Origin of the sequence: Kluyvera genomosp. 1, from assembly GCF_001266615.1 — a bacterium.
Classification (GTDB): domain Bacteria; phylum Pseudomonadota; class Gammaproteobacteria; order Enterobacterales; family Enterobacteriaceae; genus Kluyvera; species Kluyvera cryocrescens_A.
Genome location: NZ_LGHZ01000011.1, coordinates 1 through 56,911, shown reverse-complemented (window position 1 = coordinate 56,911; position 56,911 = coordinate 1). Strand labels below are relative to the sequence as shown.

General features: G+C 54.3%; 58 protein-coding genes (1 of these 58 cut by a window edge). 40 read left to right on the top strand and 18 right to left on the bottom strand.

Annotated features, from left to right (window positions below; all coding sequences use genetic code 11):
* Window positions 1-247 carry the 3' end of a two-component system sensor histidine kinase EnvZ gene (gene envZ / locus KP80_RS06760; protein ID WP_052282832.1) on the top strand. 1,106 nt of this gene lie to the left of the window's left edge, so 247 of the gene's 1,353 nt are visible here — the last part of the coding sequence; the start codon falls outside the window, past its left edge; the stop codon is at window positions 245-247.
* Between the two features lie 59 nt (window positions 248-306).
* On the opposite strand, the gene pckA is transcribed toward envZ, so the two are convergent.
* A complete protein-coding gene (gene pckA / locus KP80_RS06755; RefSeq protein ID WP_052282831.1) occupies window positions 307-1,923 on the bottom strand; it encodes a phosphoenolpyruvate carboxykinase (ATP) in 1,617 nt (538 codons plus the stop codon).
* A gap of 368 nt (window positions 1,924-2,291) precedes the next feature.
* Between pckA and KP80_RS06750 the strand changes: the two genes are divergently transcribed.
* A complete protein-coding gene (locus tag KP80_RS06750) occupies window positions 2,292-4,010 on the top strand; it encodes a DUF4153 domain-containing protein (RefSeq protein ID WP_052282830.1) in 1,719 nt (572 codons plus the stop codon).
* A 64-nt stretch (window positions 4,011-4,074) separates the two neighbouring features.
* Here the strand turns inward: KP80_RS06750 and hslO are convergent, their stop codons facing one another.
* The 4 genes from hslO to KP80_RS06730 form a co-directional block, all read right to left on the bottom strand.
* The gene (gene hslO / locus KP80_RS06745; protein ID WP_052282829.1) at window positions 4,075-4,953 is read right to left on the bottom strand and encodes an Hsp33 family molecular chaperone HslO; all 879 of its coding nucleotides are present in this window, start codon (window positions 4,951-4,953) and stop codon (window positions 4,075-4,077) included.
* 23 nt (window positions 4,954-4,976) lie between these two features.
* Window positions 4,977-5,378, bottom strand: a complete 402-nt coding sequence (hslR, locus tag KP80_RS06740) for a ribosome-associated heat shock protein Hsp15 (protein WP_052282828.1) — start codon at window positions 5,376-5,378, stop codon at window positions 4,977-4,979.
* Window positions 5,379-5,380: 2 nt separating this feature from the next.
* The gene (gene yrfG / locus KP80_RS06735) at window positions 5,381-6,058 is read right to left on the bottom strand and encodes a GMP/IMP nucleotidase (protein ID WP_052282827.1); all 678 of its coding nucleotides are present in this window, start codon (window positions 6,056-6,058) and stop codon (window positions 5,381-5,383) included.
* A 66-nt stretch (window positions 6,059-6,124) separates the two neighbouring features.
* Complete coding sequence (locus KP80_RS06730) at window positions 6,125-8,272, bottom strand: intracellular growth attenuator family protein (protein WP_052282826.1); 2,148 nt, start codon at window positions 8,270-8,272, stop codon at window positions 6,125-6,127.
* Between the two features lie 306 nt (window positions 8,273-8,578).
* On the opposite strand from KP80_RS06730, the gene nudE reads away from it, so the two are divergent.
* A complete protein-coding gene (gene nudE / locus KP80_RS06725; RefSeq protein WP_052282825.1) occupies window positions 8,579-9,139 on the top strand; it encodes an ADP compounds hydrolase NudE in 561 nt (186 codons plus the stop codon).
* A 92-nt stretch (window positions 9,140-9,231) separates the two neighbouring features.
* Here the strand turns inward: nudE and mrcA are convergent, their stop codons facing one another.
* Complete coding sequence (mrcA, locus tag KP80_RS06720; protein ID WP_052282824.1) at window positions 9,232-11,784, bottom strand: peptidoglycan glycosyltransferase/peptidoglycan DD-transpeptidase MrcA; 2,553 nt, start codon at window positions 11,782-11,784, stop codon at window positions 9,232-9,234.
* A gap of 120 nt (window positions 11,785-11,904) precedes the next feature.
* On the opposite strand from mrcA, the gene KP80_RS06715 reads away from it, so the two are divergent.
* From KP80_RS06715 to trpS, 12 genes are all read left to right on the top strand, one after another.
* The gene (locus KP80_RS06715) at window positions 11,905-12,660 is read left to right on the top strand and encodes a pilus assembly protein (protein ID WP_231625912.1); all 756 of its coding nucleotides are present in this window, start codon (window positions 11,905-11,907) and stop codon (window positions 12,658-12,660) included.
* Between the two features lie 25 nt (window positions 12,661-12,685).
* Window positions 12,686-13,228, top strand: coding sequence for a PilN domain-containing protein (locus tag KP80_RS06710; protein ID WP_052282823.1), 543 nt, complete (start codon window positions 12,686-12,688; stop codon window positions 13,226-13,228).
* A complete protein-coding gene (locus tag KP80_RS06705) occupies window positions 13,215-13,682 on the top strand; it encodes a hypothetical protein (protein ID WP_052282822.1) in 468 nt (155 codons plus the stop codon). The genes KP80_RS06710 and KP80_RS06705 overlap by 14 nt, the downstream gene beginning before the upstream one ends.
* Window positions 13,669-14,067: a HofP DNA utilization family protein gene (locus KP80_RS22305; RefSeq protein WP_082221720.1), complete on the top strand. Its 399-nt coding sequence runs from the start codon at window positions 13,669-13,671 to the stop codon at window positions 14,065-14,067. Before KP80_RS06705 ends, KP80_RS22305 begins: the two co-directional genes overlap by 14 nt.
* Entirely contained in the window at window positions 13,988-15,220 is a 1,233-nt protein-coding gene (gene hofQ, locus KP80_RS06700) for a DNA uptake porin HofQ (RefSeq protein ID WP_052282821.1), read from the top strand. Before KP80_RS22305 ends, hofQ begins: the two co-directional genes overlap by 80 nt.
* A gap of 278 nt (window positions 15,221-15,498) precedes the next feature.
* Window positions 15,499-16,020, top strand: a complete 522-nt coding sequence (aroK, locus tag KP80_RS06695) for a shikimate kinase AroK (RefSeq protein WP_035892101.1) — start codon at window positions 15,499-15,501, stop codon at window positions 16,018-16,020.
* Window positions 16,021-16,078: 58 nt separating this feature from the next.
* Window positions 16,079-17,173, top strand: a complete 1,095-nt coding sequence (gene aroB, locus KP80_RS06690) for a 3-dehydroquinate synthase (RefSeq protein WP_052282820.1) — start codon at window positions 16,079-16,081, stop codon at window positions 17,171-17,173.
* A gap of 84 nt (window positions 17,174-17,257) precedes the next feature.
* Window positions 17,258-18,550: a cell division protein DamX gene (gene damX, locus KP80_RS06685; RefSeq protein ID WP_052282819.1), complete on the top strand. Its 1,293-nt coding sequence runs from the start codon at window positions 17,258-17,260 to the stop codon at window positions 18,548-18,550.
* 124 nt (window positions 18,551-18,674) lie between these two features.
* On the top strand, window positions 18,675-19,508 hold the full coding sequence (dam, locus tag KP80_RS06680; RefSeq protein ID WP_052282818.1) for an adenine-specific DNA-methyltransferase: 834 nt from the start codon (window positions 18,675-18,677) through the stop codon (window positions 19,506-19,508).
* Between the two features lie 33 nt (window positions 19,509-19,541).
* The gene (gene rpe, locus KP80_RS06675; RefSeq protein WP_052282817.1) at window positions 19,542-20,219 is read left to right on the top strand and encodes a ribulose-phosphate 3-epimerase; all 678 of its coding nucleotides are present in this window, start codon (window positions 19,542-19,544) and stop codon (window positions 20,217-20,219) included.
* Window positions 20,212-20,973 carry a phosphoglycolate phosphatase gene (gene gph / locus KP80_RS06670; RefSeq protein ID WP_052282816.1) on the top strand — a complete coding sequence of 254 codons (762 nt, stop codon included), beginning with the start codon at window positions 20,212-20,214 and terminating at the stop codon, window positions 20,971-20,973. The genes rpe and gph overlap by 8 nt, the downstream gene beginning before the upstream one ends.
* Window positions 20,966-21,970 (top strand): tryptophan--tRNA ligase, encoded by a 1,005-nt coding sequence (trpS, locus tag KP80_RS06665; protein ID WP_052282815.1) that lies wholly within the window; start codon window positions 20,966-20,968, stop codon window positions 21,968-21,970. Before gph ends, trpS begins: the two co-directional genes overlap by 8 nt.
* A gap of 96 nt (window positions 21,971-22,066) precedes the next feature.
* Here the strand turns inward: trpS and cysG are convergent, their stop codons facing one another.
* The 4 genes from cysG to tsgA all read right to left on the bottom strand — a co-directional run bounded on the left by cysG (window position 22,067) and on the right by tsgA (window position 27,896).
* Window positions 22,067-23,440 (bottom strand): siroheme synthase CysG, encoded by a 1,374-nt coding sequence (gene cysG, locus KP80_RS06660; protein ID WP_052282814.1) that lies wholly within the window; start codon window positions 23,438-23,440, stop codon window positions 22,067-22,069.
* 147 nt (window positions 23,441-23,587) lie between these two features.
* Entirely contained in the window at window positions 23,588-23,914 is a 327-nt protein-coding gene (gene nirD, locus KP80_RS06655; protein WP_052282813.1) for a nitrite reductase small subunit NirD, read from the bottom strand.
* Entirely contained in the window at window positions 23,911-26,454 is a 2,544-nt protein-coding gene (gene nirB / locus KP80_RS06650; protein WP_052282812.1) for a nitrite reductase large subunit NirB, read from the bottom strand. Before nirB ends, nirD begins: the two co-directional genes overlap by 4 nt.
* A gap of 260 nt (window positions 26,455-26,714) precedes the next feature.
* Entirely contained in the window at window positions 26,715-27,896 is a 1,182-nt protein-coding gene (gene tsgA / locus KP80_RS06645; protein WP_052282811.1) for an MFS transporter TsgA, read from the bottom strand.
* Between the two features lie 278 nt (window positions 27,897-28,174).
* On the opposite strand from tsgA, the gene ppiA reads away from it, so the two are divergent.
* The 3 genes from ppiA (at window position 28,175) to argD (ending at window position 30,833) form a co-directional block, all read left to right on the top strand.
* A complete protein-coding gene (gene ppiA, locus KP80_RS06640; protein ID WP_052282810.1) occupies window positions 28,175-28,747 on the top strand; it encodes a peptidylprolyl isomerase A in 573 nt (190 codons plus the stop codon).
* Between the two features lie 220 nt (window positions 28,748-28,967).
* A complete protein-coding gene (gene pabA / locus KP80_RS06635; RefSeq protein WP_052282809.1) occupies window positions 28,968-29,531 on the top strand; it encodes an aminodeoxychorismate synthase component 2 in 564 nt (187 codons plus the stop codon).
* Window positions 29,532-29,615: 84 nt separating this feature from the next.
* The gene (argD, locus tag KP80_RS06630) at window positions 29,616-30,833 is read left to right on the top strand and encodes a bifunctional acetylornithine/succinyldiaminopimelate transaminase (protein WP_052282808.1); all 1,218 of its coding nucleotides are present in this window, start codon (window positions 29,616-29,618) and stop codon (window positions 30,831-30,833) included.
* On the opposite strand, the gene KP80_RS06625 is transcribed toward argD, so the two are convergent.
* Window positions 30,826-32,901 (bottom strand): YccS/YhfK family putative transporter, encoded by a 2,076-nt coding sequence (locus KP80_RS06625; protein ID WP_052282807.1) that lies wholly within the window; start codon window positions 32,899-32,901, stop codon window positions 30,826-30,828. The two genes, argD and KP80_RS06625, sit on opposite strands and share 8 nt — an antisense overlap.
* A gap of 55 nt (window positions 32,902-32,956) precedes the next feature.
* A complete protein-coding gene (crp, locus tag KP80_RS06620; RefSeq protein ID WP_039332728.1) occupies window positions 32,957-33,589 on the bottom strand; it encodes a cAMP-activated global transcriptional regulator CRP in 633 nt (210 codons plus the stop codon).
* A 303-nt stretch (window positions 33,590-33,892) separates the two neighbouring features.
* Here crp and KP80_RS06615 point away from each other — a divergent pair, with 303 nt between their 5' ends.
* A complete protein-coding gene (locus tag KP80_RS06615; RefSeq protein WP_052282806.1) occupies window positions 33,893-34,297 on the top strand; it encodes an OsmC family protein in 405 nt (134 codons plus the stop codon).
* 11 nt (window positions 34,298-34,308) lie between these two features.
* Here the strand turns inward: KP80_RS06615 and KP80_RS06610 are convergent, their stop codons facing one another.
* From KP80_RS06610 to KP80_RS06600, 3 genes are read right to left on the bottom strand one after another with little or no spacing between them, the layout of a single operon-like run.
* Entirely contained in the window at window positions 34,309-35,172 is an 864-nt protein-coding gene (locus KP80_RS06610; protein ID WP_052282805.1) for a phosphoribulokinase, read from the bottom strand.
* A 56-nt stretch (window positions 35,173-35,228) separates the two neighbouring features.
* Entirely contained in the window at window positions 35,229-35,447 is a 219-nt protein-coding gene (locus tag KP80_RS06605; RefSeq protein ID WP_052282804.1) for a YheU family protein, read from the bottom strand.
* On the bottom strand, window positions 35,444-36,466 hold the full coding sequence (locus tag KP80_RS06600; RefSeq protein ID WP_052282803.1) for a hydrolase: 1,023 nt from the start codon (window positions 36,464-36,466) through the stop codon (window positions 35,444-35,446). Before KP80_RS06600 ends, KP80_RS06605 begins: the two co-directional genes overlap by 4 nt.
* A gap of 249 nt (window positions 36,467-36,715) precedes the next feature.
* On the opposite strand from KP80_RS06600, the gene mdcA reads away from it, so the two are divergent.
* The 8 genes from mdcA to mdcH all read left to right on the top strand — a co-directional run bounded on the left by mdcA (window position 36,716) and on the right by mdcH (window position 43,889).
* A complete protein-coding gene (gene mdcA, locus KP80_RS06595) occupies window positions 36,716-38,371 on the top strand; it encodes a malonate decarboxylase subunit alpha (RefSeq protein ID WP_052282802.1) in 1,656 nt (551 codons plus the stop codon).
* A complete protein-coding gene (locus KP80_RS06590; RefSeq protein ID WP_052282801.1) occupies window positions 38,371-39,228 on the top strand; it encodes a triphosphoribosyl-dephospho-CoA synthase in 858 nt (285 codons plus the stop codon). The genes mdcA and KP80_RS06590 overlap by 1 nt, the downstream gene beginning before the upstream one ends.
* Before the next feature lie 9 nt (window positions 39,229-39,237).
* Entirely contained in the window at window positions 39,238-39,537 is a 300-nt protein-coding gene (mdcC, locus tag KP80_RS06585) for a malonate decarboxylase acyl carrier protein (RefSeq protein WP_052282800.1), read from the top strand.
* A complete protein-coding gene (locus tag KP80_RS06580) occupies window positions 39,530-40,363 on the top strand; it encodes a biotin-independent malonate decarboxylase subunit beta (RefSeq protein ID WP_052282799.1) in 834 nt (277 codons plus the stop codon). Before mdcC ends, KP80_RS06580 begins: the two co-directional genes overlap by 8 nt.
* On the top strand, window positions 40,363-41,163 hold the full coding sequence (mdcE, locus tag KP80_RS06575) for a biotin-independent malonate decarboxylase subunit gamma (protein ID WP_052282798.1): 801 nt from the start codon (window positions 40,363-40,365) through the stop codon (window positions 41,161-41,163). Before KP80_RS06580 ends, mdcE begins: the two co-directional genes overlap by 1 nt.
* A gap of 248 nt (window positions 41,164-41,411) precedes the next feature.
* The gene (locus KP80_RS06570) at window positions 41,412-42,371 is read left to right on the top strand and encodes an AEC family transporter (RefSeq protein WP_052282797.1); all 960 of its coding nucleotides are present in this window, start codon (window positions 41,412-41,414) and stop codon (window positions 42,369-42,371) included.
* A 3-nt stretch (window positions 42,372-42,374) separates the two neighbouring features.
* On the top strand, window positions 42,375-42,992 hold the full coding sequence (locus KP80_RS23060; RefSeq protein WP_052282796.1) for a malonate decarboxylase holo-ACP synthase: 618 nt from the start codon (window positions 42,375-42,377) through the stop codon (window positions 42,990-42,992).
* Window positions 42,993-43,889, top strand: a complete 897-nt coding sequence (gene mdcH / locus KP80_RS23055) for a malonate decarboxylase subunit epsilon (protein WP_052282795.1) — start codon at window positions 42,993-42,995, stop codon at window positions 43,887-43,889.
* Between the two features lie 50 nt (window positions 43,890-43,939).
* On the opposite strand, the gene KP80_RS06555 is transcribed toward mdcH, so the two are convergent.
* On the bottom strand, window positions 43,940-44,872 hold the full coding sequence (locus KP80_RS06555; protein WP_052282794.1) for a LysR family transcriptional regulator: 933 nt from the start codon (window positions 44,870-44,872) through the stop codon (window positions 43,940-43,942).
* A gap of 16 nt (window positions 44,873-44,888) precedes the next feature.
* Entirely contained in the window at window positions 44,889-46,793 is a 1,905-nt protein-coding gene (locus tag KP80_RS06550) for an ABC transporter ATP-binding protein (protein WP_052282793.1), read from the bottom strand.
* 130 nt (window positions 46,794-46,923) lie between these two features.
* Here KP80_RS06550 and kefG point away from each other — a divergent pair, with 130 nt between their 5' ends.
* From kefG to slyD, 4 genes are all read left to right on the top strand, one after another.
* A complete protein-coding gene (kefG, locus tag KP80_RS06545; protein ID WP_052282792.1) occupies window positions 46,924-47,475 on the top strand; it encodes a glutathione-regulated potassium-efflux system ancillary protein KefG in 552 nt (183 codons plus the stop codon).
* Complete coding sequence (gene kefB, locus KP80_RS06540; protein WP_052282791.1) at window positions 47,475-49,280, top strand: glutathione-regulated potassium-efflux system protein KefB; 1,806 nt, start codon at window positions 47,475-47,477, stop codon at window positions 49,278-49,280. The genes kefG and kefB overlap by 1 nt, the downstream gene beginning before the upstream one ends.
* A gap of 10 nt (window positions 49,281-49,290) precedes the next feature.
* On the top strand, window positions 49,291-49,491 hold the full coding sequence (locus tag KP80_RS06535; RefSeq protein ID WP_052282790.1) for a YheV family putative zinc ribbon protein: 201 nt from the start codon (window positions 49,291-49,293) through the stop codon (window positions 49,489-49,491).
* 95 nt (window positions 49,492-49,586) lie between these two features.
* Window positions 49,587-50,171, top strand: a complete 585-nt coding sequence (slyD, locus tag KP80_RS06530; protein WP_052282789.1) for a peptidylprolyl isomerase — start codon at window positions 49,587-49,589, stop codon at window positions 50,169-50,171.
* A gap of 114 nt (window positions 50,172-50,285) precedes the next feature.
* On the opposite strand, the gene KP80_RS06525 is transcribed toward slyD, so the two are convergent.
* Window positions 50,286-50,504 carry a protein SlyX gene (locus KP80_RS06525; RefSeq protein WP_052282788.1) on the bottom strand — a complete coding sequence of 73 codons (219 nt, stop codon included), beginning with the start codon at window positions 50,502-50,504 and terminating at the stop codon, window positions 50,286-50,288.
* A 231-nt stretch (window positions 50,505-50,735) separates the two neighbouring features.
* Between KP80_RS06525 and fkpA the strand changes: the two genes are divergently transcribed.
* From fkpA to KP80_RS23300, 9 genes are all read left to right on the top strand, one after another.
* Window positions 50,736-51,557, top strand: coding sequence for an FKBP-type peptidyl-prolyl cis-trans isomerase (fkpA, locus tag KP80_RS06520; RefSeq protein WP_052282787.1), 822 nt, complete (start codon window positions 50,736-50,738; stop codon window positions 51,555-51,557).
* 165 nt (window positions 51,558-51,722) lie between these two features.
* Window positions 51,723-52,445 (top strand): helix-turn-helix transcriptional regulator, encoded by a 723-nt coding sequence (locus tag KP80_RS06515; RefSeq protein ID WP_052282786.1) that lies wholly within the window; start codon window positions 51,723-51,725, stop codon window positions 52,443-52,445.
* Window positions 52,445-52,831, top strand: coding sequence for a sulfurtransferase complex subunit TusD (gene tusD, locus KP80_RS06510; protein WP_052282785.1), 387 nt, complete (start codon window positions 52,445-52,447; stop codon window positions 52,829-52,831). The genes KP80_RS06515 and tusD overlap by 1 nt, the downstream gene beginning before the upstream one ends.
* A complete protein-coding gene (gene tusC, locus KP80_RS06505) occupies window positions 52,831-53,190 on the top strand; it encodes a sulfurtransferase complex subunit TusC (protein ID WP_052282784.1) in 360 nt (119 codons plus the stop codon). Before tusD ends, tusC begins: the two co-directional genes overlap by 1 nt.
* 7 nt (window positions 53,191-53,197) lie before the next feature.
* Window positions 53,198-53,485, top strand: a complete 288-nt coding sequence (tusB, locus tag KP80_RS06500; RefSeq protein ID WP_052282783.1) for a sulfurtransferase complex subunit TusB — start codon at window positions 53,198-53,200, stop codon at window positions 53,483-53,485.
* A gap of 123 nt (window positions 53,486-53,608) precedes the next feature.
* Complete coding sequence (rpsL, locus tag KP80_RS06495; protein WP_036111075.1) at window positions 53,609-53,983, top strand: 30S ribosomal protein S12; 375 nt, start codon at window positions 53,609-53,611, stop codon at window positions 53,981-53,983.
* A gap of 95 nt (window positions 53,984-54,078) precedes the next feature.
* Window positions 54,079-54,549 (top strand): 30S ribosomal protein S7, encoded by a 471-nt coding sequence (rpsG, locus tag KP80_RS06490; protein ID WP_052282782.1) that lies wholly within the window; start codon window positions 54,079-54,081, stop codon window positions 54,547-54,549.
* Between the two features lie 96 nt (window positions 54,550-54,645).
* Window positions 54,646-56,760, top strand: a complete 2,115-nt coding sequence (gene fusA, locus KP80_RS06485; RefSeq protein ID WP_052282781.1) for an elongation factor G — start codon at window positions 54,646-54,648, stop codon at window positions 56,758-56,760.
* 69 nt (window positions 56,761-56,829) lie between these two features.
* The coding region (locus KP80_RS23300) for an elongation factor Tu (protein WP_003842260.1) at window positions 56,830-56,911 on the top strand (82 nt) is incomplete at its 3' end.

The window sequence follows — 56,911 nt, the reverse complement described above, 5'->3', positions numbered from 1 at the left end:
CCAGGTGGAAGACAACGGCCCTGGGATCAAGCCTGAGCAGCGTAAGCATCTGTTCCAGCCGTTTGTGCGCGGCGATAGCGCGCGCACGATTAGCGGGACCGGGCTGGGGCTGGCGATTGTTCAGCGTATTATCGATAACCATAACGGGCTGCTGGAGCTGGATACCAGCGAACGGGGCGGGTTGTTGATTCGCGCCTGGCTACCGATACCGCCAAGCCGCGTGCCGGGGCCAACAAAAGAGAGTTAAAAAAAAACCGCTGGGGATAACCCGGCGGTTTTTATTTTTACAGATGTTTGGCTAGCCGATTACAGCTTAGGCCCTGCGCTGACCAGCGCGGCACCTGCAGGCGTATCGGTGTACTTCTCAAAGTTTTCCGTAAACAGTTTCGCCAGCTTCTCCGCTTTTTCCTGCCACTGCTCCGGCGAGCCGTAGGTGCTACGTGGATCGAGGATATTGCTATCAACGCCTGGCAGCTCGGTTGGGATTTGCAGGTTGAACATCGGCAGCGTGAAGGTTTCTGCATTATCCAGAGAACCGTCGAGGATGGCGTCGATGATGGCGCGGGTATTCTTAATCGAAATACGTTTGCCAGTACCGTTCCAACCGGTATTAACCAGATACGCCTGAGCACCAGCGGCCTGCATGCGTTTCACCAGTACTTCCGCATACTGAGTTGGATGCAGTGACAGGAACGCTGCGCCAAAGCAGGCGGAGAAGGTCGGGGTTGGTTCGGTAACGCCGCGCTCGGTGCCTGCCAGTTTGGCGGTAAAGCCGGACAGGAAGTGGTACTGCGTCTGGTCAGCGGTGAGGCGCGATACTGGAGGCAGAACGCCAAACGCATCGGCGGTCAGGAAGATAACCTTAGTGGCATGACCCGCTTTCGACACTGGCTTAACGATATTGTCGATGTGATAAATAGGATAGGAGACACGGGTGTTTTCGGTTTTGGAACCGTCGTCGAAATCAATCGTCCCATCGGCGCGTACGACCACGTTTTCCAGCAGCGCATCGCGACGAATCGCGTGATAGATATCAGGCTCGGCGGCTTCGGACAGTTTGATAGTCTTCGCGTAGCAACCGCCTTCGAAGTTAAACACGCCGTCATCATCCCAGCCGTGCTCATCATCGCCAATCAGGCGGCGTTTCGGGTCGGTAGAAAGGGTCGTTTTACCCGTACCAGACAGACCAAAGAAGACTGCGACATCGCCTTTCTCACCGACGTTAGCGGAGCAGTGCATAGAAGCGATACCCTGCAGCGGCAGCAGGTAGTTCATGATTGAGAACATCCCTTTTTTCATTTCGCCGCCGTACCAGGTTCCGCCGATAAGCTGGATACGTTCTGTCAGGTTGAACGCGACAAAGTTTTCTGAATTGAGACCTTGTTCTTTCCACTGCGGGTTGGTGCATTTCGCGCCGTTCATCACGATAAAGTCTGGTTCGAAGGTTTTCAGCTCTTCATCGGTTGGGCGAATGAACATGTTCTTGACGAAGTGTGCCTGCCAGGCGACTTCAGTGATAAAACGGACGGACAGACGGGTGTCCTCGTTGGCGCCACAGAAAGCATCAATGATGAACAGGCGTTTGCCAGAAAGCTCTTTAGAGACCAGGCCTTTAAGATGTTGCCAGATTTCAGGTGACAGAGGTTTGTTGTCATTTTTCCCGTTACCCTTATCAGACCACCATACCGTGTCGCGAGTTGTATCATCGCGAACTATATATTTGTCCTTTGGGGAGCGGCCGGTAAAGATTCCGGTGTCGACAGAAATTGCACCCAGGCTCGTCAGTACACCACGCTCATAACCTTCCAGGTTAGGATCGAGTTCTTCTTGATACAATGTATCGTAGTCGGGGTTGTAGACGATATCCTGTGCGTCGTTGATACCATAAGCCTTGAGGTCCTGCGGGGTTATACCGTTGCGCATTTCACTGCTCCTTAGCCAATATGTACTACTATAAATTCTATGGGTATTTTAGGGGTGTTGACCGCGACCAGGCTCATAGATTTACGTATCCCGACAAACGTCTTACTTACGAAAACATTGTGACTCCTGTCACGAAGCGACTGGGATTATGACAGGAAAAGCCGCATATTTGGCACGAATGTTCTCAAATGGTTACAAAATGGTTTAATTGACGGCATAAATGTGAAATTAATCGCATTTATGAAAGAAAATTACGTAATGCTTTCATGCAAAAAATCGATTCACCTCGCTGAGCAAAATTTGTTTTTTTGACGCCATTGACCAGTCAAAATGGCCTTATTGTCTACTTCAGGAACGGGATTATCGATATGGATGCTGTGACTCCTCTTTCACCCGCAACGCGCTGGGGGATGGTGCTAACGGGCGTAATACAAGGTTTCTTGTGCTACCTGCTCACGATATACCTGATCCCGAAAGAGAGCGGTTGGATGTATTACGGCCTGCCGGGAAGTTTGGCATTATCCTCTGTGCTGCTGTTTACCGTGGTCTCCTTCCGGCAGAGAGCCCTTTGGGGCTGGCTGGCGCTGATTTTGCTGGTGGTGTTGGGCATGGGCGGCTGGCTGAAGAGTAACCTGGGTGATGAGGATATCTGGCGCCAGTACGGGGCGATGTGGAACTACGGCTGGTGCTTACTGCTGATGGCTCTGCTGGCGATGCCTTGGCTGCAATATCAGCTTCAGCCAAAAACAGGTTTGTCCCGCCATGAACATTTCTATAACCAGCAGTGGCAAAATACGCTAACCCTGTTGTTGGTTGCCGTGGCAAACGGTCTGGTGTGGCTGGTATTACTGCTGTGGAGCGGGTTGTTTGAGCTGGCTAACATTACTTTCTTCTCAACACTCTTCTTTGAAACCGAATGGTTTGTCTATTTGGTCATCGGTCTGGTTACTGCGCTAACGGTGATCCTTGCGCGCCAGCAAACGCGACTGATCACCGCTATCCATAAACTGCTGGCGCTTATCGCCACTGGTTTGCTGCCGTTGGTTTCGCTGTTGGCGCTGTTGTTCCTGTTTACGCTGCCGTTTAGCGGGTTGGCGGTGATTTCCCAGCGTGTTTCCGCCGCAGGCCTGTTATCAGCCCTCGCGCTGATTCAATTGCTGCTCACGGCAATGGTATGGGAGCCGCAGAAAGCTCGACTTCCATATCCACAAACGCTGCGCTACCTCATTCTGGCGGCAATACTTCTGTCACCGGTCTATGCGCTGATTGCGGGCTGGGCGCTGTGGTTACGCATCGGACAATACGGTTGGACCACTGATCGCCTGTACGGGGTGCTGGTCGTCGTCATATTGCTGGTATGGTCATTAGGTTATCTGGCGAGCTTGCTACGTCAGCGTGATAATCCTGCCGCGCAGATGGGTAAGACACATTTAGGCGTGTCGCTGTTAGGTCTGATGCTGTTGGTCTTACTCTATACCCCAATCCTTGATAGCTGGCGCATCAGTGTGAATAGCCATATGTCGCGCTACCACAGTGGCAAAATCAATGCCGATCAAATCAGCCTCTATATGCTGTCGCACAGCGGTAAACCTGGCCATCAGGCGCTGCTGGAACTGCAAAAAGACCCTGAATTTATCCGTGATGCCAAGCGTCAGCGCCAGCTCATTCGGCTGCTCAATGGCGATCGCAGCCTAACGGAAGCCCTGACGGCTGCAACGCTCGCAAAAAATGTCCGGGTTGTGAAAGGTAGCCCATCACCAGATGAGGCACTATGGAAAGCCGTGATTGAGCGACGCTATCTGGTCGAGTCATGCAATGACACCGACAGCTGCGTACTGGTGAGCCAGGATCTCAACGATGATGGCAAACCTGAGTGGGTGCTGTACGCCTTTGGCGATCGTATGGTGCTGGTTTTTGGCCACGAGGAGAAAGGCTGGGCATTTAAGGCCAGCGCGACGTTACCGGCAGGCGTGAATAAAGCGACGCTTCTTGATGCGGTGGATACGGGTAAAGTGGGTGCAAAACCGAAAGCCTGGCAGGACATCACTTTGGGAGATGAGACGGTGACGCTGGACTATCGGCGCTAATGACAAATGAAAAAGGCGCCACTGGCGCCTTTTTTATATCGGTCATCACGCTTATCGGTGCGAATTAATGGACCTGCGGATCTGCCGGAGAGGCGTTGTGACGAATCTCGGCAATGTTCATGGCGTTGAATACATAGTGGCTACCGCAGTAGTCGCAATGCATATCAATTTCGCCTTCTTCCGCCAGAATGCTGTTAATTTCATCATCCGGCAGCGTTCGCAGTGCGTCGGCACAGCGTTCACGTGAACAAGTACACTTAAATTCGACGCTCTGTGGATCGTACAGCGTGACTTCTTCTTCGTGGTACAAGCGCCACAGCACGTCGTTAGCCGGCAGCGTAAACAGCTCTTCGGCTTTGATAGTGTCGGTCAGTGCCGCCAGGTGTTCAAAATCTTCCGGCTGCGCGTTCTGCGCTGGCATCACCTGCAGCAGCATACCACCCGCTGCGGGTTTGCCTTCAGATTCACCGGTACGAATGATAAGACGCGTTGGCAGCTGTTCGGAACGCTGGAAGTAGTCTTCCAGGCATGCCGCCAACGTATCGCCTTCCAGACCCACCACGCCCTGATAACGCTCACCTTCCGCAGGGGAAATGGTGATGACCAGGTAGCCGTTACCAATCAGCGTTTTCAGATCAGCATCCGCTGGAATATCGCCCTGCACGCGCGCAACGCCGCGCAGCTGCTGGTGATTGTTGCCATTGATCACTGCCAGCGTCATCGGGCCATCGCCCTGCAGCTGAACGGTAATATCGCCTTCAAATTTTAGCGTCGCGGTCAGCAGGCTGGTGGCAACCAGCAGCTCAGACAGCACGTTTTTGACCGGCTGCGGATAGTTGTGTCCTGCCAGGATCTGTTCGAGCGTTTCGGATACGGTGACCAGTTCGCCACGCACGGCATAGTTTTCAAACAGATAGCGATGTAATTGATCGTGTTGAGTCATAATTTTCTCTCTTGGGGTGGCAGTTATTCACTGTCGCCGTATTTAAATCTCATCAGGTCGCGCCGTTCTTTTTTATCCGGTCGTCTGTCCGGATGCGGCATCGTCAGCGCATTGAGCTTGCGCGCGAGCGCGACTTTTTCACGCTTCTCGATACTTTCCGCCGTCTCTTCATACAGTGCGACGGCTTCTGTTGCCGGCCGCCGCTGTTCCGTGATGGCTTTTATTACCACGGTGCGTTCATCATTTCCTTGACGAAGCGTGAGCTGTGCATTGAGTTCGACCACTTTGCTGGGCTTGCTGCGCTGCCCGTTATAGTGGACTTTACCGCCTTCAATCATCTCTCGTGCAATGGCGCGGGTTTTATAAAAACGCGCGGCCCACAGCCATTTATCCAGCCTGATGCCTTCGGTGGATTTTTCTTTCACGGTCACTCCTTCACGTTAAGTGAGGGGATCAAACGACGGTAATCGTTAAGCGCGGGATGACGCAGGTAGTGCTTTTCCGCCAGACCCGAGTCGGGATTGGTGACGCCGAGGCAATAGCGGATCCCAAAGTGGGCGGCAGCGTCCAGAATCGGCTCGCTATCGTCGATAAACAACGTTCGTCCGGCTTCCAGACCCGTGTGCTCCGTGACTGCCTGCCATAACCGCTGATCCTCTTTCGGATAACCAAATGTATGGGTGGAAAGTAATAAATCAAGGTGTGAGCCCAACCCGGTGTGCTCAAGTTTCACCGCCAGATTATGCGGGTGAGCATTGGTCAACAGGATACGCCGCTTACCGCTGGCCTTGAGGGCATCAAGGAAAGGGACGGTATCGTCGCGAAGCGTAGCGCGTGGCCCCTGCTGGCTGGTCATCGCACAAATATCCAAATCCAGGCGTTCACTCCAGTAGTCCAGGCAGTACCAGTTTAGCGTATGTTGCACCGCATGGTACTCCTGGCGGATAGCTTCCTGAGCCGCCTGGGGGCTGATACCCAGCTTAGCGCCATAGGTTTCTGGTACTAACTTCTGCCAAAAATAGTTATCGAAGGCGAGATCAAGCAGGGTGCCATCCATGTCCAGAAGAACGGTATCCACCTCTTGCCAGGCGATATCAAAATGCATGGTGTGTCTCCAGACGGAAGAAATGCGCGACAGATTAGCACAACCTGTCGCGCATTGTGATGGGGCTTAATTCGTCGGGTAGTCCGACTTAAAGCTTTCCGGCGCGGGGATCAGGACGGGATTGATGCAGTTTTCATAGTATTTCTGAATGTCTGCCAGCCGCTCGCGATGGCGCTGGTAGCGGCGCAGAGCCTGTATGCCGTTGTATATCGCGCAGACAATCATGGTCAGCATCAACAGGGTCGTTTCGATGTAATGCCACAGACCGCTGCTGTCCGGCATCCGGTGCAGGTTGACGTGCAGCGTGCCGTTGGCGTCGGTAAAGACATTGGTGACAATCCCTTCGGCGCGGAATGGCGTATGCATTAGCATCCCGGCCAGCCGCTGGAATTCATCCCACTGCTCACGTGCAGGGTAGTCATACAGGCTGGTGGTGGGATACGGCTGGCTGACGAAATCACTGCCTTCATCGCTGGTTATCAGGAAACCGCCGGGTGCAGGGCTGTTAAGCGACTGCGCCGCACGAGCCGTTTCGCGCTGAATAAACGGTGCGGTGGAGGTATCGACCAAATTGTCCAGAGACTCGGCGCTCACCGGACGCAGCAGAACGTTGACGCCGTCGAGCTTGCCGGAGTTGGCGCGTTTGACCAGTGCATCCCAGTCGCGGGTGTTGCCGAGGTTGACCAGCGCATTCTTCAGGCGCACACAGTCGTCGGTAGCGGCACACAGGTCTTTGGTTTTTAATACGATATCGGCGAAGTCATCCAGCAGCACCATCCCGGATTTTTGGATGGCGGAGCGCAGCGCTGGGCTGACGCGGGAGTCATCGTCTGGTGTTGGGTGTAGCTGTCGGCTGACGGCCTGAACCAGCGCGGTGGCTTTATTAACGGTTTCGGATTCCGGTAGCGGCAGGCGAGGCGCGTCATTCCAGATGATCTGCGAGCAGTCAAACGGCATGAACGGCGAGTTATCTTGCGCAGTCCAGGTGCCCGGTGAATGGATATTACACATCCCGATACCGCGGATGTGCAGCGTATCACCGACGCGAATTCCTGCCTGCGCCAGCTGGCGGACGTCACTGGCTTCAATGGTTTGTGCACCTTTGAGCCAGGAAAGGGTAAATTTGAACGGCATGTTCAGCGGTACACTGAGCCACAACATGATGACTACCAGCAGCGCTCCGCCGCCAATCACCAGGCTACGAAGCCAGTGCTGAAGCGGGAAGTTTTTGACTTCATCGTGCAAAGAGAGAAAACGTCCCTGACGCACAACGTGCCTATCCAGGTAGATATCAATATCGGTTTTTTGCCCTAAATCCTGAGCGACAAAAGCCTGCCAGTGGCGCGGGTAGATGAGGTCGATAATGCCAAGGGAGATATTGTTGATCTGTTCTTGATCGTTTTCGCCAAACAGTCCCCAACGCTTTGGCGTACCGCGCAGGCAGTGGATCTCGCGCAGCGACGATTTTGTAGGCGGCGCAAAAAGCCCCCATAGCCCGCCGCATAATAGCAGCACAGCGCTGCATAATATCCATGGGCTAAACACCGCGGGTGAAATCAAACTACAGTAGAACAGCAGGAATGCGGCGACAATCAGCAGTGCTTCTCGCAGACCGTCAGGGCGGCTGAGCGCGTGCTCTTCGTGTGTCTCCTGACGGATATTCAACAGCTCAATCTGCTCGCTTTCTTCACCGCGAATAGATGCCTGAGTGGATGAGGTGGACTCGATAACGAACTGTTTGTTGCCCTGAGAATAGCCTTTGAGGGAGTGACCGTTGAGCGCAATGACCAGCGGCATATCGTCGGTCACGATAAGCTCAATGCTGTTTTCATCGGTAATGTGCTGCTCCCAGAACGGCGGCAGGTGCACTTCTACAGAATCGAGGAAGTAGCGCCACTTATTAGGATCGTCAGTGGTGATGCCGTAGCGGGTGATCGCTCGGGTCAGTTGAAATACGGTGTGGCTTTGAGCGCTGAGCGCCAGCGCAGCAGGTGCGATGGTGGCGCCAGAGGCTGGAACCTGTCTGTCGCGGTTGAGATCGCCGAGGTAGTTTTCCACGCCCAGACGTTCATCGTCGGTCAGCTTACGCGTCGTCGCACCGGGGAACAGGTGCAACCACGGGAGCTGAAGACGTTTTGTCCTTTTACGGAAGAGCCAACCGACCAGCACGGCGCAGATCAGTATCGCTACGGTAAAGATCATCAGTGTGCCCATGCTTTTCCCATCATACTTATTTTAGAGGTCTCTTTAGTTGCCTGCTTTTTGTATAAACCATTGGCACGTTATGCAGAGGTCATTAATTCTGAGCCCATAGACTCATGTAACATATAAGCATAACAAACCAGTCGCATGTCGAGTATCAGTAAATTCCCAATTGTAATTCAACCTCTTGACATTTATCCGGAAATGAGAGATGAAAAGCAAAAGGTTGCAACAATGTAAATAAAGCGCTTTATGCATTGCTGGAAGCGCATACCTATCGCACAATGATAAAAGTGACTACAGCAAAGACCCCAGCCAATGAGCAAATCATTACAGAAACCCACCATTCTCCATGTTGAAACCGTCGCGCAGTCTCGTCTTTTTAATGTAGAAAGCGTCGATTTAGAGTTCAGCAATGGCGTACGTCGCGTTTATGAACGTATGAAACCGTCCTCGCGCGAAGCGGTGATGATCCTGCCGATTGTTGACGATCATGTCATCCTGATTCGTGAATATGCGGTGGGTACTGAATCTTACGAGCTTGGCTTCTCTAAAGGGCTTATCGATCCCGGTGAAACGGTGATGGAAGCAGCAAACCGTGAGCTGAAAGAAGAGGTGGGGTTTGGTGCGCATCAGATGGTATTTCTCAAAAAATTGAGCATGGCGCCGTCCTACTTCTCCAGCAAAATGAATATCGTGGTCGCGGAAAACCTCTACCCGGAATCACTGCCTGGTGATGAACCGGAGCCTTTGCCGCAGGTGCGCTGGCCGCTATCTAATCTGATGGCACTGCTGGATGAGCCTGACTTCAGCGAGGCGCGTAACGTCAGCGCACTGTTTCTGCTGCGCGAGTGGCTGCAGGCACAGGGCCGTCTGTAAGCTTCTTTCGGCAATAAAAAAGGCGCCAAGGGCGCCTTTTTTGTCACTCGAACAACCGAAGTTGCCGCATGACGCGGCGGCTTCAGTCTGGATTAGAACAGCTCGTGGGTTTCCCCATTATCAATCAATTCGGTACCGACTTCGTGTACCGCCTGTTGGGTTGGCTGCGTTCCGTCAATAAAGTACTCCTGACGGCTACTGCCCCCGTTGGCTAACTGCCCGGTGCTACGGTCGATATTGACCGTCACGATACCCGGCGGCGGTGTCAGCGGCTGCTCGGGAACGCCTGTCAGAACATCTTTCATAAAGGCATCCCAAGCCGGTTGCGCGCTCTTGGCGCCGCCTTCATAGCCTGAGATCTGATCTTTAATTGCTCCGGAAGCGGTCGTCCGTCCCAGATCGCGGCGGTGATCGTCAAAGCCAATCCATACCGATGTCACGACTCCCGGACCGTAGCCGGAGAACCAGGCATCTTTTGAACTGTTGGTGGTGCCGGTTTTGCCGCCGATATCCTGACGCTTCAGATCACGGCCAGCGCGCCAGCCGGTGCCTTGCCAACCTGGCTCACCAAAGATATTGGTATTCAGTGCGCTCTTAATCAGGAATGACAGCGGTGTGTTGATGACATGCGGCGCGTATTCCTGAGCGCTAGCCTGTGCGACCAACTGCTGGTTAGCTTGTTCCAGTGCAGGCATTGGCACCGCTGAATTCTGTGGCTCCTGCGAAACAGCCACATCTTCAACATCGTTGTTTTCCAGCACGTTGGATTTCGGCGTATCACCGTAAATCACCGGCAGATTACACTCGGCGCAGGCGATCTTTGGCTTCGCTTCAAACAGCACGCCGCCCTGATCGTTTTCAATTTTGCTGATGTAGTACGGATCAACCAGGAAACCGCCGTTTGCCATGACTGCGTAGCCGCGAGCCACCTGCAGCGGGGTAAACGATGCAGAACCCAGCGCCAGCGATTCGGTATGGACGATATTGTTGGCTGGGAAGCCGAAGCGCTGCAGATATTCTGCGGCGTAGTCAACGCCCATGGCGCGCATGGCGCGAACCATCACCACGTTCTTGGATTGTCCCAGACCCTGACGCAGGCGAATTGGACCGGCATACTGCGGCGGGGAGTTCTTCGGCTGCCAGTCGGAACCGGCACCGGCATCCCAACGGGAGATCGGGACATCGTTCAGCATGCTGGCGAGGGTTAATCCCTTGTCCATGGCGGCTGTGTAGAGGAACGGTTTGATATTCGAACCGACCTGGCGCAGTGCCTGCGTGGCACGGTTAAACTTGCTTTGGTTGAAGTCAAAGCCACCGACCAACGCAATGATGGCGCCATTCTGTGGGTTTATCGATACCAGCGCAGAGTTGACGTCAGGAACTTGTCCTAACCACCAGCTATCTCCATTTTGACGGACCCAAATCTGTTGGCCTGCCTGAACCACATCGGTGACCTTGCGTGGCGTCGGCCCCTGCGCGGTATCGGAACGGTAAGGGCGCGCCCAGCGCATGCCTTCCATGGTCAGCGATACCGATGTCCCATTCGCCAATACTGCGGTGGCTTCCTGTGGATTAGCCGCTGTGACAACGGCTGGCAACATTGGGCCATAGGACGGTAGCGGTCTGAGCGATGCGCGGATTTTCGCGCTATCCCATGCTGGTTCACCTGCTTTCCACAGGACGTTAGATGGGCCGCGGTAGCCGTGGCGCATGTCGTAATCCATCACGTTATTACGCAGAGCTTGTTGGGCCGCCTGCTGGTTTTTACGGGTGATGGTGGTGTAAACGCGATAGCCGTCTTCATAAGCCTGCTCGCCGTACTGCTTGACCATATCCTGACGCACCATTTCGGTGAGATACGGTGAGGAGAAGGCGATTTCCGGCGCGTGATAGTTGGCATCAATCGCCTCGCTGCGCGCCTGATCGTACTGCTGTTGGCTGATATAGCCTTCGCTCAGCATACGTGACAGCACCACGTTACGACGCGCGGTGGCGCGGTCTAAGGAGTACAGCGGGTTAAAGGTTGACGGTGCCTTTGGCAGACCAGCAATCACCGCCATTTCGCTCAGGGAGAGCTGGTCCGCAGGTTTACCAAAGTACACCTGCGATGCCGCACCCACGCCGTAAGCGCGATAGCCGAGGTAAATCTTGTTCAGATACAGCTCAAGGATTTCGTCTTTACTCAGCATTTGCTCGATGCGGATCGCAAGGAACGCTTCCTTTATTTTACGCATCAGCGTTTTTTCAGGGCTGAGGAAGAAGTTACGCGCAAGCTGCTGGGTAATGGTACTGGCGCCTTGCGAGGCATGACCATTGACCAACGCCACGCTTGCCGCACGGAAGATGCCGATCGGATCGATGCCATGATGCTCATAGAAGCGGCTATCTTCAGTAGCAATAAACGCTTTCACCATCACCGGAGGGATTTGGTCGAGGGTCATTGGAATACGGCGCTTCTCGCCATATTGCGCGATCAGTTCACCGTCCGCGCTATAGACCTGCATGGGTACCTGCAGGCGCACGTCTTTGAGCGTCGCCACGTCGGGCAACTGCGGCTCAATATATTTGTAGAGGCCGTAGATCGAGCCTGCTCCCAGCAGAATGCAACAGACTGCAAGGATGAATAAATACTTTACGAACTTCACCGGAGATTTCCCATTGAGTGTCATTTGGGCAGTTTATAAACAAACGCGCGGTAGTATAAAGGCAAGCCAGAATCATTGATATAGCCGTCATTATGATGGTGGCGTAAGGATAATCGTGAAATGGCTTTCAAATGTTGGCAACTCGGTCTTCACCTTCAGCAAGATAATGTCGTTATCGTTGCTCTTCAGCATAGTCGATGCGGATGGTCGCTGAAGCGCTGGTGGCAACTCCCTTTGCCCCCCACCACCACCCCACAGCAGGCGGACGAAGCATTGCTCGCGGTGCTTTCTGTTTGGCGGCGTGAGTTGCCCTGGCAGCATGCGCTTAGCATCGCCTTTCCCGCCCGGCGAACGTTGCAAAAAAGCCTGCCGCGGGCGGCGTTAACGCTACGTGAAAATGAGCAATCTGCGTGGATAGCCAGCGCAATGTCGCAGCAACTGGAGATGCCCTCTACCTCGCTGTGTTTTGACTACCATCTGGCAGATGAACAGGGGAACTGGAACGTGACTGCCGCTCAGCAGCAGGACGTTTCTCGCCTTCAGCGACTGGCGCAAACACTGCGTTTAAAGATAGCGGCGATTACCCCGGATGCCTGTGCGCTAAAAACCTTTCTGCCTCAACTGGAAGCCAGCGATGCAGTGTTGGTCTGGTGCGACCGTACACAGTGGCTCTGGGCCAGCCGTGAGGGATGGGGATATGAGGAACTGGATGAGGCGGACATATCGGTTTTGTCGCTGAGTGCGAAGCTGGGCGTTGAACCACATCGCATCGTGCGCTGTATGGCCTCATCTTCCGAATTTCAGGGTTTTGATCCCTGGGATGCTGTCGCGCAAAAGCACCCCCCCTACCCACTAGCGGTGATGAGTTTGCGATAGCCATTGCCTTAGCGATGAGCGTGCCATGGCGATGAATCAAACCGTCAATTTTTTGCCCTGGCGGCGCATCCAATTTTACCGCGACCTGAGGTGCTGGGGGCTGCGGGTGTGCGGTAGCTGGTTGGTGTGCGGTGGTATGGCGTTTTATGCATCGCTTTACTGGCAGATAGACCAAAAGGTTAGCGAGCATCACGTCCTGGCTGAGCAACAGATCCGCCAGCAGATGCTGCTGCGGGAACAGCAGCTTAAATCAGATGCGCAGGAAAGAGCGCTTGATCAAAAGCGCCTGGCGATGAGGGAAGTGACTCGGGCCTGGTCGCAACGGTTATCCGCTCTCGCAGATAACCTTCCGCCGCAGTCCTGGCTGAATGAGTTGACCTATCGTCGTGGGGTGCTGTCACTATCCGGTGTTCTGACGCAGTTCTCCGCGCTGTCGGCGGTGGAGCAGGTACTTCAGAGCATACCGGGATTTTTGCCCGGTAAAGCAGGCAATATCCAGCGCAGCAGCGACGGTTATTGGCAGTTTCAATATCAGCTCGCGGAGGAGATGAGGCATGTCGTTCCCTAAAGAATGGCTACGGTGGTCATCGGCGATGATGATGAGAGGCGGCGGATGCGTCGCCATTTTACTCGGCGCATATGCTGCGTATGACGTCGGGTATCAAGCCTATGCTCGTGCGCATAAAAGCGAGGTGACATGGCAGACTGCGCAGGGTTACAACGCAAAAAGCTGGCGTCGAATAATGCCAATGAAAACCCTAGAACTGCATGAAAAAGCAGAGGTCGGTAAGCAGTTAATCGTGTTTTCGCCGGTTGATTTTCAGCTCAAGGGCGCACGGCTGGTGAGTTGGATACCTTCAGCATCTGGGGGTGATATGTCATTGGAGACGCCGTGGCAGCAAGTACCGGCTACCTTCTCAAGACTGGCCGAGCGAGGTATGCAGGTTATCGCTTTCTCCCTCAGTGCCGAAAACGGCGTATTGCGTTTAGGCCTCCAACTGAGACGCGATGATGCGCCATAACCCACGGCTGCTTTTATACCTCATCATCCCGCTGATTTGTGCAATGCGAGATCCGTTTGAACCCGTCACAGATTCATGCCAGACGGCGCAGCTTTCTCTTTGGCGCTACCGGGGCATGGTGCAATCCGGGGAGCGGTGGATTGGCATAATGCAAAATGGTGAAGGCAAATGGCACCGTGTTGAGCAAGGAAAACGCCTCAGCACTGGCTGGATGGTTAATGAAGTCGCTCATGACCATCTAACGATCGACGCGGGGGCGGGTTGTGAACCACGACGCTGGCAATGGAAAAGAGAAGGAACGCAAAATGTTAACAAGGACAAGTCTGCTGATGCTGGTGATCGTGCCACTACTGAGTCTGGCAAAAAACGTTACGCTGGTGGTTGATGAGATACCTGTCGCCCAGGTGCTGCAAAGTCTGGCTGATTTGGAACATAAAAACCTGGTGATTGCGCCCGATGTCCAGGGCGTGGTGTCACTCCAGCTGCATAATCTGGCGTGGAAGCAGGCTCTGCATACGGTGATGACTAATGCCGGGCTGGTATCAAACGAGGAAAATGGTGTTCTCCACGTGCACTCAAAAGGCTGGCGCGAGGAGATGCGCACGCGGGCCGAGGCAGAAAAAGAGCGGCAGCAGCAGACTTTGCCGCTCGCCAACAGCAATATTTCGCTGAGCTATGCTGATGCAGATGAATTGGCAAAGTCGGGTTCTAAACTTTTAAGCAAGCGGGGAACGTTGACGGTGGATAAGCGTACTAATCGACTGCTGGTGCGCGACGATCGTGACCATCTCACCGGCTTTACAGCATGGGCTCATGAGATGGATATTCCCATCGGCCAGGTGGAGCTGGCGGCACATATTGTCACCATCAACGAGACCAGCCTGCGGGAACTGGGCGTGAAGTGGAACCTGGCCGATGCTGACGGTAAGACCGGTGTCGGCAAAATCACGACCTTAAACAGCGATCTCTCGGTTGCCAATGCGACCACGCATGCGGGTTTCAATATTGGCCGTATCAATGGCCGCCTGCTGGAGCTTGAGCTTTCAGCGTTGGAGCAAAAACAGAAGGTCAATATTATCGCCAGCCCTCGGCTGTTGGCGTCGCATCTACAGCCGGCCAGCATCAAACAGGGGAGTGAAATACCCTATCAGGTATCGAGCGGCGAAAGCGGCGCGACCTCGGTGGAGTTCAAGGAAGCCGTGTTGGGCATGGAGGTGACGCCGGCGATTTTGCAAAACGACCGCGTACGGTTGAAGCTGAGGATTAGCGAAAATATGCCAGGGCAGGTACTGCAACAAGCCGATGGTGAAATTATGACTATCGACAAGCAGGAGATAGAAACGCAGGTTGAGGTGCGTAGCGGTGAGACACTAGCGCTGGGCGGTGTCTTTTCGCAAAAGAATAAAAATGCCCGTGATAGCATTCCATTACTTGGAGATATTCCCTTGATTGGCCATCTTTTTCGTCACGACGGTAAGGATAATGAACGGCGTGAACTGGTGGTGTTCATTACGCCACGTATTATTTCTGCACAATAGCAGTCAGTAAACGGGACTATTTAGGGGGAAGGTCATCCCCGAGTTTGACGTGGGACCAGATTTAGCATACAAGGAGTACCGATTTGAGTGTCACTGATGCTATCTCGTCTCATGCAGTCTGCTGATTTAATCAGTTGCCAAACCAGTCGTAGTATTGAGATAATTTTCAGTCTGACTCTCGCTCTATTGCATAAGAGGTTTCAGTTCATGTCCTGCGACGCGCGATCGACTGCGGCGCGGATTTATCATTAACGAATAGTCTTAGTAGTACCAAAAAAATGGCAGAGAAACGCAATATCTTTCTGGTTGGGCCCATGGGTGCCGGCAAAAGCACTATTGGGCGCCAGCTGGCTCAACAGCTCAATATGGAATTTTACGATTCTGATCAAGAGATTGAGAAACGAACAGGCGCTGACGTGGGCTGGGTCTTCGATGTCGAAGGCGAAGAAGGTTTCCGTGACCGCGAAGAAAAAATCATCAATGAGTTAACGGAAAAGCAGGGCATCGTTCTGGCAACAGGCGGCGGCTCTGTAAAATCACGTGAAACGCGCAATCGTCTCTCCGCTCGTGGTGTCGTCGTTTATCTGGAAACGACCATTGAAAAACAGCTAGCGCGAACTCAGCGTGATAAAAAACGCCCGCTGCTGCAAGTTGAAACACCACCACGTGAGGTGCTCGAAGCGCTGGCTGATGAACGTAATCCGCTGTATGAAGAGATTGCTGACGTCACCATCCGCACTGACGATCAGAGCGCAAAAGTTGTCGCCAACCAGATTATCCATATGCTGGAAAGCAACTAATACTGGCCCGCAAGGTAGAACGCCAGCGAATATAAGTCATTAAGGTGGACGTCGCGTTATGGAGAGGCTTACAGTAACTCTCGGGGAACGTAGTTACCCGATAACCATCGCGGCTGGTTTGTTTAACGATCCAGCTTCCTTCTTACCGCTCAAGTCTGGCGATCAGGTCATGCTGGTCACCAACGAAACGCTGGCACCCCTCTACCTGGACCAGGTCCGTTCTGCGCTCGAGCAGATTGGCGTGAAAGTTGATAGCGTCATTCTGCCGGACGGCGAACAGTATAAAAGCCTGTCGGTAATGGACACCGTCTTTAGCGCACTTTTGCAAAAACCGCATGGTCGTGACACCACCCTCGTCGCATTAGGTGGCGGTGTTATTGGCGACTTAACCGGTTTTGCGGCGGCAAGCTATCAGCGCGGCGTGCGCTTTATCCAGGTTCCTACCACCTTGCTGTCGCAGGTGGACTCTTCGGTTGGCGGCAAAACCGCGGTCAACCACCCCCTTGGCAAGAATATGATCGGTGCATTCTGGCAACCCGCCTCCGTCGTGGTTGACCTCGATTGCCTGAAAACGTTGCCTAAACGTGAGTTGTCATCCGGACTTGCTGAAGTCATTAAATACGGCATCATTCTTGACGCGCCGTTCTTCGACTGGCTGGAAGAGAATATCGATGCGCTCATGGCGCTCGATGAAAAAGCGATGGCGTACTGTATTCGCCGTTGTTGTGAGCTGAAAGCCGATGTTGTCGCTGCCGACGAGCGCGAAACAGGGTTACGTGCTTTACTCAATCTTGGACATACGTTCGGTCACGCTATCGAAGCTGAAATGGGCTACGGTAATTGGCTGCACGGTGAAGCGGTTGCTGCCGGGATGGTCATGGCGGCACATGCATCCGAACGTCTGGGGCAATTTTCTGCTGAAGACACGCAGCGCATCATTACTCTGCTTAAGCGTGCGGGTCTACCCATTGCAGGGCCTCAGGAAATGTCGGCAGAAGCGTATCTGCCTCATATGATGCGAGATAAAAAAGTCCTGGCGGGGAAAATGCGGTTAGTGTTGCCGCTGGCCATCGGGAAAAGTGAGGTGCGCAGTGGCGTATCCCACGATGTGGTTCTTGGCGCCATTGCTGATACTCAGCGGGCGCAAATATAAGAAAGGTCTAGCCGCGTTTGTGCGGTGTTTTAACTTCAGGTGATGTGCAAAAGTCGTAGCATAAGCCTTTTAGTGGGGTGTTAAATGGATGAATTTAAACCAGAAGACGAGCTGAAACCCGATCCCAGCGATCGTCGTACTGGTCGCTCTCGTCAGTCTTCCGATCGTGACAGCGAGCCACAGATCAATTTTGATGATGTGGAGCTCGAGGCCGACGAGCGCCGTCCGTCCCGTAGCCGCAAAGCACGTGAAGAAGCTGAGCCGGAAGATGAATACTATGAATCCGATGATGAAGATGCTGACGGCGTAGAAGAAGCCGTAGAGCGTCGTCCACGGAAACGTAAAGATGCTGCTCCGCGTAAACCAGCCTCCCGTCAGTACATTATGATGGGTCTGGGGATCGTGGTGCTGCTGGTGCTGATTGTCGGCATCGGTTCGGCATTGAAAGCGCCGTCATCGTCCAGCGATCAAAACGCCTCAACCGAAAAGAGCATTTCTCTTTCCGGTGATAACACCGATCAAACTGCCAATACTCAGCCTGCCCAGGGGGCTAACCCGCAGCAGGATGTGTCTCTGCCGCCAATTTCCTCTACCCCGACTCAGGGCCAGGAAACTGCCGCGCCAGATGGTCAACAGCGTGTCGAAGTTCAGGGTGACCTGAACAATGCGCTGACTCAACAGCAGGGCCAAATTGATAACGCCGTAGTGAACTCCACGCTGCCAACTGAACCTGCAACCGTTGCGCCAATTCGTAATGGTGCGCGTCCAGCGGTTACTGCTCCGGAAACCCCTCGCCAGACAACGGCAGCAACGCCGCGTCCTGAACGTAAACATGCGGTCATCGAAGCGAAACCTCAGCCAGTGGCTACGGCGAAAACGACCACCACGCCTGCACAGAGCAAGCCTGTTACTGAAGCTAAGCCGGTGACTACCGCGCCTAAAGCAGCGGCAACAACGACCGCGCCGACGAAAGCGCCAGCAACGACGGCTGAAGCTGCTAAACCAGCAGCGACTACCGCACCTGCGGCAACCGCAACGACAACGGCTACCACGGCGGCACCTGCTGCTGCGGCTGCAACCGGGAAGTCTGCCGGTGACGTCAATTCGCTGAAAAGCGCTTCGGGTTCCCATTACACCCTGCAGCTCAGCTCCTCTTCCAACTACGACAACCTGAACGGTTGGGCGAAGAAAGAGAATCTGAAAAACTACGTGGTGTATGAAACCTCCCGTAACGGTCAGCCATGGTATGTGCTGGTGAGCGGTATCTATGCGTCGAAAGATGATGCAAAAAAAGCCGTCACTACGCTGCCAGCTGACGTTCAGGCGAAGAACCCGTGGGCGAAGCCGCTGCGTCAGGTTCAGACTGACCTGAAGTAAGCGTCGTTTCTATGTCGACACCGTTCCTTTGGGCAGTTGAGTTACCGCCCGAAGGAACGTAGAAGCGCAGGATGCTGTCGGAGCCTTTCTCCACAGCCGGAGAAAGTGTAATTAGTCAGGCCGCATGAAAAAAAATCGCGCTTTTCTTAAATGGGCGGGGGGCAAGTACCCCCTACTCGACGATATAAGACATCATTTGCCGGCTGGCGATTGTCTGGTTGAACCCTTCGTTGGTGCAGGATCGGTATTCTTGAATACCGATTTTTCGCGTTATATTCTGGCTGATATCAACAGCGACCTTATCGAGCTCTACAAAATCGTTAAAACGCGCGCCGACGAGTACGTTGAACAGGCGCAGGCTCTATTTGTGCCTGAAACTAATAACGCTGAGTGTTACTACCAGCTGCGCGAAGAGTTTAACCGTAGCACCGACCTTTTCCGTCGCGCGGTGCTGTTTTTATACCTCAACCGTCACGGCTACAACGGTCTTTGTCGTTATAACCTGCGCGGTGAGTTTAACGTCCCGTTTGGGCGTTATAAAAAACCTTACTTCCCGGAAGCTGAGCTACGCCACTTCGCTGAGAAAGCGCAGAACGCGGAGTTTTATTGCGAATCTTATGAAGAGTGCATGAAGCGAGCTGGGAAAAATGCGGTGGTCTACTGCGATCCGCCGTACGCGCCGCTGTCGGCAACGGCGAATTTTACTGCCTACCACACCAACAGTTTCAGCCTTGAGCAGCAAGAAATTCTGGCGAAGAAGGCTGAAGAACTGATGGCGAAGCGGATCCCTGTGTTGATTTCAAATCACCGGACGCCGCTGACGCTCGACTGGTACAAAAACGCGACGGATACCCATACCGTCAAAGTTCGACGCAGCATCAGCCGCAACGGCGGCACGCGTAAAAAGGTGGAGGAGCTGCTCGCGCTCTATCGGCCACCTGGCAAAAAACAACGTTAATAGCCTAATGGGATAGGCTTTGAGGAGATGCGGATGAAACAGTACCTTATTGCCCCTTCAATTTTGTCGGCTGACTTTGCCCGTCTGGGGGAGGATACCGCCCGTGTGCTGGCCGCCGGAGCGGACGTGGTTCATTTCGATGTTATGGATAACCATTACGTACCGAACCTGACCATCGGCCCGATGGTGCTAAAATCGCTGCGTGATTATGGCATTACCGCACCTATTGACGTGCATCTGATGGTGAAGCCCGTTGACCGCCTGGTCCCGGACTTTGCGGCAGCAGGTGCCAGTATCATTACTTTCCATCCTGAAGCCTCTGAACATATTGACCGTACCCTGCAGCTTATCAAAGAGAGCGGTTGTAAAGCGGGTCTGGTGTTTAACCCAGCAACCCCGCTGAGCTACCTCGACTACGTGATGGATAAGCTGGACGTCATTTTGTTGATGTCGGTGAACCCGGGCTTTGGTGGTCAATCCTTTATACCTCACACGCTGGATAAACTGCGCGAAGTGCGCCGCCGCATTGATGAATCCGGCTACGACATTCGCCTGGAAGTCGATGGCGGCGTGAAAGTGAACAACATTAGCGAAATCGCTGCGGCCGGTGCGGACATGTTTGTCGCCGGATCCGCCATTTTTGGTCACCCAGACTACAAAAAAGTGATTGATGAAATGCGCAGTGAACTAGCAAAGGTAAGTCATGGATAAATTACAGACTATTCGCGGCGTCGCGTTTGATCTCGACGGTACGCTGGTAGACAGCGCGCCGGGTTTGACCGCTGCGGTAGATAGCGCGCTGTATGCGCTTGAACTGCCGGTTGCCGGCGAAGAACGCGTTATCACCTGGATTGGCAACGGTGCGGACGTATTGATGGAGCGGGCGCTCAACTGGGCCCGTCAGGAACGTGCTACCTTGCGTGCCTCGCAGGGTAAGCCTTCTGTGGATAGCCACGATATTCCACAGGATGAGCAGCTTCACGTGCTGCGCCGCCTGTTTGACCGTTACTACGCCGAGTTTGCTGAAGAAGGGAGCTTCCTGTTCCCGCACGTGGAGCAAACACTGGCGGCACTGCATAACAGCGGCTTACCGCTGGCGCTGGTGACCAACAAACCGACACCTTTCGTTGCCCCCATTCTTGAGACATTGGGTATCGCCCGTTACTTCACGGTAGTGATTGGTGGTGACGACGTACAGAACAAGAAGCCGCATCCAGAGCCGCTGCTGAAAGTCGCAGAGAAGTTGGAATTAGCCCCGGAAGCGCTGCTGTTTGTTGGTGATTCGCGAAATGATATCCAGGCTGCCAAAGCAGCGGGCTGTCCGTCCGTCGGCCTGACCTACGGCTATAACTACGGCGAAACCATCGCGCTGAGCGAGCCGGACGTCGTCTTCGACCATTTTAATGAACTCCTGCCCGCTCTCGGGCTGCCTAAATTAGACCTTCAGGAACCAGAACATGACTAAGCCCATCGTATTTAGCGGCGCACAGCCGTCAGGTGAACTGACCATCGGTAACTACATGGGTGCGCTGCGTCAGTGGGTTAACATGCAGGATGATTACCACTGCATCTACTGCATCGTTGATCAGCACGCTATCACCGTTCGCCAGGATCCTCAGGCGCTGCGTAAAGCCACTCTCGACACGCTGGCGCTGTACCTGGCTTGCGGTATTGACCCAGAAAAGAGCACCATCTTTGTTCAGTCTCACGTGCCAGAGCACGCGCAGCTGGGCTGGGCGCTGAACTGCTACACCTACTTCGGTGAACTGAGCCGTATGACCCAGTTCAAAGATAAATCCGCGCGCTACGCAGAAAACATTAACGCCGGTCTGTTTGACTATCCGGTGCTGATGGCTGCAGATATCCTGCTGTATCAGACCAATCAGGTGCCGGTTGGCGAAGACCAGAAACAGCACCTGGAGCTGAGCCGCGATATCGCCCAGCGTTTCAACGCGATTTACGGCGATGTGTTCAAAGTGCCAGAGCCGTTTATTCCTAAATCCGGTGCGCGCGTGATGTCGCTGCTGGAGCCGACGAAGAAGATGTCTAAGTCGGATGACAACCGCAATAACGTGATTGGTCTGCTGGAAGATCCGAAGTCTGTGGTCAAGAAGATCAAACGTGCTATGACCGATGGCGATGAGCCACCGGTCGTGCGTTACGACGTGCAAAACAAAGCGGGCGTTTCCAACCTGCTGGATATTCTCTCCGGCGTAACCGGCCAGAGTATTGCTGAGCTTGAACAGCACTTCGAAGGGAAAATGTACGGTCACCTGAAAGGGGAAGTGGCCGAAGCCGTCTCCGGTATGCTGACCGAGCTTCAGGAGCGCTATAACCGCTTCCGTAACGACGAAGCTTTCCTGCAACAGGTGATGAAGGACGGGGCGGATAAAGCCAGCGCACGTGCGGCGCAGACGCTGAAAGCGGTATATGAAGCGATTGGCTTTGTAGCCAAGCCGTAAGCGGATTATCTCATCTGATCTTGCGATGCGGGGTATGCATTGTTGGCCAGATGAGACGCGAATAAAAAAACCGGGATAATCCCGGTTTTTTTGTCGTTAGTGGTTTGAGAACCAGTTAAGCTTTTCACGAAGCCCCACCACGCGGCCGACGATAATCAGCGCCGGGCTTGCCATCTGCTGTGCCATCTCGCCGAGCTGCGTCAGCTGCCCGTCAATCACCCGCTGGGTAATCGCGGTTCCATTCTCAACGATAGCCACTGGCATATCGGCCTGCATACCATGCTCAATGAGCTTTTGCTGGATGGTGGCCGCCTGATTCAGACCCATGTAGAACACCAGCGTCTGCTTTTCTGCGGCCAGGTTTTCCCAATCCAGCTCACCGCCGGTTTTCAGGTGTCCGGTAACCAGGCGTACGCTTTGCGCGTAGTCACGGTGGGTTAACGGAATACCTGAGTAGGCAGAGCAGCCTGAAGCGGCGGTAATACCCGGTACGACAGAGAAGGGAATGCCTGCTTCACAAAGCGTTTCCAACTCTTCGCCGCCGCGGCCAAAGATGAAGGGGTCACCGCCTTTTAGACGCACGACGCGTTTACCTTGTTGCGCTTCGCGCAGCAAAATCTGATTGATTTCATCTTGTGGCACGCAGTGATAGCCGGCGCGTTTACCCACAAAGATGCGGTCCGCATCGCGGCGCACGAGATCCATAATATCGTCAGAAACCAGACGGTCGTAAACCACCACATCTGCCTGCTGGATTTGCTGCAGCCCTTTGAGCGTCAGCAGACCTGCATCGCCTGGACCCGCGCCGACCAGTACCACTTCACCACGATGGTCCAGCGGCGTATTAAGCAGATGCTCGGTCGTTTCCTCGACGGCCTGTGTATCCTGATTCGCCAGCGACTGCGCCAGGCGATCGTTCATAAACAGCTTTTCCCAGAAACGGCGGCGTTCACCCATGGTGGCAAACTGCTGTTTCACGCGAGCACGCAGTTTTCCTGCGTACAGCGCAACCTGGCCCAGATGCTGCGGCAGAACGGCTTCCAGTTTTTCGCGTAGCAGACGCGCCAGCACGGGAGAGGTCCCGCCGGAGGAGACCGCAACCATCAGCGGCGAACGGTCGATAATCGAAGGCATGATGAAGCTGGCGGCTTTCGGCGCATCCACCACGTTACAGAAGATGCGGCGATCTTCTGCTTCATCGCTCACCCGTTGATTGACGGCATCATCATCGGTTGCAGCAATCGCCAACCAGCAGTTATCCAACAGCACCGGTTGAAAGTCACCGATCATCAGCGTGAGCATTCCCGCTTCGGCCCAGACGTGAAACTGCGGGACGAAATCCCGGGCATTTACCGTCAGACGCGCACCGGCGTCGAGCAGCAGGCGTGCTTTACGTTCAGCAACATCACCGCCGCCGACCAGCAAGCAGTCGCGATTGCGCAGTTGGCAAAAGATGGGTAAGTGATCCACGGGACAACCTCACGGAATTAGCAAAGGAAATACACGAGATGAATAATGCGGGTAAGGATAACAGCAGACATCGTATGGGATACACGATTTTTCCTGCTGTTACCCCTTTAAGGTCATAAGTTTTAGCTATTACTTATGCCTAAACGTTCAGGCCTTAAGCTGCACCTGGCCGTCTTTAACGCGGGCTTCATAATGGGTGACGGAGTGGCTTTCGTCTTCCATGCACAGGCCATCACGCAGGCGGAAACGCTGCTTTTTCAACGGACTGGCAACCCACAGTTCGCCCTGATGTTCGGCAATCAGGCCGCGAGAAAGCACGCTCGACTCGAAGAACGGGTCGATGTTGCTGATAGCGAAAACCTGGTCGTCGGCATAAGGACGGAACACGGCGACCTGCTTGTCGCCCAACAGTGCACAAACGCCCGTTGCTGGCAGGATGGCGTCAATCTTGCAGATATTTACCCACTGGCTCATGCGTTTTCCTCCACCAGAGTGACCGGGATGCGTTCATATGGCGTAGCCGGACGATGCTGTGCACGTTCGGCAACCACCTGCACGTTCGGGTCACGCTGTTCGCTGTTGATAAAGTGTTTGAAACGAACCTGCGCGGCCGGATCGTTCACCGTTTCAGTCCATTCACAGGCAAACTCGGCGCGCAGGCGAGCGATCTCTTCTTCCAGATGCTGGTTGAGGCCCAGTTTGTCATCGATGATCACGGCACGCAGGTAGTCGATCCCGCCTTCCATGTTATCCAGCCACGGTGCGGTACGCGTCAGTTTGTCGGCGGTGCGGATGTAGAACATCATGAAGCGGTCGAGGTATTTGACCAGCGTATCGCGGTCGAGGTCGGCCGCCAGCAGATCCGCGTGACGCGGTTTCATGCCGCCGTTACCGCAGACATACAGGTTCCAGCCTTTTTCGGTAGCGATAATACCTACGTCTTTACCCTGAGCTTCGGCACATTCACGGGTACAGCCCGAGACGCCAAACTTCATCTTATGCGGCGTACGGATGCCCTTGTAGCGGTTTTCCAGCTCGACGCCGAATCCTACGCTGTCGCCCACGCCGTAACGGCACCAGGTACTGCCTACGCAGGTTTTGGCCATACGCAGCGCTTTGGCGTAGGCATGACCGGTTTCGAAGCCCGCTTCAATCAGCTGACGCCAGATTTCTGGCAGGTCATCTTTCTGCGCACCGAACAGGCCGATACGCTGGGAACCGGTGATTTTGGTGTACAGGTTAAACTCGCGCGCGATACGACCGACAGCCACCAGCCCTTCCGGTGTGATTTCACCGCCTGCGGAACGCGGGATAACGGAGTAGGTGCCATCTTTCTGGATGTTAGCCAGGAAGTTGTCGTTGGTATCCTGGAGCGGTGTGTGCTGCGGCTTCAGGATGAATTCATTCCAGCAGGAAGCCAGCAGGGAACCGACGGTTGGTTTACAGACTTCACAGCCGTAACCTTTGCCGTATTTCGCCAGCAGCTCATCAAAGGTCTTGATACCTTCGACGCGAATCAGGTGATACAGCTCCTGACGGGTAAAGGCGAAGTGTTCACAGAGACTGTGGTTAACTTCGATACCCTGTTTTGCCAGTTCAGCGTTCAGCACCTGAGTCACCAGCGGGATACAGCCACCGCAGCCGGTACCGGCTTTGGTTTCGGCTTTCAGCGCCGCGACGGTGTGGCAACCTTTGTTGATTGCCGCAATCAGCGCGCCCTTGGTCACGTCGAAGCAGGAGCAGATTTGTGCGCTGTCTGGTAGTTTGTCGACGCCGATAGACGGCTTACCGCCGCTAGCGTGCGCAGGCAGAATCAGCGAGTCTGGGTTTTCCGGCAGTTCAATCGCGTTCAGCGCCAGCTGCAGCAGGTTACCGTAGTCGCTGGTGTCGCCTACCAGTACGGCGCCGAGCAGCGTTTTGTTGTCTGGACTTACGATCAGGCGTTTGTAGACCTCTTTGTTTTCATCGAGGTAAACATAGCTGCGTGCGCCCGGCGTACGACCGTGAGCGTCGCCAATACCACCGACGTCAACGCCCAGCAGTTTCAGCTTGGCACTCATATCCGCGCCCTGGAAGCTGTTTTCGCTGCCGAGAATATGGTCAACGGCGACCTGTGCCATTTTGTAGCCCGGCGCAACCAGACCGTAAACGCGGTTTTTCCAGCTGGCGCATTCGCCGATGGCGTAGATATCCGGGTCAGAAGTCTGGCAGCTGTCGTTAATCATGATGCCGCCGCGCTGGGCGACCTCAAGACCGCACTGTGTAGCCAGTTTGTCGCGTGGGCGGATACCGGTGGAGAAGACGATAAAGTCGACTTCCAGCTGGCTGCCGTCGGCAAAGCGCATGGTTTTACGCGCGTTATCGCCTTCCTGCACGATCTCTTTGGTGTTCTTGTTGGTGTGAACCTTCACGCCCATGCTTTCGATTTTGCGCTTCAGCTGTTCGCCGCCCATCTGATCGAGCTGTTCGGCCATCAGCATTGGGGCAAACTCGATAACGTGGGTTTCGACGCCAAGGTTTTTCAGTGCTCCGGCCGCTTCAAGGCCGAGCAAACCGCCACCGACCACCGCGCCGCGTTTGCTACGGCGCGCGCAGTTCTCAATGGCGTTGAGATCTTCAATCGTACGATAGACGAAGCAATCTTGAGTTTCAGAGCCTTTAATTGGCGGGATCCATGGATAAGAACCGGTCGCCATGATCAGCTTGTCATAAAAGACGGTACGGCCTGCGCTGGAGTGAATCACCTTCTCTTTACGGTTAATGGTGATAGCGCGTTCGCCGACCAGAACCTTCACACCGTGCTTCTCATAGAAGCCTTCGCGTACCAGCGACAGCTCTTCTGCCGTGTGGTGAGAGAAGTAAGAGGAGAGGTGTACGCGGTCGTAGGCGATGCGGGGTTCTTCACAGAAGACGGTAATATCGAACTGGCTGGCGTCGGCTTTATCGAGAATATCCTCAATAAAACGGTGGCCGACCATGCCATTACCGATAATTGCGAGTCTGACTTTGCTCATTTTTGCCTCGATTTCTATTCTAATACTGCCTACCTTAACGATTCAGCTATTGCGATTATTGATTCAAATCAATTTAGCCTTTGGCTACCCCTTAATGAGTAGGGTGATGATTTTTAAGTGGTTTTGTAAGTTGCGGAAAATACACAACTTTATCGTGTGATTGTTTTTTGTACGAAATGAGCAAATAAACGGCGGGGAAGAAGGACGAGGCGAAGAGGAAAGAATAACGCCCCTTTTCGGCTGAAAAGGGGCGAGGCGGCTTAGTGAGAAGCGGTCGTCGCGTGCTGGCGATGACGGCTCACAAAGCCAAGGATAAGACACATCACGAAGACAACGGCATACAGTGCGTTAGCCGTCGTCAGCGCTGCCAGAGGGCCACTGCTGGCAACAATCGGGCCGGTCACAACGAAGGTCAGCATGGTGCCGATAGTGCCGCAGGTCAGAACAAAGTTAACCAGTTTTGGGGAGGCGACTTTGGTCTGCAATGAACCCAGCGTAATGATGGAGGTGTAGATAGCGCTGGAGAAGAAGCCCAGCGTCAGAATAAACCAGGCCAGATGCTGCGGTTCACCGTGGTTGAACAGATACATCATGACGGTCGCAATACCTGCCAGCACGGTCAGGATGCGCTGCAGGTCGAAGAAACGCAGAATGAAGCTAAAGGCCCACATACCGAACATGTAAGACATCCAGAAATCGCTCACCAGCTTACCCGCGTCGTTCAGGCTCATGCCCAGACCTTTGGCGTATTCCGGTACCCAGGAGATGAAGCCCAGCTGACCGAGGATGTAGCACAGCGCGGCGATGGACAGGAATAGCACGCCGATGCCCCATTTTTCTTTCGCCACCGGCTGGTCTTCCTGCTGCGCCTTTTTACCCAGAACAGGGAAGTCACAGCCGAAGGTCAGAATAAAGATCGCCACGTAAACCAGACCAATGCAGGCATAAACCCAGTACCACTCGATGCTGCGCGCGAGGAGAACAGCGGCAACCATCGGGAAGATCATCCCGGCCATGCTAAAGAAGGAGTCGGTAAACAGCAGGCGTGCACCGCGCTGACGCCCTTCATACATGTGGGTGATAAGGAACGTACCGATGGACATGGTAATCCCGCTGACCAGACCCAGAACGAACATGGCGGCAGAGAACAGCGCCAGGCTGTGAGTGGCCATCAGACCCGCAACGGCCAGGACCATCAGCACAAAGCCAAAACGGAGCTGCGTTTTCAGCGGCACGATTTCCATCAGCCAGGCATTGAGGAAGATGGAGATCAGGATCCCTGCGTTCAGGAAGGTGAAGGTGTTACTCATGCTGGAAACGGGCAGATTAAAGTAATCGGCAATATTTCCCATCACCATCCCGGTGACGATCACCAACGCACCGGTGAGGGCGTAGGAGAAGAAGCTAATCCATGTGAGCTTGATACGGTTGCTGTTAGTCATGACTGGCCTGTGAATAGTTGTGTAAAACGCATTGACTCTGCGCTGAGCGTGCAGATTTTATTCACTGTAGTGATGTATTCATAGTTTTATTACGCAAACGTTGGCGCATTACACATTCCAATGTGATCAAGATCACAAAATTGGATTCATCATTTCTTACCCTGATCATTATGAGCGTTACATCCACGTAAACTTTAGTAAAGCACTGGCCTGTGGGGCTAAGCCTCTTTAGAATCAAGCCACTTGCTTTCACTACTGCACTCGTTAAAGGAATTCTCATGCTCAAATCAACTCTGGCGGCCGTGGCGGCTGTTTTTGCTCTTTCCTCTATGGCGCCTGCGGCGCTCGCGGCGACCAATAATCCGCACGTGCTGCTGACCACTTCAGCCGGCAACATCGAGCTGCAGCTGGATAGCCAGAAAGCGCCAGTTTCGGTTGATAACTTCCTGAAATACGTCAACAGCGGTTTCTACAACAACACCACCTTCCACCGCGTGATCCCGGGCTTTATGGTTCAGGGCGGCGGCTTTAACGAGCAGATGCAGCAGAAGCAGCCAAATCCACCGATTAAAAACGAAGCTGACAACGGTCTGCGCAACACCCGCGGCACTATCGCTATGGCACGTACTGCTGATAAAGATAGCGCAACCAGCCAGTTCTTCATCAACGTAGCGGATAACGCCTTCCTGGATCACGGCCAGCGTGACTTTGGCTATGCCGTATTCGGTAAGGTGGTGAAAGGCATGGACGTGGCGGATAAGATTTCCCAGGTCGCGAGCCACAACGTTGGGCCGTACCAGAACGTGCCAACTAAACCTATCGTCATCTTGTCGGCAAAAGTTCTGCCGTAAATGCGACGGGGCGGCATCGGCATGAGGCTGCCGCCCGTATCGCTAAAGCAGTAAGCACCCGTTAGAATGGCGGCAGATATACTCGTCATACTTCAAGTTGCATGTACGTTGGCTGCGCTCGTTCACCCGAATCACTGACTTGAGTAAGCTCATCGGGATTCCCTCACTTGCCGCCTTCCCGCAACTCGAATTATTTAGAGCATAAACGACCGGAGCCGCCATGATCCTGCTGATTGATAACTACGATTCTTTTACCTGGAACCTCTACCAATACTTCTGTGAACTCGGGGCCAGCGTGACGGTTAAGCGTAACGACGACATCACCCTTGATGACATCGCTCAGCTCGCGCCGGACAAAATCGTTATTTCCCCAGGTCCTTGCACGCCGGATGACGCCGGTATCTCCCTCGATGTGATTCGCCACTATGCGGGTAAAGTACCGCTGCTCGGCGTCTGCTTAGGTCACCAGGCTATCGCTCAGGCATTTGGCGCGCGTATTGTACGTGCGGAAAAAGTGATGCATGGCAAAACCTCACCGATTATCCATCAGCAGCAGGGCGTGTTTCGCGGTTTGAATAATCCGCTGACCGTCACTCGCTATCATTCTTTGTTAATTGATCCGGCTACCCTCGCCGATTGCTTTGACGTCACCGCACGCAGCGAAGCGGGCGAAATCATGGGGATCCGTCATCGAGAGTGGGATCTGGAAGGGGTGCAATTCCACCCAGAGAGCATCCTCAGCGAACAGGGACATGAACTGCTGGCCAACTTTCTCAACCGATAGTAGTTGCTATGATGTGATTTTTTATGCATATTTTGTGGATATAATTTCACAATCATTGCTGCATCGTTTGAAGAAGGGCATGACATGATAACCAAACAACCTGCAATCACTCGCGCGACCTTCGATCAGGTCATTTTGCCAATCTATGCACCGGCGGAATTTATTCCGGTGAAGGGCAAAGGCAGCCGCGTGTGGGATCAGCAAGGCAGAGAGTACGTCGATTTTGCGGGCGGTATTGCGGTGACGGCGCTGGGTCACTGTCATCCGGCGCTGGTTGAGGCGCTGAAAAGCCAGGGCGAAACGCTGTGGCACACCAGTAACGTGTTTACCAACGAGCCTGCGCTGCGTTTGGGGCAAAAGCTGGTGGATGCTACTTTTGCCGAGCGCGTGGTGTTTATGAACTCTGGCACCGAAGCGAACGAAACCGCGTTTAAGCTGGCGCGCTACTATGCTTCAACTCGTCATAGCCCGTATAAAACCAAGATCATCGCCTTCCACAACGCTTTCCATGGACGCTCGCTGTTTACCGTCTCTGTGGGTGGCCAGCCGAAATATTCTGATGGTTTTGGTCCAAAACCGGCCGACATTATCCACGTTCCGTTTAACGATCTGCATGCAGTCGAAGCGGTGATGGACGATCACACCTGCGCCATCGTAGTGGAGCCCATTCAGGGCGAAGGCGGTGTGCTGGCAGCGACGCCTGAATTTCTTCAAGGCCTGCGCGCGCTGTGCGATAAGCATCAGGCGCTGCTGGTGTTTGATGAAGTGCAAAGCGGCATGGGCCGTACCGGTTCTCTGTTTGCCTATATGCACTACGGCGTAACGCCAGACATTCTGACCAGCGCGAAAGCGCTTGGCGGTGGTTTCCCGGTGAGTGCGATGCTCACGACTGAAGAGATTGCCAGCGCGTTCCATGTTGGTTCGCATGGCTCAACCTACGGCGGTAATCCGCTGGCCTGCGCCGTCGCTGGTGCAGCCTTCGACATTATTAACACTCCGGAAGTGCTGAATGGGGTGAATGCGAAACGTGAACGCTTTGTGCAGCACCTGCAGCAGATTAACGCGAAGTACGATGTCTTCAGCGATGTACGTGGTATGGGCCTGTTGATCGGCGCAGAATTGAATGCGAAGTACAAAGGTCGGGCGCGTGATTTCCTCAACGCGGCGGCAGATGTCGGTGTGATGGTGCTGAACGCCGGACCAGACGTGATGCGTTTTGCGCCGTCGCTGGTGGTGGAAGAGGTCGATATTGACGAAGGTATGCAGCGTTTCGCCCAAGCCGTGGCGAAGATCGTTAGCTAGCCCGTCGTTTTAACCAGCCGCCGTGCCGTGGGCGCTGTCGCCAGGCCACCGACGAGATGGTGTGCATGGTGTTCAGATGCCCCAGAATACGCTGAAGATGCTGTTCCATGGTGCTTAACGGCCCGTGGGACAGCGCATCCGGCGCTTCCATGATATTAACCTCGCCGCTGCTTCCCGCCTCATCGTACTCCAGCCGTTGCTGACAGCGCTGCAGCGCAATTTCACATGACTCCAGATACTGTTGCGCCAGATTGGGCGTCAACATCTCATGTTCGCGCGCCAGCGTGGTCATGGCGTTGATATGCTCGACGATAAACTGGCTGTGGGTGACCCATAGCTTCATGTCTTCCAGATAGCGTGAGTTAAAGCCCGGCTCCTGCATCGCTTGGTTGAGCGTGTTAAACAGCGTGTTGTGTGCCTGGTTGACGCGCATACGCAGATACGCAAGCTTTGGCGCCTGCGGGTCGGGGCTTAAGATAAGACGGATAGCTTCCTGATCGGCCTCCAGCGCGGCCTGGGCGTTTTGCCGCAGCTGGCCGCTTTGCCACTGTGGCCACAGCCAGAGCATGCCGCCGAAAGCAATCAGGCAGCCGATGATGGTGTCGATAAAGCGGGCAACAATAAATTGCTCACCGTTGAGCGTCAGAATTTGCAGGGTATATACCGCGGTGACGGTGAAACCAACCGTCGCCCAGCCGTAGCTGCGGCGGATGATCAAGTAGCTGCCGAGAGTAATGATCAGCATCCCGGAGAGCGCCAGCCCCTGCGGCGCATGGAAGTGTAGGGCGAAGGCAGCGATGACGAGGCCTGCCAGCGTTCCCGCCGCTCGATGAAAAATACGCACGCGGGTTGCTCCATAGCCGTTTTGCGTCACCAGCAGTACCGTCATCAGGATCCAGTACGGTTTGGGTAAATGCAGCGCCGTACCCATCAAGCTGGCAATGCTCAGCATCACGCTCAGCCGTGCGGCGTTACGCAGGGCTGGGGATTTCAGCGACAGATAGCTTTTCAGCGCTGGGAACAGCGGCAGGCGACGCTCTTTGTCAGCCATCAGGTTGCGCGGATACAGTGGACGCTGGCCGCGGAGCACTTTGGCAATGCGGCTGAAGTGCCAGGCGCAGAACTGACCGACAGGATTATCCGGATGCTGGTGGGCGATTTTTTCCAGCGCCCCAATTTGCTTTTCCATGGTGAAGCGGCTGGGATAGCGATGATAGAGAATATCGTCGGCCAGCACGCGCAGACGGGCTGCGACGGTTTGTGCATTCCAGCGGATCACCGCTTCGGCATGACTGCGCTCTACCAGCTTTTGCACTTCTTCCGGCTGGTGCAGGCTGACGGAGATGTGCTCTTGTAAATCCAACCCAATCTGGAACGCGCGCAGCAGGCGTTTGTAATCGTTGTGCTGATTGGCTGCCAGCATATGCAGCTGCTGATAGCACTGGGAGATTAAATCCACCACCTTCTGCTGGCGATTCAACAGCGGAGGCAGGGCGGTGCTGGGATCAGTGTGTTGAGTCAGCAGGCTGTATTTGGCCTCGCAATAGTCGGCGAGCTGACGATAGAGCAGGCTCAACGATTCGCGCAGCGGCTGCTCTCGCCACATCCAGAACCACCACCAGTTGAATAAACCGTACCACAGCGTCCCCAGCGCATAGAGCAGCAGCGGCTGCCAGATAGGCATATTGCCAGCAAGGCTGAGGGTGAAAATGGAGGCGATAAGCGAGGCCGGAAGCAGCCGCCCATGTAGGGCGCTGATCTCTGCCGTGACGCCGAGAATGAGTGCCAGCCCCGTGAGTATTAGCGGCAATGGGATTTCGTGTTCAAGCAGAAGCTGGACGGCAAGACTACAGCCGGCAAACAGGCAGCCGCCGATGGTCAGACGTTTGAAGAAACGCTTATGCGGGGTATCAAGACCGGCAATATTGCAGCAGGCGGGAACCAGTGAAAACAGGAGACCTTGCTGAAGATGGCCGAACATCAGGCCGATGGCGACCGGCAAACATAACACCAGCGTTTGCCGCAGTGCATAGTTGACTTCCGGATGGTAAATCAGCCTGCGCCACATAGGGGAACAAATAAAAACGGCATATTGTTATGCACAATATGCCGTTTAGGCTGGATCAGCGGGTACCGTAAACGACAATCGTTTTGCCGTGCGCGGAGATCAGGTTTTGATCTTCCAGCATTTTCAGAATACGGCCCACGGTTTCGCGGGAACAACCGACGATCTGACCGATTTCCTGACGGGTGATTTTGATCTGCATACCGTCTGGGTGGGTCATGGCATCCGGCTGTTTCGCCAGGTTCAGCAGGGTCTGGGCGATACGTCCGGTCACGTCCAGGAATGCCAGGTTGCCAACTTTTTCAGAGGTGATTTGCAGACGACGCGCCATTTGCGAAGAGAGACGCATCAGGATGTCTGGGTTAACCTGAATCAGCTGACGGAATTTTTTATAAGAGATTTCAGCAACTTCACAAGCGGTTTTTGCTCGTACCCATGCGCTGCGTTCCTGGCCTTCTTCAAACAGGCCTAACTCGCCGATAAAATCGCCCTGGTTGAGGTAAGAGAGGATCATCTCTTTACCTTCTTCATCCTTGATGAGTACTGCCACTGAGCCTTTCACGATGTAATACAGCGTCTCTGCCTTTTCACCCTGGTGAATCAGCGTGCTCTTCGATGGGTACTTATGAATATGGCAATGAGACAAGAACCATTCGAGAGTCGGGTCTGTTTGCGGTTTGCCAAGCACCATGCGCGGTTATCCTCTGTTATAAGCTCTTTCCAGCGGCAAAACCTTGCAGCCACTGGTTGCAATAGTATCCTTCCCGTTACCTGGGAAGTCGGCTGTCGAATCGTGCCGCAGCCTGTAATGTGATGTCCTCTGCATACATGCAGTACGTTTATGTATTACCGTAGCATCCTGACTGTTTTAGCATAGCTTTAGCCGCGTGTCTCCTGGTGTCTCGCTTCAGCATGACGCCGATCGCCTTCCGTTGCGAGATTTGTTATGTGCGCGTAATCTGAGAAGAAAATTGCAACCTGGGAGTTAAATATTATGCAAGCACGTGTGAAATGGGTTGAAGGCTTAACCTTCCTTGGTGAGTCCGCTTCAGGACATCAGATTTTGATGGACGGCAACTCTGGCGATAAAGCGCCAAGTCCTATGGAAGTCGTGCTCATGGCTGCGGGGGGATGTAGTGCGATTGACGTGGTATCTATCCTGCAAAAAGGCCGCTACAACGTGACCGACTGCGAAGTGAAACTGACTTCTGAACGTCGTGAAGAGGCGCCGCGCCTGTTTACCCATATTAACCTGCACTTTATCGTGACCGGTAAAGAGCTCAAAGATGCGGCGGTATCGCGTGCGGTTGACCTTTCTGCTGAGAAATACTGCTCCGTGGCACTGATGCTGGAGAAAGCGGTCAATATCACCCATTCATACGAAGTGATTGAGGGGTAATCCCCTCAACGTTAGCTTCGGCCTTCCATCAGACGCTGCACCAGCGGCGTCATGATAAGCTCCATCGCCAGCCCCATCTTGCCGCCCGGCACGACCAGCGTGTTCATATGCGAAATAAACGATCCCTGCAGCATGGCTAGCAGCCACGGGTAGTCGATCCCTTCCAGATTACGGAAATGAATCACCACAAAGCTTTCATCAAGTGATGGGATGCTTTTGGCTGCGAACGGGTTTGAGGTATCGACGGTGGGCACGCGCTGGAAGTTGATATGAGTACGGGAGAACTGCGGCGTGATGAAGTTAATGTAATCTTCCATGGAACGTACGACAGAATCCATCACTGCTTCGCGCGAATGCCCGCGTTCGCCGGTGTCACGGATCATCTTCTGGATCCATTCGAGGTTAACGATAGGCACCACGCCAACCAGCAGATCGACGTGACGTGCGACGTCGTGCTGCGGTGTGACGACGCCGCCATGTAGCCCTTCGTAGAACAAAACATCAGTCGGTTCTGGCAGCGGCTGCCAGGGCGTAAATGTTCCCGGTACCTGATTCCACGGCACCGCTTCATCGTAAGTGTGCAGATACTTGCGCGATTGCCCTTTACCGTTCACGCCGTAGTCGCGGAAGGTTTGTTCCAGCAGACCAAAGTCGTTGGCATCCGGGCCGAAGTAGCTGATATGACGGCCCAGATCGCGGGCCTTACGAATCGCCATATCCATTTCTGGGCGGGTATAGCGATGGAAGCTGTCGCCTTCCACTTCGGCGGCTCGCAGATTGAGCTGGCCGAAAATTTTACGGAACGCGAGGCTGGTGGTAGTGGTTCCCGCTCCGCTGGAGCCGGTGACGGCAATAACTGGATGTTTGGCAGACATGCGAATAACTCCCTGAACAGGCTACCGGAAGCGGGGTGGGCTTCCGGTAAGTATAGTTAACCGCGAAATTGGTTACGGGGCATGATGTTGACGGTCTCGTGAAGCTCGGACCAAACCAGCACCGCTTCGCCTGTTTGTAGCTGCTGTTTTACGTCGGCGACCTTTTGCGCAAGTGAACGTTCATATTCACCATAATCAGTGCCTTCGCGCAAGACAAAGCTTTCAATCAGTCTATCCAGCGTTTCAGGGTCGAGGTCCTGCCAGGGAATGATCATCCTTTTGCTCCAAGCCAGGTCATCAGCCAGCTGGGAATGCGTTTTTCCAGCCACATTTCCGGATGACGAAGGGTGCCGCCGATAAAGCCGACGTGACCGCCGTGCTCGGTTAACTGGTACTCGACGTTATCCGGCAGCTCTTCCTGAGCCGGAATGGAGTGATGATCCATAAAGGGATCGTCCTTCGAGTGGATGATAAGCGTCGGCTTGGTAATTTTGCTGAGCGTTGGCATCGCGCTGCACTGGCGGTAGTAGTCGATAGCATCGGCAAAACCGTGGATCTTCGAGGTGATAGAATCATCAAACTCGCGGATCCGGCGCATGCTTTTCAACTGACGCAAGTCGACCGGCAGCGAACCGGGATAGGCCTTCAGTTTACGCGATGCGTTGCCTTTGAGCAGATTCAGCAGGTAGCGCTGGTAAACGCGTGAGAAGCCTTTATCCATGTGGTAGCTACATGCTTCGAGCATAAATGGCGCGGAGACAATCACTGCCGCATCAATCGGGACTTCATCACCTTCTTTTGCCAGCAGACAGGCCAGCATATTGCCGCCCAGCGAGTAGCCGACAGCCGCGGTTGGCGCGGGGCCGAATTCACGAGCCAGCCAGTGCAAGAACCAGCTGCCGTCTTCTGTTTCACCGGAATGATAAATTCGGTTCAGGCGGTTTGGCTCACCGCTACAGCCACGGAAATGCATCACTACGCCCAGCCAGCCCTGCTGTTTGGCGGCGTTAATCAGGCCGTGAGCGTAAGGGCTGTACAGGCTACCTTCGAGACCATGAAACACCACCAGTCGCGGTTTGTGACGTGCGCCCTCGGGATCTTCACTCCACGCTAAATCGACAAAATCACCGTCCGGCAGTTCAAGGCGCTGCCAGCATGGTGTGAATTGCAGCTTGCGGCGGATAAGACGTGGCAGCATCGTCTGGAGATGACGATTGCTGACGCCGCGCATTGGCACGAAGTCCGCGCTGCTTGAGGTGTCGATATTGAGGTCGTGGTGGGTTGTTTCAGTCATAACTCGGCGATGTCTACTTAAAATCTGGCGCCTACTATACCGCCACTTTGCCATCGTGTTTATGAAAATGAGGCACCAGTAGCCTTTTTTGCCCCTGCGTAATCTGATCCTAATCACAAATTGTTACTTCAATTATTACTCTCAAGCTAATGATTCACGCCTACGCTTAATTGATGACTTTCTCACCAGGGTGCACACTCTTTCCAGTGTTAAGCAATCAAAATGATTAGCTGAATCAGGAGGTTAATAATGTTATCTGGGCAAACACCAGCACGCGTCTGGAACACACGTCGCACTGAAAAACAGCGACGTCTGGCTTCCATTCCGGTGCAGGGCAAGGTTCTGCCGACCGCAGACCTGACCGCGATGCTGGAAAAACTGATCGCGCCGGGTGACCGCGTGGTATTAGAAGGGAATAACCAAAAGCAGGCAGATTTCCTGTCTCGTATGCTGGCTGAGGTTAACCCACAGATTGTGCATGACCTGCACATGATTATGCCAAGCGTCGGGCGTAGCGAACATCTGGATATCTTTGAAAAAGGTATCGCTCGCAAGCTGGATTTCTCATTCTCTGGTACCCAGAGCCTGCGTATTTCGCAGCTGCTGGAAGATGGTCTGCTGGAAATCGGCGCCATTCACACCTATATCGAGCTTTACTCCCGTCTATATGTCGATCTCTCGCCAAACGTGGCGCTGATTGCCGGCTTTAAAGCTGACCGTAAAGGCAACCTCTATACCGGCGCAAGTACCGAAGATACTCCGGCGCTGGTGGAAGCCGCCGCATTCCATGACGGTATCGTCATCGCCCAGGTTAATGAACTGGTGGACGATGAATGCGATCTGCCGCGCGTCGATATCCCGGGTTCGTGGATTGACTACGTGGTTGTGGCCGACAAACCGTTCTTTATCGAACCGCTGTTTACCCGCGACCCGCGCCTGATCAAACAGGAGCATATCCTGATGGCGATGATGGCCATTAAAGGGATCTACGCGGAACACCAGGTACAGTCGCTCAACCACGGTATCGGTTTTAACACCGCAGCGATTGAACTGCTGCTGCCAACCTACGGCGAACAGCTTGGTCTGAAAGGCAAAATCTGTAAACACTGGACCCTGAACCCGCATCCAACGCTGATTCCGGCGATTGAAAGCGGCTGGGTGGAAAGCGTGCACTGCTTCGGCGGTGAGCTGGGGATGGAAGAGTATATCCGTGCCCGTCCAGACATCTTCTTTACCGGTGCCGATGGTTCCATGCGTTCTAACCGTGCGTTCTGCCAGCTGGCAGGCCAGTACGCGGTGGATATGTTCATTGGTTCCACCTTGCAGGTCGATGGCTATGCCAACTCCTCAACGGTAACCCGTGGTCGTCTTTCTGGTTTCGGCGGCGCGCCAAACATGGGGCACGACCCGCATGGTCGTCGTCATGCAACACCTGCCTGGCTGAACATGATTACCGAGCCTGACCCTATGCAGCGCGGTAAAAAACTCGTTGTACAGATGGTCGAAACCTTCCAGGCCGGCGTGAAACCAACATTCGTCGAAAAACTCGATGCCGTTGAAGTGGCCAAAAGCTCCGGTATGCCATTAGCTCCCGTCATGATCTATGGCGACGACGTGACCCACGTGCTGACCGAAGAGGGGATTGCGTACCTCTATCGTGCGGAAAGCCTGGAAGAACGCCGTGCGATGGTCGCTGCGGTTGCCGGGATTACCGACATTGGTCTGGGCGTTGACGCTAAACGTGTCGCCGCGCTGCGCCAGAGCGGCAAGGTTGTTTATCCAGAAGATATGGGCATTCGTCGTACCGACGCCACCCGTTCTCTGCTGGCGGCCGGTAGCGTGTCTGACCTGGTTGAATGGTCCGGCGGTCTTTACAACCCACCTGCGAAATTCCGGAGCTGGTAATGAAACTTCTGCCCCAGATTCATGTTGAAGGCGGTGCCGAATGGCTGGCGCGAACCGCCACGCAATGTCTGATTGACGAAGCACGATTAAGCCCAAAACCGGGTCTGGTGGACAGTCGGGGGAACGGCGCGCACCACGATCTTACTCTGGCGCTCATGGAGCGCTCGGCGCACAGCCTGACCTCCACGTTTCAGGCGCTGGCGCAGCAAAGCTGGCAACGTCCAGCGGACATTGCGCTCAGACAAACCGTAGGGCGACTCGGCCGTGAAGGCGAGAAACAGATGATGGCCGCCACTGACGGCGTGAATACCCACCGCGGTGCTATTTGGGCGTTGGGGCTGTTGGTTAGCGCCGTCGCGATGCACGGCGGCACGGGCAGCGCGCAGCAGGTTGCGGCCACCGCCGCAGAACTGGCGAAGCTGCCGGATGCCGCGGCACCCAAGGTTTTCAGCAAAGGGCTCCGCGCCACCCACCGTTATCAGGTGCCGGGCGCGCGCGAAGAGGCGCAGCAGGCGTTTCCACACGTGATGCAGCGTGCGCTGCCACAGTTGCGATTAAGCCGGTTGAACGGCAGCAGCGAAACGCAGGCGAGGCTCGACGCGCTGATGGCAATCATGACCTCGCTGACAGATACCTGTGTGCTGTCCCGCGCAGGGCTGGAAGGGCTTGATGCCATGCAGGATGGCGCTCGCGCAGTGCTTCGCGCAGGCGGTAGCGCCCATCCGGCGGGTCAGGCGGCGCTGGCGGCGCTCGATAGCCAAATGCTGGCGTTGAACGCTTCGCCGGGCGGCGCTGCGGATTTGCTTGCCGCCACCCTGTTTCTCGATCGCATCGAATCGCCTTATTTAAAGCATTAAGAGGATGTTATGGAACACATTACGTTAACCGTACCGGCCAGCCGCACCTTAAGCGGTAAAGCGCTGGCAGGCGTTGTGGGCTCCGGGGATATGGAGGTGTTATTCACCGCCGACCAGGGCCAGACGTTAACCATTGATATCACCACTTCCGTCGATAACAGCCGTAGCCGCTGGGAAGCGCTGCTTAACCGTCTACAAACGGTCAGCAGCCTGCCGGCCGGGAAACTGACGATTCACGATTTCGGCGCAACGCCCGGCGTGGCACGCATTCGTATCGAACAGGTTTTTGAAGAGGTGAGCTATGCGTGATGACCGCAGTTTTATCGAATTAAAAGCGCGCCAGCGCGCGCATGCGCTGCTTGATGAAGGCAGCTACCGTGAACTGCTCGACCCGTTTGAAGGCGTGATGTCGCCTTGGCTGGGCGCGCAGGGCATCGTACCGCAGGCCGATGACGGCATGGTGGTTGCCAAAGGCACCATCAACGGTAAACCAGCCGTTGTTGTGGCTATTGAAGGCGCATTCCAGGGCGGCAGCATGGGCGAAGTGTCCGGTGCCAAAATGGCGGCGGCGCTGGAACTGGCGGCAGAAGATAACCGCAACGGTATTCCAACTCAGGCCGTTCTGAGCCTGGAAACTGGTGGCGTGCGTTTGCAAGAGGCCAACCTCGGTCTGGCGGCGATCGCGGATATTCACGCAGCGATTGTTGATTTGCGTCGTTACACCCCGGTGGTCGGCATCGTTGCCGGTACCGTCGGTTGCTTCGGCGGGATGTCTATCGCAGCGGCGCTGTGTAGCTATCTGATTGTTACCCGTGAAGCGCGCCTGGGGCTCAATGGCCCGCAGGTTATCGAACAGGAAGCCGGGATTGAAGAGTATGACTCCCGCGACCGTCCGTTTATCTGGAGCATGACCGGCGGCGAAATTCGCTACCAAAGCGGTCTGGTAGAAGCGCTGGTGGGCGACGGTGTCAATGCGGTGAAAGCCGCGATGAACGATGCGCTGGCGAAAGGTGTACCGGCTAAACACCGCACCGACAACTATGACTGGTATCTCGACCGTTTAAGCCATTTCGATACGCGTAAACAAGCGGATACCGAACAGATTCACGCGCTTTTCGCCCGGGAGGTGAAATGATGAGTAACTCAATAAGCCGTGGCGAATTATGGCTCGAAACCCTCGCTCCAAACGTTAAACGTCTGTCAGGGCTGTGCCCATCCGTACAGGCCGTTGACGGTGAACTCAATGGTGAAGCGGTGCGCTTTATTGCCGTCGTTCCCGATGCCAACAACCATTTCCCACGCGCCGCTAAAGGTGAAGTGGGCCTGCTGGAAGGTTGGACGCTGGCAAAAGTGGTGAGCGAAACCATTGCAGCTGACGCAGACAAAGCGGTTAAACGTCCGATTGTGGCGGTGATTGATGTGCCAAGCCAGGCGTACGGTCGTCGTGAAGAAGGTTTTGGTATTCACCAGGCGCTGGCCGGTGCTGCAGCGGCTTACGCCAATGCGCGACTGGCAGGTCACCCGGTAATCGGCCTGATTGTGGGTAAAGCGATGTCCGGTGCATTTCTGGCACACGGCTATCAGGCTAACCGTCTGATTGCGTTTAACGACAAAGGCGTGCTGATCCACGCGATGGGGAAAGAGTCTGCGGCCCGCATCACGCTGCGTACCGTCGACGCGCTGGAGAAACTGGCGGCCACCATTCCTCCGATGGCGTATGACATCAGTAACTACGCCACTTTGGGGCTGTTGGAAAATCTGCTGGATATCAGCAACCCGGATGCCCCGTCTGCCAACGATCTGACGCAGGTGAAAACCACGCTGCAACAGGCCATCAAAGACGCTCGTCAGGACCCAACGCTGAAAAGTCGTTTGGGTGCCGACAATCGCCGCAGTTCCGCTCTCGTACGTGAACGTATGCGAGCAAGCTGGTAAGTAAAAAGAGACCTGCCAGATGTACGACCCCGCGGGCGTGATTATGCGCCCGCGAGGCAGTCTACATCCTGAAAATAATAATCATCGCGTCAGTGCTAAAGCACAAAGTCATTCAGACGGCATCAAGGCGGCAACTCAGCGAATCCTTAGGCGCTTACTCAAGTAAGTGACCGAGGTAAGCGAAGGCAGCCAACGCAGAGGCAGGCTGAATGGCGAAGTGGTTTTCTTTTTTGAATTACAGGTGAAATATGACTTACGTAATTGTTCATGCTCTTGCTCCGATTTTCGTCATCATGCTGCTGGGATTCTGGGCCGGTAAGGCCAAAATGGTGGACAACAAAAATGTCTCCCTGCTCAACATCTTCGTGATGGACTTTGCTTTACCCGCTGCGCTATTCAGCGCGACGGTACAAACGCCATGGGCCGGTATTGTTGCTCAGTCACCGCTGATTCTGGTGCTGACGCTGGCGATGTGGATTACCTACGCTGCCATCTACTTTATGGCGACCAAACTGTTCAATAAATCCCCGCAGGATGCGGCCGTGTTGACGCTGACCGTCGCGCTGCCAAACTATGCGGCGCTGGGTCTGCCGATTCTGGGCAGTGTGCTCGGTGAAGCGTCTTCAACCTCACTGTCTGTTGCTGTGTCGATTGCCTGCGGCTCCGTGTTGATGACGCCGTTCTGCTTGCTGATCCTCGAACGTGAAAAAGCACGTGCCGACGGTGGTAACACCGGTTCTACCCTTTCCATGCTGCCGGTACTGATGTGGCGTTCCATTAAGAAACCGATCGTCATGGGTCCGCTGCTGGGGGTTATCCTCTCCGCGATTGGTATCAAAATGCCGGAGCTGGTGTTGGCGGCGATTAAACCGTTGGGGCTGTCCGCCACTGCGGCTGCGCTGTTCCTGACCGGGGTAATTCTCTCTGCGCGTAAACTGCAGATCAACACCGTGGTAATCACCTCCACCATCGCCAAGCTGCTGATTCAACCAGCGATTGCCTGGGGCATCGTATTGATTCTCGGCCTGCACGGTTCGGTCGCGATTACCGCCATTTTGATGATTGCACTGTCTGCCGGTTTCTTCGGTGTGGTATTCGGTAACCGCTTTGGCGTGCAGTCGCCGGATGCAGAAGCCGTGCTGCTGTTGAGCTCAGTCCTGTGTATCCTGTCGTTGCCGCTGTTTATCTCGCTGACTTCAGGAATCTAAATCATGACCGCAACATTACGCCCACACGACTTAATCTGGCTTAACGCGCGCGATGCGCTGGAAGGGACCACCGAGTCCTGGGTCGATGATGTCTGGCATACCGGTCTGCCGGTAGTGGTGCGGCGTGATGTTGATGAAGCCGGACGCATTCCCGTTGGTGTACGTGGAATGAAGCGCGACCAGCGGGCGGCAGGTTGGGCGAAAGCCGATGCTGTCACCCGTGTCTGTTCGCCAGAATCGTTGGTTGACCCGCAGGTCCTGCTACGCTCACCGTTTATCTCGCAGCCACCGGTTCAGGTGGCTTTATTGTTGTCACAGCAGCAGTGGCCGTGGCGTTGGGGGATTACCGGTAGCACCGGCTATGCGCTGGCCACCGGGATCCCGGTGATTCATGCCAGCAGCGATTTAGATCTCACTATCCGTGCGCCGCAGGCATTCGATCGTCGGATGCTGGAGAAATGGCAACAGCAGCTGACGGATGGGCTATGCCGCGCCGATACGCAGGTCGAAACGCCAAACGGCGCGTTTGCTCTTAATGAGTGGTTGCGCGATGGCCGGGCACTGTTAAAAACGCCACGAGGACCGCTGCTGGTGAGCGACCCGTGGAGCAGGGAGGATTAAATGAAAATTCTGTTTACCTTTCCGGGGCAGGGAACGCAGCATCCCGATATGCTGCGTCATCTTCCCGGCACTGAGTTGGCGCAGGCACGGGACGTGTTGGGCGCTGAAGCCGATACGCTGGATACGCCAGAAGCGCTGAAACACACTCGGGCGGTGCAGTTGGCGCTGTTGATTGCTGGGGTTGCCTGGGCTCGGGAGTTAGAGCGTCGCGGCGTAGCGCCGGATATTGTCAGTGGCCTATCGATTGGCGCTTATCCGGCGGCGGTGGTTGCCGGTGCGCTCGACTTTACCGATGCGTTAAAGCTGGTAGCACTGCGCGGTGATTTAATGGAGCAGGCGTACCCGCAGGGCTACGGGCTGACGGCGATAATGGGGCTGACGCTGAATCAGGTGGAGGCGCTGGTTGAAGGTAGCGGGACCTATATTGCCAATCTGAATGCGGAAACGCAGATTGTAATTGCCGGGAGCGATGAGGCCATGGCCGCAGTGGCGAAGCGCGCGCTGGATAAAGGGGCGAACAAAGCTCACCGTCTGGCGGTCAGCGTCCCGTCGCACTGCGCGCTGCTGGCGCAACCGGCACAGACGCTGTGCGAGGCATTCAGTCATGTCACGCTTTCTCGTCCACGCCATGCTTACCTGAGCGGCAGTACCGGGCGTGTGTTGTGGCAGCCGGAACGCATTGCTGACGACCTGGCCATGAATATGGCGCGCACGGTTCGCTGGCAGGAGGCGGTCGTTTCTGCCAATGAGCGTGAAGCCAGGCTGGCGATTGAGATGCCGCCCGGTGGCGTACTCACCTGCCTGACGCGCCAGGCCGCATGGGACGGAGAATCTATTGCGCTGGAGCGCAGCGGGATAGATGTTGCCGTGCATCTGGCAAAACGGCTGAGAGGTTGAACTGTGTGCCCGCTGGCGCAGCGTTTAGCGGGCTGACGAGGGGCGGCGGTTTAGGTGCCGTCCTGCAAACTGCGGGCGTACATACGGCCTTCGGCAGCCAGCGCCAACAGACTTGGGTCGCGCTCGCGATTGCGGGCGAAGACAATCGCAATCAGCTGCCGCATTTGATACGGGTCCGCCAGTTTTTGCAGATGCACCGTATTTTCATACATCTTCTTCATTCGCCCTGGCATCAGGGTTAATCCCACTCCCGCCTGTACCAGACTCAGCATCGAAAAGATGTCGTTTACCCGGGTGACGATTTCCGGCTCAAACCCGGCAATATGAAACGCTTCCTGGAAGCCAGCGTAGGTGGCAAAGCCTTCCGCCAGCGAAACAAATTTCTCATTGCGGTAATCGCGAAGATCGGCGGTTTTATTGATATCCAGCGCCGCGCTGGTGGGGGCGGCGAGGTAAATATCGTCGTGGAACAGTGGCAGTACTTCCAGGCTGTTGCGATCGATTTCACTTTCCGAAATGGAGATAAGGATCGCATCCAGCGTACCGTTCTCCAGCATATTCAGCAGGGCTTCGTTTGAGCCCATGGTCAGATCCATTTCCAGATCCGGGCGACGCAGCTTCATGCCCATGATCAGGTGCGGGACGGTTTCCAGCGTGAGAGAGTAGAGCGTGCCAACGCGTAAACGCCCCTGGCCGACGCCGGCGGTTTTACGCGCCTCTTCTAGCCCGCGCTCCATCATCTGCGTGACTTCCTGGCAGTACTCCAGCAGCGTCCATGCCGCCGGTTGGGCAATAAGGTTACGCCCTTTGTGCACGAACAGTGGACAACGAACGTTCTCTTCCAACGTATGCAGCGCCCGATGGACGCTCACGCCGCTGATATCCAGCGCTTCCGCAGTTCGCGCAATGTTGCCCTTCTCCATAAAGGTCATGAAGATGGTTAGCTTGCGGAAAGTAATATCATCGGTGATAGAGAGGTTCATCGTCCGGCCCCGCGGGTTAGTCGTTCTGCATCATCTGCTCAAGCTGTTCCTGCGCATCCAGCCACGCCATTTCGCACTCTTCCAGCCCGGATTTGGCGCTGGCCTGCTGTTGCAGACACTCGGTCATCTCCGCCTTACGGCCAGGTTCGTACAGACTGCTGTCGCCGAGCTTCTCTTCCGCCTGTGCCAACTGAGCGTTGAGTTTCTCCATCTCTTTTTCCAGACGGGTAATCTCTTTACGCAGCGGCTGCGTCAGGGTACGGAGTTCAGCTTCACGGCGCTTTTGATCTTTGCGGGATTGAGCGCTGTTGGCGTTCTCTTTCGCCGGCTCATCGCTCTGGTTTTCCTGCTTTTGCACGTCACTCAGCCATTGCTGATAATCTTCGAGGTCGCCGTCGAACGGTTCGACTTTTTTATCGTGCACCAGATAGAGATCGTCGGTGGTAGAGCGGATCAGGTGACGATCGTGCGAAACCACGACCAGCGCGCCTTCAAAGTCGATCAACGCTTCGGTTAACGCCTGGCGCATATCGAGATCAAGGTGGTTAGTTGGTTCATCGAGCAGCAGCAAGTTCGGACGCTGCCAGACGATGAGCGCCAGCACCAGACGTGCTTTTTCACCGCCGGAGAAGCGGGCGGTCTGTTCCGTCACTTTATCGCCCTGGAAGCCAAAGCCGCCGAGGTAGTCGCGAAGCTGCTGTTCTAGCACCTGAGGCGCCATGCGCGCAAGGTGCTGAATAGGGGATTCATCCGCGCGTAAGAATTCCAGCTGATGCTGGGCAAAGTAGCCAAGCTTGATACCTTTCGCGAGGCCGATTTCACCATGCAGCGGCGCCAGTTCACCGGCCAGCAGCTTAATGAGCGTCGATTTACCCGCGCCGTTACGGCCCAGGAGACCGATACGCGAACCCGGCACCAGGTTTAGCTTGATGGATTCGAGGATGGTGTGGTCACCATAGCCGGCGCTGACCTTTTCCATCTTCAGCAGCGGGTTTGGCAGGCTTTCCGGCGTGCGGAAGCTGAAGCGGAATGGGTTGTCCACGTGTGCCGGGGCAATTAGCTCCATACGCTCGAGCATCTTGATACGGCTCTGTGCCTGTTTGGCTTTGGTCGCCTGGGCACGGAAACGGTCAATATAGCTTTGCAGATGCGCGACGCGCTCCTGCTGGCTTTCATACAGCGCCTGCTGTTGGGCCAGACGCGTGGCGCGCTGACGCTCGAACGAGCTGTAGTTACCGGTGTATTCGAACATGGTTTGCTGTTCGATATGAATAATTTTATCCACCACCGGATCGAGGAAGTCGCGGTCGTGGGAAATCAGAATCAGCGTGCCCTGATAGCTTTTGAGCCATCTTTCCAGCCAGATCACCGCATCGAGATCGAGGTGGTTAGTCGGTTCATCAAGCAGCAGCAGGTCAGAACGGCAAATCAGCGCCTGTGCGAGGTTTAGACGCATACGCCAACCGCCGGAGAAGTCGCTGACCGGGCGCTCAAGCTGCTCGTTGCTAAAGCCCAGACCGTGTAGCAGGCTGGAGGCGCGAGAGCGGATCGTCCACGCATCAATCGCGTCCAGTTTTCCGTGTACGGTGGCGATAGCGTGCCCGTCGTTACGTTCATTAGCATCGTTCAACTGGGCTTCTAACTGACGGAACTCGCGATCGCCGTCGATCACGTAGTCCAGCGCCGGTTCGGCAAGCGCTGGCGTTTCCTGGTTTACCCACGCCAACTGCCAGTTACCGGGATAGGTAAAGTTGCCGCCATCGGCGCTAATCTCGTTTTTCAGCAGAGCGAGCAGCGTGGATTTACCGCAGCCATTTTTCCCCACCAGGCCGATTTTCTGCCCAGGGTTGATAGTGGCCGTTGCGTTATCCAGCAGGACACGCACGCCACGACGAATTTGTAACGAGGAGAAAACAATCATAAGGCGCCGTATGTTCTGACTATGTTAAATTGTCATTGTGATAATGTAATGTGAGCAATGTGCCGCACCGAGGCGCAATGGTAGCCTAAAACGTCTTGAATAGACAAAAGACAAAACCGGGAGAGGAATGATGTCTCAGACAGCGAAGGTGTTGCTGCTGTATGCCCATCCGGAATCTCAGGATTCGGTGGCCAACCGGGTTTTGCTTAAACCGGCTCAGCAGCTAAAAAACGTAACGGTGCACGATCTCTATGCGCACTATCCAGATTTCTTTATTGATATCCCCCGGGAACAACAATTGCTACGTGAGCATGACATTATCGTGTTCCAGCATCCGCTCTATACCTATAGCTGTCCGTCATTACTGAAAGAGTGGCTCGACCGTGTGCTTAGCCGCGGTTTTGCGAGCGGAGTGGGGGGGAACGAACTGGCGGGAAAGTATTGGCGTAACGTGATTACGACCGGTGAGCCGGAAAGTGCCTATCGCCACGATGGCCTCAATCGCTATCCGATGAGCGATATTTTGCGTCCGTTCGAACTGACCGCTGCGATGTGCCATATGCACTGGATGAGCCCGATTATCGTCTACTGGGCGCGCCGTCAGCCGCCGGATGAGTTGGCGAGCCATGCGAAAGCCTACGCCGACTGGCTGGCTGCGCCGATTACGGCAGGAGGACGATGATGGAAGGTTCCGATTTATTACTGGCCGGCGTGCTGTTTCTCTTCGCCGCGGTTGCCGCGGTGCCGTTAGCGGCAAGGCTGGGCATTGGTGCCGTTTTAGGCTATTTGCTGGCGGGGATCGCCATCGGCCCATGGGGTCTTGGATTTATCAGTGACGTCGATGAAATTCTCCATTTCTCCGAGCTCGGCGTGGTGTTTCTGATGTTTATCATTGGGCTCGAGCTGAATCCGTCGAAACTGTGGCAACTGCGGCGGCCGATCTTCGGTATTGGCGCGGCGCAGGTGATTTTTAGCGCGGCGATCCTCGGTGGGCTGCTGATACTCACCGACTTCTCCTGGCATGCGGCGGTGATTGGCGGTATAGGTCTGGCGATGTCCTCTACGGCAATGGCGCTACAGCTGATGCGCGAAAAGGGCATGAATCGCAGTGAGTCTGGTCAGCTTGGTTTCTCAGTACTGTTGTTCCAGGACTTAGCGGTGATCCCGGCGCTGGCGCTGGTGCCTCTGCTGGCGGGCGCGGGAGATGACCATTTCGATTGGCAAACCGTGGGCTTAAAAGTGCTGGCCTTTGCCGGGATGCTGATTGGCGGGCGTTATTTGCTGCGTCCGGTGTTTCGTTTTATTGCCAGCTCCGGCGTGCGCGAGGTGTTTACCGCCGCCACGCTACTGCTGGTGCTCGGCTCAGCGCTGTTTATGGATGCGCTGGGGCTTTCGATGGCGCTGGGTACCTTTATCGCTGGCGTGCTGCTGGCGGAGAGTGAATACCGACATGAGCTTGAGATCGCCATCGATCCGTTCAAAGGATTACTGCTCGGCCTGTTCTTTATCTCAGTCGGGATGTCGCTCAACTTAGGTGTGCTCTACAGCCATCTGCTGTTAGTCGTTGTGGGTGTCGCGGTGCTGGTGGCGGTGAAAACGCTGGTGCTCTATCTGCTGGCCCATCTGCACGGTTTACGCAGCTCGGAGCGAATGCAGTTTGCTGGCGTGTTGAGCCAGGGCGGGGAGTTTGCATTTGTGCTGTTCTCAGCGGCCTCTTCCTTCAAAGTGTTCAAAGGTGACCAGATGTCGCTGCTGTTGGTGACCGTCACCCTATCGATGATGACTACACCGCTGTTGATGAAACTGGTGGATCTGGTGTTGTCTCGGCGCTTTAACGGCCCGGAAGAAGAAGATGAAGCCCCATGGGTGGATGATGACAAACCGCAGGTTATTGTGGTGGGCTTTGGCCGTTTTGGTCAGGTGATTGGCCGTCTGCTGATGGCCAATAAACTGCGTATTACCGTGCTGGAGCGTGATATCAGCGCGGTGAATCTAATGCGTAAATATGGCTATAAGGTCTATTACGGCGATGCCACTCAGGTCGAACTGTTACGGTCGGCTGGCGCTGAGCAGGCGCAGTCCATTGTCATCACCTGTAATGAACCGGAAGACACGATGAAGCTGGTGGATATCTGTCAGCAGCACTTTCCGCATCTGCACATTATGGCCCGTGCGCGGGGACGTGTTGAGGCGCACGAACTGCTGCTGGCGGGCGTGGTACAGTTTTCCCGTGAGACCTTTTCGAGTGCACTGGAGCTGGGGCGTAAAGCGCTTATCTCCACCGGCATGCATCCTCATCAGGCCCAGCGTGCGCAGCTGCACTTTAAGCGGCTGGATATGCGCATGCTGCGCGAGCTGATGCCGGTGCACAGCGATACCCAACAAATTTCGCGCGTGCGTGAAGCGCGGCGCGAGCTGGAAGAGATCTTCCAGCGAGAGATGCAACAAGAGCGGCGGCAGCTGGATGGCTGGGACGAATTTGAATAGAAGGTGAAGTATGGCGATACGTAAACGTTTTATCGCGGGGGCGAAATGCCCGTCGTGTCAGGCGCAGGATTCGATGGCGATGTGGCGCGAAAATAATATCGATGTGGTTGAGTGCGTTAAGTGCGGACACCAGATGCGGGAAGTGGATAAAGAAGCGCGCGAACATGTGCGCAAAGAAGAGCAAGTTATCGGAATTTTTCATCCAGAGTAGCGTTCCGTGCTGTCTTTTTTTAAGCTTATGGGTACACGGGTGCAGAATTCCGCTACAATCTGCGCCACTAAATATTCCCATGCTCAGGAGATATCATGAAAGTAGCAAAAGACCTGGTGGTCAGCCTGGCCTATCAGGTACGTACAGAAGACGGTGTATTGGTTGATGAGTCTCCGGTAAGTGCACCGCTGGACTACCTGCATGGTCACGGTTCCCTGATCTCCGGCCTGGAAAATGCGCTGGAAGGTCACGAAGTTGGTGATAAATTTGACGTTGCTGTAGGCGCAAACGACGCTTACGGTCAGTACGACGAAAACCTGGTTCAGCGCGTTCCTAAAGACGTTTTCATGGGCGTTGATGAACTGCAGGTTGGCATGCGCTTCCTGGCTGAAACTGACCAGGGACCAGTTCCTGTTGAAATCACTGAAGTGGAAGACGAACACGTTGTGGTTGATGGTAACCACATGCTGGCTGGTCAGAACCTGAAGTTCAACGTTGAAGTTGTCGCTATCCGCGAAGCAACCGAAGAAGAACTGGCTCATGGCCACGTTCACGGTGCAAACGGCCACGACCATGACCACGATCACGACCACGAAGGTTGCTGCGGTGGCCACGGTCACGACCATGGCCATGAACACGGTAAAGGCGGTTGCGGTAACGGCGGTTGCGGTTGCCACTAATCGGTCTGCTTGCCTGATGGCGTAATGCTGATCAGGCCTGCCGATGTGCAACCTTTTATCGGCTGGATATCTTTCCGGCACAAAAAAAGCGGGTTTCCCCGCTTTTTTTTCGTCTCAATAGTGAGGCGGTGGCGTCTCTTCAGACTGGGACGCAATGTTTGATGGCTGGCTTGCCTTCAGTTTGTCCGTCAGCAGACGCAGGTGTTCGCGCAGTTTCGCCATCTCAAGTTCATGGGCGGTGACCGTTTGGTTGAGGTCATCAATGGTTACCTCCTGGAAGGCCAGTCGGCTTTCAAGCTCAGCCAAACGCACTTCGATAGTTGTTTCCTGCATGATGTCTCTCTCTACTGTTATCGCCAAAAGCGTTTCTGACGCGCGGATTCTACGCAACTTTTTTCAGCCGCGCAGCACTCCTGTGCGTGAGCGGAAACTAATTTAAACAAAAAGAGTCTGAAAAGGGTCGATATAAGAAGCGTTCATATGTAGATTTCCTCTACAACGTTCTATAGTACGCTTCTCATTTAGTTAACATTGGGGCGAGAGGCCCCGGCCCTGGAGAGATGGATGAAATCACTGTTTAAAGTAACGCTTCTGGCAACCACAATGGCCGTTGCACTGAATGCGCCCCTGACTTTTGCTGCTGATACCGCGGCGAAAGCGGCACCCGCTGCGCAAAGCAAAGCTGCATTCAAAAATGACGACCAGAAATCTGCCTATGCACTGGGCGCTTCGCTGGGTCGTTACATGGAAAATTCTCTGAAAGAACAGGAAAAACTGGGCATCAAACTGGATAAAGACCAGCTGATCGCTGGTGTTCAGGACGCTTTTGCAGATAAGAGCAAACTGTCCGATCAGGAAATTGAACAAACCCTGCAGGCATTTGAAACTCGCGTGAAAGCTTCCGCTCAGGCGAAGATGGAAAAAGACGCTGCTGAAAGCGAAGCGAAAGGTAAAGCCTTCCGTGAGAAGTTCGCCAAAGAAAAAGGCGTGAAAACCTCTAAAACTGGCCTGATGTACAAGGTTGAGAAAGAAGGTACCGGCGATGCGCCGAAAGACAGCGACACCGTTGTGGTTAACTACAAGGGTACCCTGACCGATGGTAAAGAGTTCGATAACTCTTACACCCGCGGTGAGCCTCTCTCCTTCCGTCTGGATGGTGTGATCCCTGGCTGGACTGAAGGCCTGAAAAACATTAAGAAAGGCGGTAAAATCCAGCTGGTTATCCCACCAGATCTGGCATACGGTAAAACCGGCGTTCCGGGTATCCCAGCCAACTCCACGCTGGTATTTGATGTTGAACTGTTAGACATCAAACCGGCTCCGAAAGCGGATGCGCAGCCAGAAGCTGCACCGGCTGATAAAGCCGCTGATGCTGCTAAAAAATAAGAGCATGAAAGCCGCCGCCCATTGGGCGGCGGCTTTTTATTATCTGCAGGATATAATTAATGCTGGAAAGCGCCTTATGCGCTGTATTACTTTAGATGCCCCTAATAGTGATGAGCCTGCCCTGACAACATAACGACAGGCTCCTGAAAAGGAGTGCTTTTTTTCATGTCCAGGTCGCTTTTAACCAACGAAACCAGTGAACTCGATTTACTGGATCAACGTCCTTTCGATCAAACTGACTTCGATATCCTTAAATCCTACGAAGCGGTGGTGGACGGGTTGGCGATGCTCATTGGTTCCCACTGTGAAATCGTGTTGCACTCACTGCAGGATCTCAAGTGCTCGGCAATACGCATTGCTAACGGCGAACATACCGGCCGAAAAATCGGTTCTCCTATTACCGATCTTGCGCTGCGTATGCTGCATGATATGACCGGGGCGGATAGCAGCGTTTCCAAATGCTATTTTACTCGCGCCAAAAGCGGCGTACTGATGAAGTCCGTTACCATTGCCATTCGTAATCGCGAACACCGTGTTATCGGGTTGCTATGCATCAACATGAACCTTGATGTGCCGTTCTCGCAGATTATGAATACCTTTATTCCGCCAGAAACACCGGAAGTGGGCTCTGCGGTTAACTTTGCGTCCTCTGTTGAGGATCTCGTGACCCAGACGCTGGAATTCACCATCGAAGAAGTAAATGCCGATCGCAACGTTTCTAATAACGCCAAAAACCGTCAGATCGTGCTTAACCTTTACGAGAAAGGGATCTTTGACATCAAAGACGCCATCAACCAGGTTGCCGACCGCCTGAATATCTCCAAACATACGGTCTATCTCTACATTCGCCAGTTCAAGAGCGGCGATTTTGTGGGACAAGACAAGTAATGCGTTTTGCCCTGATGGTGACGGGGCCAGCTTATGGTACCCAGCAGGCGAGCAGCGCGCTGCAGTTTGCTAAGGCTGTGCTTGCAGAAGGTCACGAAATCACGTGTGTCTTTTTCTATCGGGAAGGGGTGTACAACGCCAATCAGCTGACTTCACCCGCCAGCGATGAGTTCGATCTTGTCCGCGCATGGCAGTCGCTGCATGAGGCGCACGGTGTAGCGCTGCACATCTGCGTCGCTGCTGCGCTACGTCGCGGTGTCACCGACGAGAAAGAAGCGAGTCAACTGAAGCTGCCTGGTTTTAACCTACAGCCGGGCTTTTCTCTTAGCGGTTTGGGGGCGCTGGCCGAAGCGGTGCTGACCTGTGACCGGATGGTGCAATTCTGATGAAGCGTGTTGCCTTTGTTTTTTCCTCCGCGCCACATGGCAGTGCCTCAGGCCGGGAAGGGTTGGACGCGCTGCTAGCGACCTCAGCACTGAGTGATGATCTCGGCGTCTTTTTTATCGGCGACGGCGTGTTTCAGCCGTTGAGTCAACAGAAGCCCGACGTAATTCTGGCGCGCGATTATATCGCCACCTTCAAGCTCCTGGCGCTCTATGACATTGAGAACTGCTGGATCTGTGCCGCCTCGATGCGTGAGCGTGGTCTCAGCGCGCAGGCGTCCTTCGTCACAGACGTTGAAGCGCTTGAACCAGATGCGATACGCCAGAAGCTGAATGAATACGACGTGATTTTGCGTTTTTGAGGCCCCTATGCTGCATACGCTAAGTACCTCTCCGTGGCATGCCGATATAACGGGTATGCTGCGTTTGATAAACGAGGGTGATGATTTACTGTTGATGGCCGATGGCGTGCTGGCTGCAGTGGAAAACAGCCACTTCATTGAAATTCTTCGTGCCGCCCCCATATCCCTCTACGTGTTGAAAGAGGATACGCAGGCGCGCGGTCTTTGTGCTCAAATTTCGAGCGATGCTATCATGGTCAGCTATACTGACTTCGTCAGGCTTACGGTAAAACACCCGGCGCAAATCGCCTGGTGACATTGGACCGTTGTATATTTCTTGACACCCTATCGGCATAGCCCTAAAATTTCGCGTCCTCATATTGCATGAGGCGATTTATTACGTGTTTACGAAGCGAAAGCTACAACCAGGAGCTATTTAATGGCAACAGTTAACCAGCTGGTACGCAAACCACGTGCACGCAAAGTTGTGAAAAGCAACGTGCCTGCGCTGGAAGCCTGCCCGCAGAAACGTGGCGTATGTACTCGTGTATATACCACCACTCCTAAAAAACCAAACTCCGCACTGCGTAAAGTATGCCGTGTGCGTTTGACCAACGGTTTTGAAGTGACTTCCTACATCGGTGGTGAAGGTCACAACCTGCAGGAGCACTCCGTGATCCTGATCCGTGGCGGTCGTGTAAAAGACCTCCCGGGTGTTCGTTACCACACCGTTCGTGGTGCGCTTGACTGCTCCGGCGTTAAAGACCGTAAGCAATCACGTTCCAAGTATGGCGTGAAACGTCCTAAGGCTTAATGGTTCTCCGTTAAGTAAGGCCAAACGTTTTATATTAATGTCAAACTAAACTCTTAGAGTTTTGGACAATCCTGAATTAACAACGGAGTATTCCCATGCCACGTCGTCGCGTCATTGGTCAGCGTAAAATCCTGCCGGATCCTAAGTTCGGATCAGAGCTGCTGGCTAAATTTGTAAATATCCTGATGGTAGATGGTAAAAAATCTACCGCAGAAACCATCGTATACAGCGCGCTGGAGACCCTGGCTCAGCGTTCTGGTAAAGATGGCCTGGAAGCTTTTGAAGTAGCCCTCGAAAACGTGCGTCCGACTGTCGAAGTTAAGTCTCGCCGCGTTGGTGGTTCTACTTATCAGGTTCCAGTTGAAGTCCGTCCGGTTCGTCGTAATGCCCTGGCAATGCGTTGGATCGTTGAAGCTGCTCGTAAACGCGGTGATAAATCCATGGCTCTGCGCCTGGCGAACGAACTTTCTGATGCTGCAGACAACAAAGGTACTGCAGTTAAGAAACGTGAAGACGTTCACCGTATGGCAGATGCCAACAAGGCGTTCGCACACTACCGTTGGTAATCCCTTCGGAGTATTAGTCACCAGGCGGGCGCTTCAGAGAAGCTGCCCGCTTTGGGTTACTTAACTGAACGCCTAAAAAGATAAACGAGGAATCAAATGGCTCGTACAACACCCATCGCACGCTACCGTAACATCGGTATCAGTGCGCACATCGACGCCGGTAAAACCACTACTACCGAACGTATTCTGTTCTACACCGGTGTAAACCACAAAATCGGTGAAGTTCATGACGGCGCAGCTACCATGGACTGGATGGAGCAGGAGCAGGAACGTGGTATCACCATCACTTCCGCTGCGACTACTGCATTCTGGTCTGGTATGGCTAAGCAGTATGAGCCGCACCGTGTAAACATCATCGACACCCCGGGGCACGTTGACTTCACTATCGAAGTAGAACGTTCCATGCGTGTTCTTGATGGTGCGGTAATGGTTTACTGCGCAGTTGGTGGTGTTCAGCCACAGTCTGAAACCGTATGGCGTCAGGCAAACAAATATAAAGTTCCACGCATTGCGTTCGTTAACAAAATGGACCGCATGGGTGCAAACTTCCTGAAAGTTGTTGGTCAGATCAAATCCCGTCTGGGCGCGAACCCTGTTCCGCTGCAGCTGGCGATTGGTGCTGAAGAAGGTTTCACCGGTGTTGTTGACCTGGTGAAAATGAAAGCCATCAACTGGAACGAAGAAGATGCAGGCGTAACCTTCACTTATGAAGATATTCCAGCAGACATGCAGGATCTGGCTGACGAATGGCACCAGAACCTGATCGAGTCCGCTGCTGAAGCTTCAGAAGAGCTGATGGAGAAATACCTGGGTGGTGAAGAACTGACTGAAGAAGAGATCAAAAAAGCTCTGCGTCAGCGTGTTCTGAACAACGAAATCATCCTGGTAACCTGTGGTTCTGCGTTCAAGAACAAAGGTGTTCAGGCGATGCTGGATGCGGTAATTGATTACCTGCCATCCCCAATCGACGTACCTGCGATCAACGGTATGCTGGACGACGGTAAAGACACTCCGGCTGAGCGTCATGCAAGTGACGAAGAGCCGTTTGCTGCACTGGCGTTCAAAATCGCAACCGACCCATTTGTGGGTAACTTGACCTTCTTCCGTGTGTATTCCGGTGTGGTTAACTCTGGCGATACCGTATACAACCCGGTTAAATCTGCTCGTGAGCGTTTTGGCCGTATCGTTCAGATGCACGCTAACAAACGTGAAGAGATCAAAGAAGTTCGCGCGGGCGACATCGCTGCTGCTATCGGTCTGAAAGACGTGACTACGGGTGATACCATCTGTGATCCGGATAACGTCATCATTCTGGAGCGTATGGAATTCCCAGAGCCGGTAATTTCCATCGCCGTAGAACCGAAAACCAAAGCTGACCAGGAAAAAATGGGTCTGGCTCTGGGTCGTCTGGCTAAAGAAGATCCATCTTTCCGCGTATGGACTGATGAAGAATCTAACCAGACCATCATCGCTGGTATGGGTGAGCTGCACCTCGACATCATCGTTGACCGCATGAAGCGTGAATTCAACGTTGAAGCGAACGTCGGTAAACCTCAGGTTGCTTACCGCGAAGCGATTCGCGCGAAAGTTACCGATATCGAAGGTAAACACGCTAAGCAGTCTGGTGGTCGTGGTCAGTATGGTCATGTTGTTATCGACATGTACCCACTGGAGCCGGGTGTAAACCCGAAAGGCTACGAATTTATCAACGACATCAAAGGTGGTGTAATTCCTGGTGAATACATCCCTGCTGTTGATAAAGGCATCCAGGAACAGCTGAAATCCGGCCCACTGGCGGGTTACCCGGTTGTTGATCTGGGCGTGCGTCTGCACTTCGGTTCTTACCATGACGTTGACTCCTCCGAGCTGGCGTTTAAACTGGCCGCTTCTATCGCCTTCAAAGATGGCTTTAAGAAAGCGAAACCAGTTCTGCTTGAACCAATCATGAAGGTTGAAGTAGAGACTCCGGAAGAGAACACCGGTGACGTAATCGGTGACTTGAGCCGCCGTCGTGGTATGCTTAAAGGTCAGGAATCCAACGCTACTGGCGTTGTGATCCACGCTGAAGTTCCGCTGTCCGAAATGTTCGGTTATGCAACTCAGCTGCGTTCACTGACCAAAGGCCGTGCTTCTTACTCTATGGAGTTCCTGAAGTACGACGATGCGCCGAACAACGTTGCTCAGGCAGTTATTGAAGCCCGTGGTAAATAAGCCACAGGATTAAAACCTAAGTCCCGTGCTCTCTCCGAAGGAGAGAGCACTATAGTAAGGAATATAGCCGTGTCTAAAGAAAAATTTGAACGTACAAAACCGCACGTTAACGTCGGCACCATCGGCCACGTTGACCACGGTAAAACTACCC

Coding starts and splice junctions, on each gene's coding strand:
- pckA (WP_052282831.1), bottom strand. CDS start 1,923: ATGCGCAACGGTATAACCCCGCAGGACCTCAAGGCTTATGGTATCAAC.
- KP80_RS06750 (WP_052282830.1), top strand. CDS start 2,292: ATGGATGCTGTGACTCCTCTTTCACCCGCAACGCGCTGGGGGATGGTG.
- hslO (WP_052282829.1), bottom strand. CDS start 4,953: ATGACTCAACACGATCAATTACATCGCTATCTGTTTGAAAACTATGCC.
- yrfG (WP_052282827.1), bottom strand. CDS start 6,058: ATGCATTTTGATATCGCCTGGCAAGAGGTGGATACCGTTCTTCTGGAC.
- KP80_RS06730 (WP_052282826.1), bottom strand. CDS start 8,272: ATGGGCACACTGATGATCTTTACCGTAGCGATACTGATCTGCGCCGTG.
- nudE (WP_052282825.1), top strand. CDS start 8,579: ATGAGCAAATCATTACAGAAACCCACCATTCTCCATGTTGAAACCGTC.
- KP80_RS06715 (WP_231625912.1), top strand. CDS start 11,905: ATGGCTTTCAAATGTTGGCAACTCGGTCTTCACCTTCAGCAAGATAAT.
- KP80_RS06710 (WP_052282823.1), top strand. CDS start 12,686: ATGGCGATGAATCAAACCGTCAATTTTTTGCCCTGGCGGCGCATCCAA.
- KP80_RS06705 (WP_052282822.1), top strand. CDS start 13,215: ATGTCGTTCCCTAAAGAATGGCTACGGTGGTCATCGGCGATGATGATG.
- KP80_RS22305 (WP_082221720.1), top strand. CDS start 13,669: ATGATGCGCCATAACCCACGGCTGCTTTTATACCTCATCATCCCGCTG.
- hofQ (WP_052282821.1), top strand. CDS start 13,988: ATGTTAACAAGGACAAGTCTGCTGATGCTGGTGATCGTGCCACTACTG.
- aroK (WP_035892101.1), top strand. CDS start 15,499: ATGGCAGAGAAACGCAATATCTTTCTGGTTGGGCCCATGGGTGCCGGC.
- aroB (WP_052282820.1), top strand. CDS start 16,079: ATGGAGAGGCTTACAGTAACTCTCGGGGAACGTAGTTACCCGATAACC.
- damX (WP_052282819.1), top strand. CDS start 17,258: ATGGATGAATTTAAACCAGAAGACGAGCTGAAACCCGATCCCAGCGAT.
- dam (WP_052282818.1), top strand. CDS start 18,675: ATGAAAAAAAATCGCGCTTTTCTTAAATGGGCGGGGGGCAAGTACCCC.
- rpe (WP_052282817.1), top strand. CDS start 19,542: ATGAAACAGTACCTTATTGCCCCTTCAATTTTGTCGGCTGACTTTGCC.
- gph (WP_052282816.1), top strand. CDS start 20,212: ATGGATAAATTACAGACTATTCGCGGCGTCGCGTTTGATCTCGACGGT.
- trpS (WP_052282815.1), top strand. CDS start 20,966: ATGACTAAGCCCATCGTATTTAGCGGCGCACAGCCGTCAGGTGAACTG.
- nirD (WP_052282813.1), bottom strand. CDS start 23,914: ATGAGCCAGTGGGTAAATATCTGCAAGATTGACGCCATCCTGCCAGCA.
- nirB (WP_052282812.1), bottom strand. CDS start 26,454: ATGAGCAAAGTCAGACTCGCAATTATCGGTAATGGCATGGTCGGCCAC.
- tsgA (WP_052282811.1), bottom strand. CDS start 27,896: ATGACTAACAGCAACCGTATCAAGCTCACATGGATTAGCTTCTTCTCC.
- ppiA (WP_052282810.1), top strand. CDS start 28,175: ATGCTCAAATCAACTCTGGCGGCCGTGGCGGCTGTTTTTGCTCTTTCC.
- pabA (WP_052282809.1), top strand. CDS start 28,968: ATGATCCTGCTGATTGATAACTACGATTCTTTTACCTGGAACCTCTAC.
- argD (WP_052282808.1), top strand. CDS start 29,616: ATGATAACCAAACAACCTGCAATCACTCGCGCGACCTTCGATCAGGTC.
- KP80_RS06625 (WP_052282807.1), bottom strand. CDS start 32,901: ATGTGGCGCAGGCTGATTTACCATCCGGAAGTCAACTATGCACTGCGG.
- crp (WP_039332728.1), bottom strand. CDS start 33,589: ATGGTGCTTGGCAAACCGCAAACAGACCCGACTCTCGAATGGTTCTTG.
- KP80_RS06615 (WP_052282806.1), top strand. CDS start 33,893: ATGCAAGCACGTGTGAAATGGGTTGAAGGCTTAACCTTCCTTGGTGAG.
- KP80_RS06610 (WP_052282805.1), bottom strand. CDS start 35,172: ATGTCTGCCAAACATCCAGTTATTGCCGTCACCGGCTCCAGCGGAGCG.
- KP80_RS06605 (WP_052282804.1), bottom strand. CDS start 35,447: ATGATCATTCCCTGGCAGGACCTCGACCCTGAAACGCTGGATAGACTG.
- KP80_RS06600 (WP_052282803.1), bottom strand. CDS start 36,466: ATGACTGAAACAACCCACCACGACCTCAATATCGACACCTCAAGCAGC.
- mdcA (WP_052282802.1), top strand. CDS start 36,716: ATGTTATCTGGGCAAACACCAGCACGCGTCTGGAACACACGTCGCACT.
- KP80_RS06590 (WP_052282801.1), top strand. CDS start 38,371: ATGAAACTTCTGCCCCAGATTCATGTTGAAGGCGGTGCCGAATGGCTG.
- mdcC (WP_052282800.1), top strand. CDS start 39,238: ATGGAACACATTACGTTAACCGTACCGGCCAGCCGCACCTTAAGCGGT.
- KP80_RS06580 (WP_052282799.1), top strand. CDS start 39,530: ATGCGTGATGACCGCAGTTTTATCGAATTAAAAGCGCGCCAGCGCGCG.
- mdcE (WP_052282798.1), top strand. CDS start 40,363: ATGAGTAACTCAATAAGCCGTGGCGAATTATGGCTCGAAACCCTCGCT.
- KP80_RS06570 (WP_052282797.1), top strand. CDS start 41,412: ATGACTTACGTAATTGTTCATGCTCTTGCTCCGATTTTCGTCATCATG.
- KP80_RS23060 (WP_052282796.1), top strand. CDS start 42,375: ATGACCGCAACATTACGCCCACACGACTTAATCTGGCTTAACGCGCGC.
- mdcH (WP_052282795.1), top strand. CDS start 42,993: ATGAAAATTCTGTTTACCTTTCCGGGGCAGGGAACGCAGCATCCCGAT.
- KP80_RS06555 (WP_052282794.1), bottom strand. CDS start 44,872: ATGAACCTCTCTATCACCGATGATATTACTTTCCGCAAGCTAACCATC.
- KP80_RS06550 (WP_052282793.1), bottom strand. CDS start 46,793: ATGATTGTTTTCTCCTCGTTACAAATTCGTCGTGGCGTGCGTGTCCTG.
- kefG (WP_052282792.1), top strand. CDS start 46,924: ATGTCTCAGACAGCGAAGGTGTTGCTGCTGTATGCCCATCCGGAATCT.
- kefB (WP_052282791.1), top strand. CDS start 47,475: ATGGAAGGTTCCGATTTATTACTGGCCGGCGTGCTGTTTCTCTTCGCC.
- KP80_RS06535 (WP_052282790.1), top strand. CDS start 49,291: ATGGCGATACGTAAACGTTTTATCGCGGGGGCGAAATGCCCGTCGTGT.
- slyD (WP_052282789.1), top strand. CDS start 49,587: ATGAAAGTAGCAAAAGACCTGGTGGTCAGCCTGGCCTATCAGGTACGT.
- KP80_RS06525 (WP_052282788.1), bottom strand. CDS start 50,504: ATGCAGGAAACAACTATCGAAGTGCGTTTGGCTGAGCTTGAAAGCCGA.
- fkpA (WP_052282787.1), top strand. CDS start 50,736: ATGAAATCACTGTTTAAAGTAACGCTTCTGGCAACCACAATGGCCGTT.
- KP80_RS06515 (WP_052282786.1), top strand. CDS start 51,723: ATGTCCAGGTCGCTTTTAACCAACGAAACCAGTGAACTCGATTTACTG.
- tusD (WP_052282785.1), top strand. CDS start 52,445: ATGCGTTTTGCCCTGATGGTGACGGGGCCAGCTTATGGTACCCAGCAG.
- tusC (WP_052282784.1), top strand. CDS start 52,831: ATGAAGCGTGTTGCCTTTGTTTTTTCCTCCGCGCCACATGGCAGTGCC.
- tusB (WP_052282783.1), top strand. CDS start 53,198: ATGCTGCATACGCTAAGTACCTCTCCGTGGCATGCCGATATAACGGGT.
- rpsL (WP_036111075.1), top strand. CDS start 53,609: ATGGCAACAGTTAACCAGCTGGTACGCAAACCACGTGCACGCAAAGTT.
- rpsG (WP_052282782.1), top strand. CDS start 54,079: ATGCCACGTCGTCGCGTCATTGGTCAGCGTAAAATCCTGCCGGATCCT.
- fusA (WP_052282781.1), top strand. CDS start 54,646: ATGGCTCGTACAACACCCATCGCACGCTACCGTAACATCGGTATCAGT.